Raw genomic sequence first — 57671 nt, 5'->3', positions numbered from 1 at the left:
CACGCCCACGCTGTTCTGAGGCTGCGCGAGCTGCCCGACCCGCGCGAGGCGGCGCGAGGTCCTAGGGTCGGCGGGTGACAGCGCCCACCGACCGGACGGTCGACCCGACCTTCACCGCCCTGCCCCTGCAGCAGGCTGCCGACGCCGCCCTGCAGGCGGCCCGCGATGCCGGTGCCACCCACGCCGATGTCCGCGTCCACCGGCTGCGCGGCCAGGACCTCAGCCTGCGCGACGGCCGCCTCGAACGCCTCGGTGACGACGTCACCCTCGGGCTCGCCGTGCGTGTCGTGCACGACGGCACCTGGGGCTTCGCCTCCTCGCCGGACGTGACACCTGACGAGGCGGTCCGCCTCGCCCGCACGGCCGTCGACGTCGCCCGGGTCGCCCGCCCGCTCAACCGCGAGCCGGTCAAGCTCGCCGACGAGCCGGTCCATGTCGGCGAGTGGGTGTCGGCGTACTCCGTCGATCCCTTCGCCGTGCCACCCGCCGACAAGGTCGCGCTGTTCGAGCAGTGGTCGCAGCGGCTGCTGGCCAGCGACGAGGTCGACCACGTCGACGTCAGCCTCCAGCAGGCGATGGAGAACGTCTTCTACGCCGACTCGGCGGGCACCCGCACGACGCAGCAGCGGGTGCGCCTGCAGCCTCAGGTCACCGGCACCCGGGTCGACCCCGGGGGTGGCTTCGAGACCATGCGGACGCTCGCCGCCCCGGTGGGCCGCGGCTGGGAGTACCTCACCGACGGCGCCTACGACTGGGCGTCCGAACTCGCGCAGATGCCCGACGACCTGGTGCAGAAGGCGAAGGCGAGCAGCGTCGAGCCGGGCCGCTACGACCTCGTCATCGACCCGAGCAACCTGTGGCTCACCATCCACGAGTCGATCGGCCACGCGACGGAGCTCGACCGCGCGCTGGGCTACGAGGCGGCCTACGCCGGCACGAGCTTCGCCACCCTCGACCAGCTCGGGACGCTGCGCTACGGCACCGACCTGATGCACGTCACCGGCGACCGCCACACCCCGCACGGCCTGTCGACCGTCGGCTGGGACGACGAGGGCGTCGCCGCGCAGCAGTGGGACATCGTGCGTGACGGCACCCTGGTCGGATACCAGCTCGACCGCAGGATGGCGAAGCAGAACGGGTTCGGACGAAGCAACGGCTGCGCGTACGCCGACGGGCCGCACCGGGTGCCGGTGCAGCGGATGCCCAACGTCTCCCTGCAGCCGCTCGCGGGTGGGCCGAGCACCGAGGAGCTGATCGCGGGCGTCGAGCGCGGCATCTACGTCGTCGGCGACAAGAGCTGGTCGATCGACATGCAGCGCTACAACTTCCAGTTCACCGGGCAGCGGTTCTACGAGATCAGGTCCGGCCGGATCGTGGGGCAGCTGCGCGACGTGGCCTACCAAGCCGTCACGACGGAGTTCTGGGGCTCCATGGAGGCGATCGGCGGGCCGCAGACCTACGTCCTCGGCGGCGCCTTCAACTGCGGCAAGGCGCAGCCCTCGCAGACCGCGGCCGTCAGCCACGGCTGCCCGGCCGCGGTGTTTCGCGGGGTCACCATCCTCAACACCGTCAGGGAGGCCGGGCGATGAGCGCCGACGTCGTCGAGCGGGCGCTCGCGCTGTCCAGGGCCGACGGGTGCGTCGTGCTCGTCGAGGAGTCGAGCACCGTCGACCTGCGCTGGGCCGGTTCGACGCTGACCACCAACGGCTCCCGCAACGAGCGCTCGGTGACGGTCATCAGCGTCGTCGGCGACCAGGTCGGCACCCGGTCGGCATCCGTGCTCGACGACCTCGAAGGGCTGGTGCGGGCCAGCGAGGCCGCGGCCCGCGAGGCGGGGCCCGCGCAGGACGCTGGCCCCCTCGTGACTGGCGACGCGGACGCGGGCTTCAGCGACCCCGCCGCGGTCACCACTGTCGCGGTCTTCGAGGGCCTGGCGCGCGGGCTCGGTGAGGCCTTCGCCGCCGGCGACTCCGACGGCATCCGCCACTACGGCTACGCCACGCATGACGTCACCACCACCTGGCTCGGCTCGTCGACCGGGTTGCGTCGTCGGCACGTGCAGCCGCGCGGCTACGTCGAGCTCACCGCCAAGAACGACCGCCGCGGTGGCTCCTCCTGGGTCGGTCAGCACACCCGCGACTGGAGCGACGTCTCCGTGGCAGCCCACGACGGTGAGCTCCGGCGGCGGCTGGGCTGGACCGAGCGCTGGGTCGACGTGCCCGCAGGCCGTCACGAGGTGCTGCTGCCGCCGAGCGCGGTCGCCGACCTGCTGGTCTACGCGCACTGGACGGCGAGCGGCCGTGATGCCGCCGAGGGTCGCACCGTCTACTCCAGGCCCGGGGGCACCCGGGTCGGAGAAGTCCTTGCGCCGCAGGGCTTCTCGGTCCGCTCGGACCCGCGCGATCCCGCCCTCGGCGTCCGCCCCTGGGCGGTGGCGCACGGGTCGAGCGCGATGGGCAGCGTGTTCGACAACGGCCTCGACCTGCCCGCGACGTCCTGGGTCTCCGACGGTCGGCTCGACGCGCTCGTCGAGACCCGCTCCACCGCAGAGCAGCGGGGCGTCCCGATGACGCCCTACGTCGACAACCTCGTCGTCGACGGTGGCGGCAGCGCGACCCTCGACGACATGGTGGCGAGCACGCAGCGCGGCCTGCTGCTCACCTGCCTGTGGTACATCCGGGTCGTCGACCCGGAGACCCTGCTGCTCACCGGCCTCACCCGCGACGGGGTCTACGTCGTCGAGGACGGCGAGGTTGTCGGCACCTGCAGCAACTTCCGCTGGAACGAGTCGCCGATCGGGCTGCTCGGTCGGGTCGTGGAGGTCGGAGTGTCGGGCTCGACGCTGCCGCGCGAGTGGAGCGACTACTTCACCTGGACCCGGATGCCCGCGCTGCGAGTGCCGGACTTCAACATGAGCTCGGTCAGCCAGGCCTCGTGAGTCCGCCGGGTCGCTAGCCCTTGACCGGCAGCGGGTCGGCCAGCAGCCCCAGCAGGCGTCGCACGGGAGGGCTCGGAGCGCGTACGACGAGAGCACCCCCGTCGGTGCGCAGCCTGGTTGCGAGGTCGAGCAGCACGTCGAGGCCGGCGAGGTCGAGGAAGGTGAGCTCGGCGGCCTGGACGTCGACGGTCTCGACCGTGTCCGGCAGCGTCGCGAGTCGCCGGTGAAGTCCCGGTGCCGTCGCAAGGTCGAGCTCACCGCTGAGCCGCAGGAACGCCGTGCGGCCCGAGGTCGTCAGCACGACCTCCAGCACACCGTCCACGGACAGCCTCCCCGGGACCTGCCCCAACGGCGGTCTCCTGCGGTCGGCTGTGGTCTCAACCCTCCGGAGAGGACTTTAGATCATCACGTCGTCGACGACCTGCTGCGCCACGTCGCGCAGCTTGCGGTTGGCGTGCTGCGACCGGTCCCGCAGCAGGGCGAAGGCGGCGTCGGCGTCGACCCGGTGCTGGGCCATGAGGACTCCCTTGGCCTGCTCGATGAGGGCTCGGCTGGCCATCGCCGTGCGCAGCTGCTCGGCGAGGCTGGCGGTGCGGTCGTAAAGCTGGGCATTGGCCAGCGCGATGGAGGCCTGGGCGCAGAACAGCGAGACCAGCGCGTCGTCGAGGGCGTCGAAGCCGTCGTGCGACGAGCTGTAGAGGTTGAGGGAGCCGATCGAGGTGTCGCGGACGACGAGCGGGGCCGCGAGGTAGGAGCGGATGCCGACCTCACGGGCGCTGGCTGCGAAGTCCGGCCAGCGCTGGTCGGCCTCCTCGAGGTCGACGCGGTTGACGCGCCGGTGGCGAGCGGCATCGAGGCACGGGCCCTCGTCGGCGGCGTACTGCCGGGCGTCGACGGTGAGGGTGAGCTCGTCGGTCGCCGCGGCGGTGACCGGTTGGGTCCCCCGGATCAGCGTCACGCCCGCGGCTGTGCACCCGGGCACGGCGGTCACGGCGAGCTCCGCGACCCGCTGCAGCGTGGCGTGGAGCGGCTCGCTGTCCAGCAGCATCTCGGAGAGCTCGACCAGCGCGGCCGCCAGCTCCTCGGGCTGCTCCTCGGTGCGCTCCCTCAGGGCGTCCACGAGCTCGCTGGTGGCGTCGCTGGGGCTCCGGTCGGTCGTCGTCACCGTGTCACCCCCCGTCGGGTCGACTCTCACGGCGTGAGGATACTGGGCGGTAACACTCTGGAGCAGGGAGCAGTCGTGGCGCGTGAGTTCCGCAAGGTCGGGGTCGTCGGTCTGGGCACGATGGGTGCGGGCATCGCCGAGGTGCTGGCCCGCTCCGGCGTCGAGGTCGTGGGCGTCGAGCACGACGACGCCGGCGTCATCCGCGCCCAGGGTCACCTGCAGAGCTCGACGGCCCGGGCGGTGAAGCGCGGCAAGCTCACCGAGGCCGACGTCGAGGCGCTGCTCGGCCGGATCAGCACGGGCACCGACCTGACCGCGCTCAAGGACTGCGAGCTCGTCGTCGAGGCGGTCCCGGAGCACATGGACCTCAAGAAGGAGCTCTTCGCCCGGCTCGACGAGCTGCTCGGCGAGGACGCGGTGCTCGCCACCAACACCTCCGCGCTGTCGGTGACCGAGCTCGCCACCTCGACCAACCGGCCCTCCAAGGTCGTCGGGCTGCACTGGTTCAACCCCGCTCCCGTCATGGAGCTCGTCGAGGTCGTCCGCACCGTCGTCACCGACCCCTCCGTCGTCGAGGACGTCGAGGCCCTCGTGGCCGCCGCCGGCAAGACCGGCGTCACCGCCGGCGACCGCGCCGGCTTCATCGCCAACGCGCTGCTGTTCGGCTACCTCAACAACGCCGTCCGGATGTATGAGTCGCGCTACGCGACCCGCGAGGACATCGACGCCGCCATGCGGTTCGGCTGCGGCCACCCGATGGGCCCGCTCGCGCTGCTCGACCTCATCGGCCTCGACAGCGCCTACGAGATCCTCGAGACGATGTACCGGCAGTCGCGCGACCACCTGCACGCCCCCGCGCCGCTGCTCAAGCAGTACGTCACCGCCGGCCTGCTCGGCCGCAAGAGCGGGCGCGGCTTCTACACCTACGAGGCCGCCGACTCGCCCGTCGTCGTCGCCGACGCCGAGACCCCCGGTGGCGCGGCCACCGGTGCCGCGCCGCGCGAGGTCCGCACGATCGGCGTGATCGGCACCGGCACGATGGCCAGCGGCATCGTCGAGGTCTGCGCGAAGAGCGGCTACGACGTCGTCTTCCGGGCCCGCGGTGAGGACAAGGTCGCCGCCGTCCGCAAGAAGATCGAGTCCTCGCTCGACAAGGCCGTCCAGCGCGGCAAGCTGTCCGAGGACGCCCGTGGTGCGGCGCTCGGGCGCATCACCGGCACGACCGAGCTCGACGACCTGCGCGACTGCGACCTCGTCATCGAGGCCGTCGTCGAGGACCTCGCGATCAAGAAGGCGCTGTTCGGCGCACTCGACGACGTCCTCAAGCCCGGCGCGATCCTCGCGACCACCACCTCGTCGCTGCCGGTCATCGAGTGCGCGACCGCGACCAGCCGTCCGCAGGACGTCGTCGGCATGCACTGGTTCAACCCCGCCACCGTCATGAAGCTCGTCGAGATCGTGCCGACGGTGACCACCGCCCCCGACGTCGTCGCGACGATCCGCGAGGTGTGCGCCGCCACCGGCAAGCACCCGGTGCTCTGCGGCGACCGCGCCGGCTTCATCGTCAACGCGCTGCTGTTCCCCTACCTCAACGACGCGGTGAAGATGCTCGAGGCGCACTACGCGACCATCGACGACATCGACTTCGCGATGACCAAGGGCTGCGGCCACCCGATGGGCCCGTTCGCGCTGATGGACGTGGTCGGACTCGACGTGACGCTGGCGATCCAGAAGACCCTCTACGGCGAGTTCCGCGAGCCGGGCTACGCGCCCGCGCCGATGCTCGAGCACCTCGTGAAGGCCGGCTACCTCGGGCGCAAGACTGGCCGCGGCTTCCGCGACTACGCCAAGAGCTAGTGCCCCGCGGCTCGCGGCGCTCCCAGCAGCGCTGCCGGGCGATGCAGGAGCTGCGCAGCGGCGACCCCGTCGTCGGCCTGCCCGCCGGCGAGCGGGTCGAGGACGGCTGGGTCGTGCGGTCGCTCTCGGGTGCGGCGACGGACAAGACCTACCGCTGCCCGGGCTGCGACCACGAGGTCGCTGCCCGCACACCGCACGTCGTCGCCTGGCCGGAGGGGCAGCCCGACCTGCGTCGGCACTGGCACACCCCCTGCTGGGCCGCGCGCGACCGGCGCCGGCCCCGTTAGGGTCCGGGGCGTGGGACAACGCCCGCTGCCGCGCAGCTACGAGGAGACCGCATGACGTCGTTCGACCTGACCGGGCGCACCGCGCTCGTCACCGGGGCCTCGCGCGGCATCGGGCGCGCGCTCGCCCTGGGTCTGGCCCATGCGGGCGCCGACGTCGCCGTCTCGGCCCGCGACGAGGCCCTTCTCGAGTCGCTCGCCAAGGAGATCGGCGTGCTCGGCCGCCGCGCGGTCGTGCTGCCCGCCGACGTGACCGACGCCGACGCCTGTCGTCGGCTCATCGCCGACGCGGTGGAGGGGCTGGGCCAGCTCGACGTGCTCGTCAACAACGCGGGCGGTTCGTCGTTCTTCGGGCCGGTGTCGGACCTGCGCTTCTCCGGCTGGGAGAAGACGATGCGGCTCAACGTCGACTCGATCGTCCACCTGTCGCAGGCTGCGGGCGCCCACATGACCGCGCGGGGGAAGGGCTCGGTCGTCAACGTCGCCTCCGTCGCGGGGCTCGGCGGCACACCGATGATGGCGGCCTACGGCGCGTCGAAGGCGGCGGTCATCTCGCTCACCCGGACGCTGTCGTTCGAGTGGGGGCCGTCGGGGGTGCGGGTCAACGCGCTGTGCCCCGGCTGGACCCGCACCGACCTCAACCGCGACCTGTGGGGCGGGCCTGACGCGGGCGCGAGCTGGGTGGAGCGGCAAGGCCTGCAGCGCTGGGCCGAGGTCGAGGAGATGGTGGGGCCGACGGTCTTCCTCGCGAGCGACGCGTCGTCCTACGTCACCGGCCAGTGCCTGGTCGTCGACGGCGGGCAGACGGCCGGATGAGCGCCGTCGAGCTGGTCTCGCGCGAGGTCGGCAGCGGCCGGCCGCTGGTGCTGCTGCACGCCTTCCCGCTGTCGTCGGCGATGTGGCTCGCACAGCGCGAGCACCTGTCGTCGCTGGCCCGGGTCGTCACGCCGGACCTGCGCGGGTTCGGCGGCTCGCCACTGGGCTTCGACGAGCCGTCCCTCGACCGCAGCGCCGACGACGTCGTGGCGCTGCTCGACCGGCTCGGCCTCGACCGGGTCGTGCTCGGTGGGCTGTCGATGGGCGGCTACATCGCGATGGCGCTGCTGCGCTCCTACCCGGAGCGGGTCGAGGCGCTCGTGCTCGCCGACACCAAGGCGACGGCCGACCCCGAGGCAGCCCGGGCCAACCGGCTGCGGATCGCCGACGCCGTGGTCGCTGACGGCACGGGCGTGCTCGTCGAGGAGGTGCTGCCGAAGCTGCTCGGCGCGACCTCGGTGACGTCACGCCCGCACGTCGTCGGCCGGGTCAAGGGACTGGTCCAGTCGGCGCCGCCGCCGGCCGTCGCCTGGGCCCAGCGGGCGATGGCCGCGCGCCCGGACTCTCTCGACGTGCTGCGTTCCGCCGACGTGCCCGCGCTGGTCGTCGTCGGTGACGAGGACGAGCTGTCCAGCGCCGAGGACGCGCAGGCGATGGTCGACGCGCTGCCGCAGGGCCGGCTCGCCGTGCTGCCCGGCTCGGGTCACCTGACCGCCGTCGAGGTGCCGGACACCTTCAACCTCGCGGTCTCCCGCTTCCTCGCCGACCTCTGACCCGAGCGCCCCGCCCGCCCCGTGATCAACAGGTGGTCTGCACGCGACACACCGGCGTGTCGCGTGCAGATCCCCTGATGATCTGGCAGGTGGCAGGTGGCAGGTGGCACGCTGGGCGCGCTGGCGGCGTACCTGCTAGTGGTCGTCCTGGCGGGGCGCGACGACCTGCTGCAGCACCAGCTGCACCGCGGCGGCGATCGGGATCGCCAGTAGCGCCCCGAGCACGCCGAGCAACGAGCCGCCGATGAGCACGGCCACCACGGTCGCCGCGGGGGAGACGTCGACGGACCGCTTCATGATGCGCGGGTAGAGGACGTAGTTCTCGACCTGCTGGTAGACGAGGTAGTAGACGAGGGCGATGAGTCCGACCTCGACGGAGACGAAGAAGGCCACCAGCGTCACGACGGCTGCGCCGATGGTGGCGCCGATCAGCGGGACGAGGTCGGTGACGGCCACGACCATGGCCAGCGCCACCGGATAAGGGATCCCGAAGGCCATGCAGAAGACGAACGTCGTGACGCCCGCGATGGCACCGATCGTCAGCGCGCCGGCGACATAACCTCCTACCCGGCTGAGGATCTCGTCGGTGAGCAGACCGACGCGGGCGCGACGCGAACGCGGCACCATGCGGTAGGCGCTCTGCTTTATCGACGGCAGGGACGACAGGAAGTAGAGCGTGAGGATCAGGACCGTCAGCGCGCTGAAGAACGCGCTGAAGACGACCTTGCCGACGCCGACGACACCGCCGAACACGCTGGGCGCGAGCTTCTCCGGGTTCTTCGCGAGGTCCTTGGCCTTCTCGAGGAAGCCGTACTGCTCGTTGAGGTCCGCGATGCGGCGGTTGTCCTGCAGGTCCTGGACGTAGCCCGGGACGGCCTCGCGGAACTGCCCCGCCTGGTCGACGATCGGGGGCACGATCGCGGCGAAGAAGGCCGTGAAGAAGACGAGCACTCCCGCAAGCACGATGCCCACCGCGCGTCCGCGGGCGATCCCGCGGCGCTCGAAGAACTCGACCGTGGGGTTGAGGCCGATCGCGAGGAACCCGCTGACCAGCAGCAGGATGAGCACGGAGCGCACCGTGACGAGCGCCTGCACGAGGCCGTAAGCCAGCGCCACGCCGAGCGACGCCGTGAAGGCGACGCGGAAGGGGGAGCGACGCGACATCGGGCGGCCGGGCTCACCGAAGGGCTTCTCGTCGCTGACCTGCGCCTCGATCCGGCGTACGGCGGTGTCGAGCAGCGGGTCGTCGGGGGCAACGACCGCGGCCGCCTCGGTCGCCCCGGTGGCGGCGCGCACGGAGGCGTCACGGGCCTGCTCCGCGGACGCCTTCGCGTCGACCGCCCCGGCCTCGGCGGACCGGGCCTCGCGGGCTGCGTCCTGCGCGTCCCCGACCGCCTCGTCGGGTGCGTGCTCGTCGCTCACGCGGGACCGGGCGGCCCGGGCGGGGCCGACAGCGGGCCGACAGCGGCGGCGACGGTGTCGCGCAGGCTCTGCAGCTGCGCCGAGATCGCGTCACGCTGACGGGACAGCTCCTCGACCTGGCGGCGGGCCTCGGCCGTCATCGCCGCGGCCTCGTCGCGCGCGGCCTCCCGCACCCGGGTCGCCTCCGCGAGGGTCTGTGAGCGGGCCTGCTCGAACTCCTCCTGTGCCTGCGCGCGGGCCTGCTCGCGGGCGGCCTCGCCCTCCGCGACCAGCCGGTCACGGGTGGCCTCTCCGTCGGCGATCGCCGCAGCGCGGGCCGCGTCGCCCTCCTCCCGGGCGGCGATGGCGTCGCGACCGGCACGCGCGCGGACCTGCTCGGCGTCCTGCTGCGCCTCGAGCCGGGCCTCGTCGGCGGTGCGCAGCGCCTGCTCGAGCTCGGTCTCGCGGTGCGACAGCGCGGCCCGCTGGACGGCGGTCTCGTCGGCCGCGCGGTCCCTGGCGACGGTGAGCAGGACCTCCACCTCCTTGGCTGCGGACTCGCGCAGGGCGGCGGCGTCGGCGGCCGCGGAGGACCGCATCTCGGCAGCCTCCTCCTCGGCCAGCCGCAGCATCTGCGCCAACCGCTCGCCGAGCAGGCTGGCCGGCTCGGGCTGCCCGGAGGCGCGCCGCTCGGCGTCGGCGACCTGGGCCTGGACCGCCGCCAACTGCTGCTCGAGGACGGCCAGCCGCTCGCCGTCGGCCGCGTGGCGGGCGTCGGCATCGGACAGCGCCACCTCGACGCGGTCGAGGTAGTCGTCGACCTGCCGGCGGTCGTAGCCCCGCCGGACCACGTCGAAGCCGGTGGGTGCGCTGTCGTCGTGCAGGGGGACGACCTCGGTGTCGGGGGTCTCCTCGCGGCTCATGCCGCCATCCTCCCCCATGACAGCCCGCGTGACGCGCAGGTCAGACGTCGCGGAAGCGGTTGATGGCCTGCAGGTGCTGCGCACGGAAGTCGGCAGCCTCGGGGGAGACGCCCAGGCCCTCCTCCGGCGCGAGGCACAGGACGCCGACCTTGCCCTGGTGCAGGTTCTTGTGCACGTCGTACGCAGCCTGGCCGGTGTCCTCGAGCGCGTAGGTCTTCGACAGCGTCGGGTGGATCTTGCCCTTCGCGATGAGGCGGTTGGCCTCCCACGACTCGCGGTAGTTGGCGAAGTGCGACGACACGATCCGCTTGAGGTTCATCCAGAGGTAGCGGTTGTCGTACTGGTGCATGTAGCCGCTGGTCGAGGCGCAGGTCGTGATGACGCCGCCCTTGCGCGTGACGTAGACCGAGGCGCCGAAGGTCTCGCGGCCCGGGTGCTCGAAGACGATGTCGATGTCCTCGCCGCCGGTCAGCTCGCGGATCTTCTTGCCGAAGCGCTGCCACTCCTTCGGGTCCTGGTTGTGCTCGTCCTTCCAGAACCGGTAGTCCTCGGCGCTGCGGTCGATGATCATCTCGGCGCCCATCCGCCGGCAGATCTCCGCCTTCTCCGGCGAGCTCACGACGCAGATGGGCTGGCCGCCGCCGTTGAGGACGTACTGCGTGGCGTAGGAGCCGAGGCCGCCCGAGGCGCCCCAGACCAAGACGTTGTCGCCCTGCTTCATCTGGCCGGCGTTCTTGCTGACGAGCTGGCGGTAGGCGGTGGAGTTGACGAGGCCGGGAGCCGCCGCCTCCTCCCAGGTGAGGTGGGCGGGCTTGGGCATCAGCTGGTTGGCCTTGACCAGAGCCAGCTCGGCCAGGCCGCCGAAGTTGGTCTCGAAGCCCCAGATCCGCTGCTGCGGGTCCATCATCGAGTCGTCGTGGCCCTGGTGGTCCTCGAGCTCGACCGACAGGCAGTGCGCGACGACGACGTCGCCGGCCTTCCACTTGGTGACTCCCGGGCCGACCGCGAGCACGACGCCGGACAGGTCGGAGCCCACCACGTGGTAGGGCAGGTCGTGGCGCTTGGTGAGCGCAGAGAGCTTGCCGTAGCGCTCGAGGAAGCCGAAGGTCGAGACCGGCTCGAAGATCGAGGTCCAGACGGTGTTGAAGTTCACCGAGGACGCCATCACGGCGACGATCGCCTCACCGGGGCCGAGCTCCGGGGTCGCGACCGTGTCGACGTGCAGGCTCTTGCGCGGGTCCTTGTCACGGGTCGCGACGCCCTCGAACATCCCCTGCTCGTCCTTGCGGACGACAACGCCGCGGTAGGACTCGGGGACGGACAGGCCGGCGACCGCGGTGGGGTCGCCGGACTGGATGGCGTCGAGGATCTCCTGCACGGCGGGGCCTTCCGGTCGGGTGATGCGTCCGACGGAAGCCTACCGAGCGGTAACCAGGCGCCCGAGCAGGGCCTCGCGCTCGCGCCGCTGGCGCCGTAGCTGCAGCCCGGCCGCGCCCGACGCCAACGCGGCGACGACCAGGACGAAGGCAGGGGCAGGTACGACGGGAGCGCGGGCGCTCATCGCGAGCTCGGTCTGCTCGTCGGCGCGCGGTCCGGCCTGCAGCGCGAGCGCCAGGTCGACCTGCTCCTGCTGGTCCTCCTGCGCGCCGGACTGCACCTGCGGGTTGGCCTGCGGCTGGGTCTGCACCTGCGGCTGCACGACCTGCGCCGGCGGGGGCGGCGGGGGGACAGCGGCCGGCGGTGGCAGCAGCCCGACGACCGGGGGTGCGGCGACGGCGACGACGGGTGGCACGAGCGGCGCGACGGGCGGGACGCACCGGACGTTGGCGAGCACCTCGGTGAGCGTCACCCCGGCCAGCCGCACCTCGACGTTTGCGGCGTAGTCGCCGGGCTCGACGTCGGCGCAGCTGTAGGTGATCGGCAGCGCGACGGTCTGCTGACTGCGTAGGTCAACGGGCGACACGCGGCTCGCGACCTGCGCGACGACCCTGCTGCCGGAGCTCTCGACGACGTCGAGGTCGACCAGCTCGCGCTTCGCACCGGCCAGCCGCTCGAGGGTGGGGGTCAGGTCGACGGCCCGGCGGCAGACGGCGGGGCCGCCGGGACGGCCGGAGATGCTGGGTGCGCAGGCCTGGCCAGGGGGCTGCATGGCACCGGTGGCGACCGCGAGCTGGGTCATGTCCGCCGCGCGCGGGGCGTTGTCGACGTCGTCGACGCCGAGGCCGACGACGTGCACGCCGGCGCGGGAGTAGGCGGTGGCGACGCTCTCGACGTCGACGGAGCAGTCGGGCTTGAGCGGCGTGCCCGCGGGCCGCAGGAAGTTGGTGTCGGTCACCATCAGCACGACCGGCACCGAGCCGCGTCGGAAGTCGGCAGCCTGGCCCCCGACGACGGGCGGGGCGGTCCGCCGCTCCTCGGTGACGAACCGGTCAGGGTCGGCGACGGTGAGCTTGCACTCGGCCGGCAGCAGGTCGGCAGCCGTCTCGCCCCGGCCGTCGAGCGCCTGCTCGAGGGCGATGAGCTGGGCCTCGAGCCCGAAGCCGTCCGCGACGAGGGTGCCGAGCCCGGCCGTGAACGCCCGGGTGTTCGGGCCGACGCCGACGACGCGGCGATAGACGACGCTGGACTCGCCGCCCTTGAACTCCCCGAGGCCCACCGAGAGGTCGAGGCCGCGCGCGCGCAGCCCCGCGACGAGGCCCTCGAGGTCTCGACGCACGGTGTCGAGGTCGTCGGCCATCGACTCGCTGGTGTCGAGGAGCACGTAGAGGTCGAGCGGGGTGAGCCGGCGAGGCGTGGTGAGCGCGTGCGGGACGGTGACGCTCTGTCCGACCTCGAGCTCGACGACGTCGCGGTCCGGGGCGACGACGGCCTCGCCCAGCGGTGACAGCGCGTCGAGCTGCGAGCCACCGATGACCGGGGGCAGCTGCGGCGGGATCGCGGCCGCGGGACCCACGTAGCGCAGCAGGCTGGTCGCCGTGCGCGCGTGGAAGGTCGGTGTCGGCGAGCGGTCGGTCGTCACGGCGAGCGAGGGCGCGGACACCGGGGGCGACACGTCGGTCACGCTCTGGATGACGCCTCGGCGCACGGAGTAGACCGCGGCCGTCGGCCGGCCGGACTCGCCGGCACGGGTCGAGACCGCGAACGCGCCGGTGCCCGGCACGAAGGACGCCACCGCGTCCACGGTGCCGGGTGCACGGACCTGGTCGAAGGTGGCGCCCTCGTCGACGCTCGTCAGCGACACGGGCCCGCCGTCCTGGGCGCTGGTCCGCGAGAACGCCAGCAGCACCAGGAGGCCGGCGCCGTCCCCAGCGCTCGCCGACAGCACGTCAGCGGCGATGGCGGTGACGTCCCAGTCCAGGTCGCGCTGCTGCTCCTCGCTGGGAGCCTTGCCGCGGAAGGTCCGGCCGCCGTCGGTGGACGCGCGCAGGACGCCGTCGCTCACGGCCCACAGCCGGTTGGGCGCGATCGGGTGGCCGGCCAGCAGGTCGATGCCGCGGGTGCTGCCCTCGAGGTCAGCAGGGTCGATCCGCGCCTCCCAGGTGACGCCGCCGTCGACGGAGGCCCAGAGGCCGCCCGTGGCAGCGGGAGTGACCGGGTCCGACCCTGGCAGGCCCGGCAGCGGGGGGAGGGTCGGCACGGGCACCGGCAGTGGCGAGCCGCCCGGCTCCGGCTCGCCGGGGACGACGCGCACGCCGAGGAAAAGGAACTCCGGGTTGGTGGCCGCGACGAGCAGGTCCGTGGGTGCGCCGACCGGCGGCAGGCCCTCAGAGCGGTCGCGGAAGGGCTCGACGCCACCGTCGACGCTGACCAGGACGCGCGGACCGCCGTTGCCGTCGCGCAGCAGCAGCACGAGGCGGTCGTGGGCCCGCGGGTCGAGCGGCGCCACCAGCTCCACGACCTCTGAGGTCGCGACCGCGAGAGTGTCCTCCTCGCTGGGCACGTCGGGCAGCGCGTAGACCTCGCGCCAGGTGCAGCCGCCGTCGTCGGTGCGCTCGACGCTGGTGCCGTTCGTGGCGTAGCGGGTCGCGGGGCGCGACGCGTGGACGGCGAAGTTGGTGACTGCCTGGCCGCGACCGGCGGGGCGAGTGGTGAAGGCGGGCGAGCGGACCGCCTCCCAGTCGCCGACCCGGGTGACCGCCGAGCGGTCCGCGCACCGGGTCGGGGGCAGCGCGTCGGCGCCCGACGCCGTGGGGGTCAGCGGCCCGACGACCGCGAGGCACAGCAGCGCTCCGGCAGCCATCCTCCAGCGACCGGCCCAGCGGCTGCTCATGGTCCTCATCCTGTCACCGGTGCGAGCGCCCGCCGCTCGCTCAGGTCGTCACCGAGCGGGCGGTGAAGACGTTGCGCAGCAGCGGGCGGCCGAGCTCCTCGCTGTGCAGGAACGTCGACGCCCACACCAGCTGCAGCCGCCCGGTCGGGTCGGTGTCGACCGACGTGGCCACTGACGGCGGCTCGGCGCCGGCCGGCGTCACCGGGTCGTGGTCGGCGAAGGAGTACCAGGCGGGCCGCGTGCCAGGGGTGAACAGCGCCGTCATGACCTGCCAGGCCGCGCCGTCGCTTGCCTGGCGGTAGACCGCGGCCGCGACCCGGCCCCTCGAGGAGACCGCGAAGGACGCGCCGCTGTGGGCGCCCGGCAGCAATTGGAGGTCCTGGGTGATCACGCGGCCCTTGACCAGGCGGGTCAGCCTCAGGCCGGACAGCACGAAGGGCGTGCCGTCGGGGCCGACCTCGGCGCTCGCCACCGCCCCGCTGCCGCGACGGTCCACGGCCGCGAGCGCCCGGGGCGCGCCGAAGGTGCCGGCGCCGTCGCGGCTCGTGGCGAGCACGACCTGCTCGCCGACGGCGCAGGCCGCGTGGAAGGCACGGGTGGTCGGGCGCGGGTCGGCCGCGACGTCGCAGCTGCCGTCGAGCGCCGGGCCGGCGGTCCAGGTGGCACCCGCGTCGGCGGAGTGGAAGGTGGCGGTGCTGCCGTCCAGCGCCGGCACCGCCAGGGCCGCCTGCAGGCCGTTGGTCGCGACCGAGGGCGTGCCGGTCGCGCCCGCGGCGACCGGCACGAGCGCGGGCAGCTGCTCGACGAGACGGCCCTTGCCGGTGGCGGTCACGCGCTTGACGAGCACGCTTGCGGCGTAGGTCTCGGCGACGAGGGTCAGCGGCCCGGCCGAGGCCAGGTCGCGTCCGAGGCCCTGCGGCACCAGGCCGTCGAGGCCGCGGGTCACGGTGTCGAGGTTGCGCCAGGTGAGGCCGTCGTCGTCGGAGGTCCAGGCCCAGGCGGCGGTGCGGGTCGCGGTGCGGGCGCGCTGGTCGACGCCGACGACGGTCTGCGCGTCCTCCTTGCGAGCCACGGCGAAGCGGTTGCCGAAGCCGTCGACCGACACCAGGGGGTCGGTGCCCCCGGGGGTGATCCGGCCCTGGAGCTCGGGCGTGACCATGACCTCGAGGTCCATCCGCGGCGCCCCGGACGGCGTGTTGCGCGGGTTGTGGGCGCCGGCCGGCACCGCGACGCACACGCCGAAGCCGGCGGTCGCCGCGAGGGCGACCGCCAGCAGGCGGCGGCGGGAGGTCACGGTGCCTGTCGTCCGGGCGTCAGCCCAGCGGGCCCGTGTAGCGCAGGATGTCGATGCCGCGCTGGTAGTCGATGTTGTAGACGATCTCGTTGGTGCGCCAGTAGGCGGCCGAGGTCGCGCCGGCGGCGGGCACGAACCAGCCCACCTCCTTGATCTTGCCGGTCTTCTTCGCGACGGTCAGGAAGCGGGTGCCGGCCTCGTAGGAGCCGAGCGCCAGGACGCCACCGTCCTTCCAGGTCGGGTGGGTCTCGAACCAGTGCGGTGAGCAGCCGAAGGCACCCACGGCCGGGTTGCCGTCGACGTACACGCCGTTCTTGAACTCGTACTTGTCGACCGTCTTGAACTTCTTGGTCTTCTTCCAGTTCAGGGTGTCGACGACGTTGAAGGTCGCGGAGTCCTCGGTGCAGAACTGCGCGCCGGTGAGGACGGTCTCGCCGCCGACGAGCGCCCAGCGGTCCTTGGCCTTGCGCGGCCACTTGTTGGAGTGGACGAACTCGGTCTCGTCACCGACGGCGAGGAGCTTGGGCTTGGTGGGGTTGGCGTTGAAGTCGAGCAGCATCGTCGGACGGGTGCTCGTGAGCACCAGGCCGGGCGCGACCTCGGAGACGTCGTGCGGGCTCTTGCCGGGCATCCCGGTGCGCCAGTCGCCGATCTCCTTGGGCTGGTCGGGCCGCCGGAGGTCGATGATGTGGCCGTCGCTGGAGATGACGTACTTGCAGTCCAGGATGCAACTCGCGGTGTGGCCGCCGAGCCCGTCGACGGTCGCGATCTCGCGGGGGTTCTCCAGCGACTGGATGTCCCAGACGTGCAGGACGTCGCCGGGCAGCTCCTCGCTGAAGATCATGATGCGGCCGTTGGTGGCCACGTCCTCGTTCTCGAACTTGAAGCCGAACGGCACGGGCGTGCCGATCAGCGTCGGGGCCACGGGGTCGCTGATGTCGTAGATGGAGAACGACTTCCAGGACGTGACGAGCAGGTAGTCCTTGCCTTCGCGCTTGAAAAGGTTGGCGCCGGTCGCGGTGCCGACCTCGAACGGGACCAGGCCGACGTACTCGACGTTGGGACTCGTGAACCCGCCGACGAGCGGCACGGTCGGCCCGGCCTGGGCGGTCATCAGCACGCCGGGGACGAGCCCGCCGAGCAGGGCCATGGTCATGGCGATCAGGGGCAGACGACGCATCACAGGGGCTCCGGGTCGGACGGGGGCGAGGACGTTGCGACCTACTTCGCCCCGCCGCCGCGGGTTCCTGCCCGACCGTGTGACGAGTTTGCCCAGCGAAGCACCCGGACCGTCACGAACAGGACACAGGGGTACGTCGAGGACGCTCCCGCTGGAGGACGTCCCGTGCTAGTGGCCCATGCCGTCGGGCCCGGGCTCGACGAGCTCGACCAGCACGCCGCCGGAGCTCTTCGGGTGGATGAAGTTGACGCGCGAGCCCGCGGTGCCGGTGCGCGGCTCGTCGTACAGCAGTCGCATGCCCTGCTCGCGCAGGTGGGCGGAGGCCGCGTCGAGGTCCTCGACGCGGTAGGCCATCTGCTGGATGCCGGGGCCGCTCTTGGCGAGGAAGCGCCCGATCGTCGTGTCGGGGTCGAGGGGGGCGAGCAGCTGGATGAAGCTGCCGGAGTCGCCCACGGCCATCATCGCCTCGCGCACGCCCTGCTCGGCGTTGACCTCGGTGTGCACGCAGGTCATGCCGTAGGCCTTCTCGTAGAGCGCGATGGCCTCGTCGAGGTCGGCGACGGCGATCCCGACGTGGTCGATGGCTGTGATGCGCACGACAGGCTCCCGGTGTTCCAGCGGTGAGTGGGTCGGACCTATCGTTGCAGGGCTGTTCCCGCTGGCACGCTCACCCCTACGCAGGAGGTCCCCTCGTGGCCCGCACCGACAACCCGTCCGTCATCGTCGCGGGCGCCCGCACCCCGATCGGCAAGCTGTCGGGGGCGCTCAAGGACTTCACCGCCATGGACCTCGGCGGCATCGCCATCAAGGGCGCCCTGGAGAAGGCCGGCGTCAGCGGCGACCAGGTCGACTACGTGATCATGGGCCAGGTGCTGCAGGCCGGCCAGGGCCAGATGACCGCGCGCCAGGCCGCGGTCAAGGGCGGCATCCCGATGAGCGTCCCGTCGCTCACCATCAACAAGGTCTGCCTGTCCGGCCTCGACGCGATCGCGCTCGCCGACCAGCTCATCCGTGCGGGCGAGTTCGAGGTCGTCGTCGCCGGTGGCATGGAGTCGATGACCCAGGCGCCGTACCTCCTGCCGAAGGCCCGCGGCGGCTACCGCTACGGCAACGCCGAGATCCTCGACGTGACCTTCCACGACGGGCTGTTCGACGCCTTCGACCGCGTTCCGATGGGCGAGGCCACCGAGGGCACGGCGAAGAACTTCGCCCCGCAGACCCGCGAGGAGCAGGACGAGTTCGCCGCGCGCTCCCACGAGCTCGCCGCCGCCGCCATCAAGGACGGCCGCTTCGCCGAGGAGATCGTCCCGGTGTCGATCCCGCAGCGCAAGGGCGACCCGATCCTCGTCACCGAGGACGAGGGCGTGCGCCCGGGCACGACCGCCGAGTCGCTCGGCGCCCTCAAGCCGGCCTTCGTGAAGGACGGCACCCTCACTGCCGGCAACGCCTCGCAGATCTCCGACGGCGCGGCCGCCGTGGTGGTCATGAGCAAGGCCAAGGCGGAGTCGCTCGGCCTCACCTGGCTCGCCGAGATCGGCGCCCACGGCGTCGTCGCCGGCCCGGACAACTCCCTGCAGGAGCAGCCCGCCAACGCCATCCGCGCGGCGGTCGCCAAGCAGGGCGTGTCGGTGGAGGACATCGACCTGTTCGAGCTCAACGAGGCCTTCGCCGCGGTCGGCATCGCCTCGACCCGCGCGCTCGGCGTCGACGCCGACAAGGTCAACGTCAACGGTGGCGCCATCGCGCTCGGCCACCCGATCGGTGCCTCCGGCGCCCGCGTCGTGCTCCACCTCGCCCACGAGCTCAAGCGCCGCGGTGGCGGCCTCGGTGCGGCCGCGCTGTGCGGTGGCGGCGGTCAGGGCGACGCGCTGCTCCTCACCGTCCCGAAGAGCTGAGTCCTGGCCCGCGCCTCCCGGGGGACCCCAGACGTCCCCGACCTCGTCGCTCGCGCCGAGGCCGGTGAGGCGCGTGCCGTCGCCCGGCTGATCAGCCTCGTCGAGGACGCCTCGCCCGCCCTGCGCGAGGTCATGCGACTGCTCGCACCGAAGGGCCGCGCCGCGCGCGTGGTCGGGCTCACCGGCTCGCCCGGCGTCGGCAAGAGCACGTCCACCAACGCGCTCGTCGCGGCGTACCGCCGGCGTGGCCTGAAGGTCGGGGTGCTCGCGGTCGACCCCTCCTCGCCCTTCTCCGGCGGCGCGCTGCTCGGTGACCGGGTGCGGATGCAGGACCACGCGACCGACGACGGCGTCTTCATCCGCTCGATGGCCTCGCGCGGACACCTCGGCGGGCTGTCGTGGTCGACGCCCCAGGCCCTGCGGGTCCTGTCGGCCGCGGGCTGCGACGTCGTGCTCGTCGAGACCGTCGGGGTTGGACAGGCCGAGGTGGAGGTCGCCGCGCTCGCCGACACGACGCTGGTGCTGCTCGCCCCCGGGATGGGCGACGGCATCCAGGCCGCCAAGGCCGGCATCCTCGAGGTCGCCGACGTCTTCGTCGTCAACAAGGCCGACCGCGAGGGCGCGGACACCGTCGTGCGGGACCTGCGCAACATGCTCTCGCTCGGCGACCGCCGTGCCGACGGCGGCTGGAAGGTGCCGATCGTCAAGACGGTCGCGGCCAAGGGCGAGGGCGCCGACGAGGTCGTCGAGGCGATCGAGCAGCACGGCGCCTGGCTCGCCGCGACCGGGCAGCTCGAGCAGCGCAGGGTCGCGCGGGCGTGCGACGAGGTCGAGGCGATCGCGCTCACCTCGCTACGCGTCGACCTGCGCTCCGGCCCTGCGCTGACCGCCCTGGCCGAGCGGGTCGTCGCCGGGGTGCTCGACCCCTACGCCGCTGCCGACGAGCTGGTGGCGTCGCGGTGAGCGCCCGGGCGTCTCTGGTCGACGAGCTCGGGCTCGCCCCGCACCCGGAGGGCGGCTACTACCGCGAGACCTGGCGGGTGCCCTCGTCGGTGACGACCGCTGCCGGCGAGCGGTCGCTCGCAACCGCCATCCTGTTCCTGCTCGAGCCGGGGCAGTCCTCGCGCTGGCACCGGGTGCGCTCCGGCGAGCTGTGGCTGTGGCAGGGCGGTGGCCCGCTGGTGCTGTCGCTCGGCGGGCTCGGCGCGTCGCCGTCGCTCGCCTCCGAGGTGGTGGTCGGGCCGGACCCGTCCGCCGGGCACGCGTTGCAGCACCTGGTCGCCCCCTCCGAGTGGCAGGCCGCACGACCGGCAGGTACGACGTACTCCCTGGTGGCCTGCGTCGTGTCACCGGGCTTCGACTTCGACGACTTCGAGCTGGAGGAAACCCTGTGAAGGCCTTGCGTGCAGTGGCACTGCTGGAGTCGCTGTCGTTCGCGGTGCTGCTCGTCTGCAGCGTCCTCAAGCGGACGACGGACACCGACCTCGTGCCGGTGATGGGGCCGCTGCACGGCGTGCTCTTCCTGGCGCTGGTCGTGCTGGTCCTGGAGGCCCGCGGCCGGATCGGCTGGTCGTGGCGGTTCACCGCGTTGATGCTCACGGTCGGCTCCCCGGGCGCCCACTTCGCCGTCCACGCCACCCCCGACCCGGTCCGCGCCACCGCCTGACCGCCTGCCCGCCTGACCGCTGTCTCGGGTCACAGTGGTCGCTCTGGTGACCCCTCCTGACCGAGACGCGGGTGGCCCCGGCGGACGCCCGCTGTCTCGGGTCAGCGTGGTCGCTCTGGTGACCCCTCCTGACCGAGACGCGCCCAGCCGCCGCCCCCGCAGCAGGGGGGGGTGGCCCGAACGGCACAAAGACCTTGCTCCGCAGGGACGTTCAGAATGCACGCGAGGCTTGCGAACCCCCCGCGTTGTGAGGGTCAGACCGGCCGACGAGGGCCGGTCGCCCCTCTCACAAGGAGCTCCCTTGAAGCGCATCCCCGCTCTCAGCGTCGCCGCTGCCGCTGCCGCTGCCGCTGCCGCTGCCGGCGCCGTCGCCGTCCTCGCCGCCCCGGGTGCCAACGCGGCCGGCTCGATCTGCGTCGACGGCAGTGTCACGGTGCAGGACACGACCGTCCCGGTCGCGCAGTGCGTCGACACCCCCTGATCGCAGGGACTCCCGCGCGCGGCTGACCACACGGCACCACCACAGCGGTCGCTCGCACACTCACCCAGCGGCACCGTTCGGACCCCTCGTCCGACGGTGCCGCTGGCGTGTGCGGCCCAGCCCTGCGGTCGGGACGAAGGTCCCGATGCGCTTCGGCCGTGTTGCGCCTACAGTCCGAAGGACCCTCTCGGACCTGGAGCGCAGATGGCGTCGTCGCGGCTCGCGGACCAGCGGCGACGTGCCGAGGCGCTGTGGCGGGCCCGCTTCTCCGGAGGCGGTGCCACCGAGCGCGTTCCCGTCGAGGTCGCCGAGCAGGTCCGTGACTCCTGGGACCGCTCGAGCACGTCCGCGAGCGTGCACCTGGCCGCCGCGCCCGTCGACGAGACGACCGACCCGGTGCAGCTGTGGCGCGACAGCCCGCTGCGTCCGGCGATCGAGGCCGTCGAGGACGAGCTGGTCGAGCTCGCCGAGGACCGCGGCTTCGTCGCGGCCGTCATGGACGACGCCGGCCGGCTGGTCTGGACCGCCGGCGGTCGCCACATGCGCCGCCGCGCGGAGGGCGTCAACTTCGCGCCGGGCGGTCGCTGGGACGAGGCCAGCGTCGGCACCAACGCGCTCGCGCTGGCGCTCGACACCGGCAAGCCGGCACAGGTCTTCAGCGCGGAGCACTACGCCGAGATGGTGCACGGCTGGTGCTGCTTCGCCGCGCCGCTGCGCGACCCCGCGACCGGCCGGTCGCTCGGCGTCCTCGACCTGTCCAGCACCTGGGACCGCGCGCACCCGATGGCCCTCGCGGCGGTGCGCGCGCTGGCGATGGCGGCCCAGGCGGTCCTCGACGCGGGCGCCCGCGAGACGGTCGCGGCCGCGCCCCGGCCGTGGCAGGTCCAGCTGCTCGGCACCCCCGACCTCCAGCGTGGCGGCATCGTGCTGCCCGTCGCACTGCGGCAGGCCGAGGTGCTCGCCCTGCTCGCCCTGCACCCCGAGGGCCTGACCCCGGAGCAGCTGCACGACAAGCTGCACGGTGAGGACGCGGTCTCGCTCGTCACCACCAAGGCCGACGTCTCCCACCTGCGCGCGCTGCTCGACGGGGGCATCGCGCGCCGCCGCTACCGCCTCGAGGTCGACGCCTCCGTCGACGTCGTCGAGCTGCTCGACGCGGTCCGCAGCGGTGACGCCCTGCGCGTGGCCGGCCTCTACCGCGGCCCGCTGCTGCCCACGAGCGAGGCTCCGGGAGTGCGGGAGTGGCGCGACGTCGTCGACGTGGCCGTGCGCGACAGCGTCCTGCGCACCGGCGACGCCGACGCCCTGCTGCGCCTTGCCGATGCCCTGCCCTACGACCTCGAGGTGCAGCAGGCCGCGGCGGCGGCGGTGCCGGTCGGTGACCCGCGCACCGGCTGGGCGCAGGCCCGGCTGCAGCGGGCCGAGCGCAGCTGAGCGGCGCCGCCGACGGGTCGTGAGCCGGCGGCCGCGTCGCGGCGTACGCCTCGGCCCAACCCCCTTCCAACCATGGCGGCGCAGTGTGGCGACGGTCACGCCGCACAGGGGCGGCGTGCGGTCGAAGAGGAGCACGCAGTGGTCTACGCGCAGCCCGGCACAGAAGGTGCGATCGCGTCGTTCGACGCCCGCTACGACAACTTCATCGACGGCGACTGGGTGGCGCCGGCGGGGGGCGAGTACTTCGAGAACGTCACGCCGGTCACCGGCAAGGTCTTCTGCGACGTCGCCCGGTCGCAGGCCGTCGACGTCGACAAGGCGCTCGACGCGGCACACCGCGCGGCACCGGCCTGGGGGCGGACGTCGACGACCGCCCGCGCGCGGATCCTCGAGCAGATCGCGGACCGCATGGAGGCCAGCCTCGAGAAGCTGGCCGTCCTCGAGTGCTGGGAGAACGGCAAGGCCGTGCGCGAGACCCTCGCCGCCGACCTGCCGCTCGCGATCGACCACTTCCGCTACTTCGCGGCGGCGATCCGGACGCAGGAGGGCACGTCCAGCCAGATCGACAACGAGACCGTGGCGTACCACTTCCACGAGCCGCTCGGCGTCGTCGGCCAGATCATCCCGTGGAACTTCCCGATCCTCATGGCGGTCTGGAAGCTCGCGCCCGCGCTCGCGGCCGGCAACTGCGTCGTCCTCAAGCCGGCCGAGCAGACGCCCGTCAGCATCCTCGAGGTCGTCAAGCTCATCGCCGACCTGCTCCCGCCGGGCGTCCTCAACGTCGTCAACGGCTTCGGCGTCGAAGCCGGCAAGCCGCTCGCGTCGTCGTCGAAGATCGCGAAGATCGCCTTCACCGGCGAGACGACGACCGGGCGGCTGATCATGCAGTACGCCAGCGGCAACATCATCCCGGTCACCCTCGAGCTCGGCGGCAAGAGCCCCAACGTCTTCTTCGCCGACGTCATGGAGCAGGAGGACGACTTCCTCGACAAGGCGCTCGAGGGCTTCACGATGTTCGCCCTCAACCAGGGCGAGATCTGCACCTGCCCGTCGCGCGCCCTCATCGCCGAGTCGATCTACGACGAGTTCATCGAGAAGGCCATCGAGCGTGTCTCGCGCATCAAGGTCGGCAACCCGCTCGACCCGACGGTGATGATCGGCGCGCAGGCCAGCAACGACCAGCTCGAGAAGATCCTGTCCTACCTCGACATCGGCAAGGCCGAGGGAGCCGACCTGCTCATCGGCGGCGACCGTCGTGTCGAGCCCGGTCTCGAGGGCGGCTACTACGTGCAGCCCACGGTCTTCCGCGGCAAGAACGACATGCGCATCTTCCAGGAGGAGATCTTCGGCCCGGTCCTCGCCGTCACGACCTTCTCCGACGAGGCCGACGCGCTCGCCATCGCCAACCAGACGCTCTACGGCCTCGGCTCCGGCGTGTGGACCCGCGACCAGGGGACGGCCTACCGGATGGGCCGCGGCATCCAGGCCGGTCGCGTCTGGACCAACTGCTACCACCTCTACCCCGCGCACGCGGCCTTCGGTGGCTACAAGCAGTCCGGCATCGGCCGCGAGAACCACAAGATGATGCTCGACCACTACCAGCAGACCAAGAACATGCTGGTGTCCTACGACCCGAAGCCCATGGGCTTCTTCTAACCCCGTACGCCGCAGGCGGCCGGCTCCTCGTGGGCCGGCCGCCTCGCGCCGGGAGAGGTGTCCCCGCATGGAGCGCGTCACGATCACGCCGGCGGCGTCGGAGCTGCTGGCGCGCCTGAAGGCCCGCCACGGCGAGCTGATGTTCCACCAGAGCGGCGGCTGCTGCGACGGCTCCTCGCCGATGTGCTACCCGAAGGGCGACTTCATCACGGGGCCGTCCGACGTGCTGCTCGGTGAGGTCGACGGGTGCGAGTTCTGGATGTCGGCGTCGCAGTTCGCCTACTGGTCGCACACCCACCTCACCGTCGACGTCGTACCCGGGCGGGGGAGCGGCTTCTCCGTCGAGTCGCCCGACGGCGTGCGCTTCCTCATCCGGTCGCGGCTGTTCACCGACGACGAGGCCGACGCGCTCGTCCCCGTGACCCCCGGCACCTGACCCGTCCCGCCACCCCCGCCCGCCCTTGCGTCATAAGTCTTGAGCCTGGCGTCTCCTGAGCTGCTCTGACGCTAGGCAGCTCGGGGCACGTCGCGGGGAGGCGGTGGGCGGAAGCGACCGGGCACGGTTGCTGTTGGATGGAGGCATGCAGCGCAGACCGACCGACCTGTCCATCGCCGGTGCCGTGGACCTCTCGTCCCTGCGTCAGCCGGCGACACCCGCGGCCCCCGCCTCCACCAGCCACCACGTCATCGACGTCACCGAGGCGACCTTCGAGGAGCAGGTGCTGCGCCGGTCGCTGACCGTGCCCGTGCTCGTCGACTTCTGGGCGTCGTGGTGCGGTCCGTGCAAGCAGCTCTCGCCGATCCTCGAGAAGCTCGCCGAGGCCGACGCCGGGAAGTGGGTCCTCGCCAAGATCGACGTCGACGCCAACCAGGGCATCGCCGGTCAGCTGCAGATCCAGTCGATCCCCACGGTGCTGCTCGCGATCGGCGGCCGGCTCGTCCAGGGCTTCCAGGGCGCGATGCCCGAGCGCGAGGTCCGGATGTTCCTCGACCAGGTGCTGGAGGCCGCTGCCCAGGCCGGCCTGCCCGGCCCCGGTGGCGAGGCGCCCGCAGAGGACGCGCCCGTCCCGGCAGACCCCGACCTGGTCGCGGCCGAGGACGCCCTCGCGACCGGCGACTACGCGGCGGCGATCACGGCGTACGACGCCCTGCTCGCGCGCAAGCCGGCCGACCCGGAGGCCGTGGCGGGCAGGGCCTTCGCGGTGCTGCTCGACCGCTCCGGCGGCGTCGACCCGGCCACCGCGCTCGCGGCCGCGCAGGCCGCACCCGATGACCTCGCGGCGCAGACCACCGCCGCCGACGTCGAGGTGCTCAGCGGTGACGTGCAGGCCGCGATCGACCGGCTCGTCGGGCTGGTCCGGCGGGTCGCTGGTGACGAGCGCGAGACCGCCCGCACCCACCTGCTGAGCATCCTCGACGCGCTCGACAACGACGACCCGATGGTGCTCGCCGGTCGTCGCTCCCTGGCCAACGCGCTGTTCTGAGCCTCAGCTCGAGGGGCCCGGGCTCGCGAGCCAGACGGTGCCGAGCGGCGGCACCCGCAGGGTCGCGGACGCCGGCTGGCCGTGCCACGAGTCGGCCGAGGCCTGCACGGACCCGAGGTTGCCGACACCGCTTCCGGCGTAGGTCTCCGCGTCGGTGTTGAGGACCTCGGTCCATGCGCCGTCCCAGGGCAGGCCGATGCGGTACCCCTCGTGGGGGATCCCTGCGAAGTTGCTGACGCACGCGACCGCCGAACCGTCGGACCCGAAGCGCAGGAACGAGAAGACGTTGCCGCTCGCGTCGTTGGCGTCGATCCACGAGAAGCCCGCTGCGTCGGTGTCCATCGACCACAGGGCGGGGGTCGCGCGGTAGACCGCGTTGAGGTCCTTGACGAGCAGCGCGACGCCGCGGTGGTCGGGCAGGTCCATGAGCCACCAGTCGAGCGAGCGGTCCTCGCTCCACTCCGACTCCTGGGCGAACTCCGAGCCCATGAACAGCAGCTGCTTGCCCGGGTGGGCCCACATGAAGGCGAGGTAGCCGCGCACGCCGGCGAGCTGCTGCCAGCGGTCGCCCGGCATCTTGCGCAGCAGCGAGCCCTTGCCGTGCACGACCTCGTCGTGGCTGATCGGCAGCACGAAGTTCTCGGAGTAGGCGTAGACCATCGAGAAGGTCATCTGGTGGTGGTGGTAGCCGCGGTAGAGCGGCTCGCGCTCGACGTAGTCGAGCGAGTCGTGCATCCACCCCATGTTCCACTTCAGGCCGAAGCCGAGGCCGCCCAGGTGGGTCGGGCGGGTGACGCCCGGCCAGGACGTCGACTCCTCCGCGATCGTCACCGCGCCCGGCACGTGCTTGTAGACCACGGCGTTCATCTCCTGCAGGAACGCCACCGCCTCGAGGTTCTCGCGGCCGCCGAACTCGTTGGGCAGCCACTGGCCCTCCTCGCGGGAGTAGTCCAGGTAGAGCATCGAAGCGACCGCGTCGACCCGCAGCCCGTCGATGTGGAACTCCTCGAGCCAGTAGAGGGCGTTGGCGACGAGGAAGTTGCGGACCTCGTTGCGGCCGAAGTCGAAGACGTAGGTGCCCCAGTCCATCTGCTCGCCGCGCCGCGGGTCCGCGTGCTCGTAGAGCGGGGTGCCGTCGAAGCGCGCGAGCGCCCACTCGTCCTTGGGGAAGTGCGCGGGCACCCAGTCGACGATGACGCCGATGTCCGCGCGGTGCAGGGCGTCGACGAGGTAGCGGAAGTCGTCCGGGTCGCCGAAGCGCGACGTGGGCGCGTAGTAGCCGGTGACCTGGTAGCCCCAGGAGCCGCCGAAGGGGTGCTCCGCGACGGGCAGCAGCTCGACGTGGGTGTAGCCGAGCCAGGTCACGTAGTCGACGAGCTCGTCGGCGAGCTGGCGGTAGGACAGCCCCTGCCGCCACGACCCGAGGTGCACCTCGTAGGTGCTCATCGGTGCGGCGTGCGGCTGCACGTCGGCGCGACGCGCCATCCACTCGCCGTCGGTCCAGGTGTAGTCGGAGTCGTCGACGATCGACGCGGTCCGAGGAGGGACCTCGGTGCGTCGCGCCATCGGGTCGCTCTTGTCGCGCCAGGTCGAGTCCGCTCCGAGCACGGCGTACTTGTAGTGCGTGCCCTCGCCGAGTCCTGGGACGAACAGCTCCCAGACGCCGCTGCTGCCCAGTGACCGCATGGGGTGCGACGAGCCGTCCCAGCCGTTGAAGTCGCCGACGACGCGCACGCCGCGGGCGTTGGGCGCCCACACCGCGAAGCTCACGCCGGTGACCGGTCCGAGCCGGCGGACGTGGCTGCCGAGCACCGTCCAGAGCTGCTCGTGGCGACCCTCGCCGATGAGGTGGAGGTCGACCTCGCCGAGGGTCGGCAGGAAGCGGTAGGGGTCGTCGGCCGGGTAGGCCGTGCCGTGGTAGGTCACCTCGAGGCGGTAGTCGGTGACCTCTGCGAGGTCGAGCCGGGCTTCCCAGATGCCGGCGTGCACGGGGGTCATGGCGGTCCGCTGCTCGCCCAGGAGGACGGCGACGGACTCGGCCTGCGGACGCAGGGCGCGTACGACGACACCGCCCGGCACAGGGTGCGCTCCGAGCACGCCGTGCGGGTCGTGGTGCGCACCACCGGCGACGCGCTCGAGCTCCTCGTGGGACACCCCCCCGGTGACCAGTGCGGGCGCGGCCTTCTTGGCAGCGCGCTTGCGGGGAGCCTTCACCGGGGGAGCAGCCGGAGCAGTCTCTGGCGCGGGAGCGGTGAGGTCGATGACGGTCTCGGGCGCGGCCTTGCGCGGCGCGCGCTTGCGGGGCGTCGGGGTCTCGGTCATGCGGCGCTCACGCGGTCGCCCCGACGAGGCGCTCGATGGAGTACAGCGGGACCTGCAGCCAGGTCGGCCGGTTCTGCGCCTCGTAGACCACTTCGTAGACCGCCTTGTCCAGCTCGAAGGCCCGCAAGAGGGCCTGGTCGTCACGGGGGTCGGCGCCTGCCGCGCGGGCGTAGCCGTCGCAGTAGGCCGCCCTGTTGCGGTCTGCCCACTCCTGGGCGCGGTACGCCAGCTGGGGGACCTCGTCACCATGGTGCGTGCGGTCGGCCAGCAGGTGGCGGGCCGCGTAGTCGAAGGAGCGAAGCATCCCCGCCACGTCGCGCAGCGGTGACATCAGCGCCGTCCGTTCGGCCAGCGGGCGGGCGGGTTCGCCCTCGAAGTCGAGCAGCACCCAGCCGTCCTGCGTGCGCAAGACCTGGCCGAGGTGCAGGTCGCCGTGGACCCGCTGGACCGCCACCGGCTCGGTGCGCTCCGCGACCACGTCGTAGGCGCGGCGCAGGTCGTCGGCGAAGGGCGCCAGCTCGGGGACGACGAGCAGTGCGGCGTCGAGGCGCTCGTGCAGCTGCTGCGCGGTTGCCGCCGACTCGGCGGGGCCAGCGACGGAGGCGGGCAGCACGCGGGCCATGAGCGCGTGGACCTCGGCGGTGGCGACGCCGAGACGCTCTGCCTCGCCCGCGAAGTCACCGCCGACCTCGTCGGCGTGCAGGTCGCCCTCGGCGAGCAGGTCGCGCACGCTCGCCGTCGCGGTCGCCCAGCCCTCGGTCGCGCCGAGCAGGAAGACCTGCAGCAGGCCGAGCGTGGTGACGGTGCCGTCGAGGGTGGTGTCGAGCCAGGCGAGCGGTCGCGCGACGTGGGGGCTTCCCGCGTCGGCGAGCGCCTTGGTCACCTCGATGTCGGGGTTGGCACCGGGCTGGAGGCGGCGGAAGAGCTTGAGGATGTAGCGGTCGCCGTAGACGACGGAGGTGTTGCTCTGCTCGCCGGTGAGCACCCGCGGGACCAGCGTCGTGTCGAGCTCGGCGTCGGAGACGAAGTCCAGTGCGTCGACGGTCGACCCGCCGGCGAGCGCCTCGAGCAGGGCGGTCGCAGCGACCGGGTCGTGGATCGCGTCGTAGAGCACGTCGCCGTGGACCTCGCCGACGACCACGTGCTGCAGCCGCTCCTCGACCTCGCCGCGGCGCCGGCCGAGCAGCAGCTGGTAGCGCTCGCTGCCGCCGCTGGGGGAGTCGACCCGCAGGACGAGGTGGTCCACCCGGGGCTCGGTGAGCAGCGAGGTGCTCCGCTCGACGGACACGCCCGCGACGACGGTGCCCTTGGCGCCGTACCAGCGCTGGGTCGGCAGCCAGTCGGCCAGCAGGTCCTCGAGAGTGGCGGTCATTCCGGGGCCTCCAGCCCGAACCACAGGAAGGCGTGGCCCGGTAGCGACAGCAGGTAGGGGAGCTCGCCCACCTTGGGGAAGGGGACCTGTCCTGACAGCTCACGAAGGACGCAGCCCTCGAAGCGGGACAGGTCGAGCTCGACCGGCTGCGGGAAGCGCGACAGGTTGTTGACGCACACCACCCGGTCGTCGCCGAACTCGCGGACGTAGGCGAGTACCGACGGGTTGGTGCCCCCGAGCTCCTCGTAGCTGCCGAGGCCGAAGACGGGGTGCTGCTTGCGGATCTCGAGCATCCGCCGGGTCCAGTTGAGCAGCGAGCTCGACGACCGCATCTGGGCCTCGACGTTGAGGGCCTGGTAGCCGTAGACGGGGTCGAGGATGAGCGGGAGGTACATCCGCTGCGGGTCTGCGGTGGAGAAGCCCGCGTTGCGGTCGGCGTTCCACTGCATCGGGGTGCGCACGCCGTCGCGGTCACCGAGGTAGATGTTGTCGCCCATCCCGATCTCGTCGCCGTAGTAGAGGACGGGTGAGCCGGGCAGCGAGAGCAGCAGCCCGGTGAACAGCTCGATCTGGTCGCGGCTGTTCTCCAGCAGCGGCGCGAGGCGGCGCGCGATGCCGACGTTGGACTTCATGCGCGGGTCCTTGGCGTACTCCGCGTACATGTAGTCGCGCTCGTCGTCGGTGACCATCTCGAGGGTCAGCTCGTCGTGGTTGCGCAGGAAGATGCCCCACTGGCAGCTGTCGGGGATCGGCGGGGTGTTGGCGAGGATCTCCGAGATCGGGTAGCGCGACTCGCGGCGCACGGCCATGAACAGCCGGGGCATCAGCGGGAAGTGGAAGGCCATCTGGCACTCGTCACCGTCGTCGCCGAAGTAGTCGACGACGTCCTGCGGCCACTGGTTGGCCTCGCAGAGCATCACCCGGTCGGGGTAGAGCGCGTCGACCTCCTTGCGGACCCGCTTGAGGAAGTCGTGGGTCTCCGGGAGGTTCTCGCCGTTGGTGCCCTCGCGCTCGAACAGGTAGGGGACGGCGTCGAGCCGGAAGCCGTCGATGCCGAGGTCGAGCCAGAACTTCAGGACCTCGATCATCTCGGCCTGCACGGCCGGGTTGTCGTAGTTGAGGTCGGGTTGGTGGCTGAAGAAGCGGTGCCAGTAGTACTGGCCGCGGACCTCGTCGAAGGTCCAGTTGGACCGCTCGGTGTCGACGAAGATGATGCGCGCCTCGGAGTAGGGCTCGTCGGTGTCGGACCAGACGTAGTAGTCGCCGTAGGGGCCGGTGGGGTCCGACCTCGAGGCCTGGAACCACGGGTGCGCGTCGCTCGAGTGGTTCATGACGAGGTCGGCGATGATGCGCATCCCCCGCTTGTGGGCCTCGTCGACCAGCGTCACGAAGTCGCCGAGGTCGCCGAACTCCGGTAGCACGGTGAGGAAGTCGCTGATGTCGTAGCCGCCGTCGCGCAGGGGCGACTGGTAGATCGGCAGCAGCCAGATGCAGTCGATGCCGAGCCACTTCAGGTAGTCGAGCTTGCCGATCAGGCCGTTGATGTCGCCGGTGCCGTCGCCGTTGCTGTCGGCGAAGCCGCGGATGAGCACCTCGTAGAAGACCGCCCGCTTGAACCACAGCGGGTCGCGCGACTCCTCCAGGCTGACCAGCTCGCCGTGCTCGAGGGTCACCGCTGCACCACCAGGACGTGCGCGGGCTCGACGAAGGGGTCGAGCCGGACGTAGTTGTCCGCGCCCCAGGTGAAGACCGCGCCGGTCACCTCGTCCTTCACCCTGACGCTGTCGCTCCACTCGAGGCCGAGGGCGGGCATGTCCAGGTGCACCATGGTCTCGCGGGCTCCGTGCGGGTCGAGGTTGACGACGGTGAGGACGATGTCGTCACCGGTGCGCTTGCTCCAGGCGAGGACGTCGGGGGAGTCGGTCGTGTGGAAGACGAGGTTGCGGATCCAGTGGGTCGCGGGGTGCTGGCGGCGCACCCGGTTGAGCATCGTGAGGTAGGGCGCGAGGCTGCTGCCCGACTCCTCCGCAGCGGCCCAGTCACGCGGCCGGTACTGGTACTTCTCGGAGTCGAGGTACTCCTCGGAGCCCGGCCGGACCGCGACGTGCTCGAAGAGCTCGTAGCCGGCGTAGACGCCGTACGTCGGTGCGAGCAGGGCCGCGAGCACCGCGCGGACCTTGAAGACCGGCGGGCCGCCGTACTGCAGCGACGCGTGCAGGATGTCGGGGGTGTTGACGAAGAAGTTGGGTCGCATGTGGTCCGACGCCTCGACCAGCTCGAGGGCGTAGTCCTGCAGCTCCTGCTTGCCGGTGCGCCAGGTGAAGTAGGTGTAGGACTGCGTGAACCCGATGCGGGCCAGCTCGTGCATCATCGCCGGCCGCGTGAAGGCCTCGGCGAGGAAGAGCACGTCGGGGTCGGTGGCTTTCACCTGCTCGATCAGCCACTCCCAGAAGTCCAGCGGCTTGGTGTGGGGGTTGTCGACGCGGAAGATGCGCACCCCGTGGTCGGTCCAGTGGCGCACGACCCGCAGCACCTCGGCGTAGAGCCCTGCCGGGTCGTTGTCGAAGTTCACCGGGTAGATGTCCTGGTACTTCTTCGGGGGGTTCTCGGCGTAGGCGATCGAGCCGTCGGCGCGGGTGGTGAACCACTCCGGGTGCTCCGTGGCCCACGGGTGGTCGGGGGCGCACTGCAGTGCGAGGTCGAGCGCCACCTCCATCCCGAGCTCGCGGCTGCGCGCGACGAAGGCGTCGAAGTCCGCGATCGTGCCCAGGTCGGGGTGCACCGCGTCGTGGCCGCCCTCGTCGGAGCCGATCGCCCACGGCGAGCCGGGGTCGTCCGGACCCGGCGTGAGGGTGTTGTTGGGTCCCTTGCGGTTGACCTTGCCGACCGGGTGGATCGGCGGGAGGTAGACGACGTCGAAGCCCATCGCGGCGACCGCCGGCAGCCGCTCCATCGCGGTGCGGAAGGTGCCGGAGCGGGGCGGGTCCAGGGAGGCGCCCTCCGAGCGCGGGAAGAGCTCGTACCAGGCGCCGTAGAGAGCGCGCTGGCGGTCGACCCAGATCGTGCGCGCCTCGTGCTTGGTGACCAGGCGCCGCAACGGGTGCTGCTCGAGCAGCGCGACGAGCGGTTCGTGGGTCGCTGCGGCCATGCGCTCGGCGGGGGTCAGCGAGGGGTCGCGCAGCACCGTCGCGACGCCGGCGACCCTGGCCCGGTCGGCCTTGGGGGCGCCCTTGGCGGCGCGCTCGAACAGCTGCGCGCCCTCCTCGAGCATCAGGTCGACGTCGACCCCGGCCTCGACCTTGAGCGGCGCGTCGTGCCACCACGTCCCGAGCTCGTCGTCCCACGCCTCGACGACGAAGGACCAGCGGCCCTCCTGGTCGAGCAGCAGCGGCACCGACCAGGCGTCGGTCCCGGGCGTGCCGGGGGACATGCGCAGGAAGGACCCCTTCGTCCCGTCGGGTCGGCGCACGGCGACGTTGCACCCGACGGCGTCGTGTCCCTCACGGAAGACCGTCGCGCCGACGGTCACCGTCTCGCCGGTGACCGCGCGCGACGGGTACCGCCCGCAGCTGACTGTCGGGCGTACGTCTGAGATCGCTATGCGTCCTACCACCGTGCCGACCGTACCCAGGTGGTCCAGGTCCGAACGTCGCGGAGCGTCTCGGATGCAACCCGTGGGCCCGGAGGGTTTTGGGCACCGCCGCTCGGGGCTAGGGTCCGTCGGGTGAGAGCACTCCGCAGGTTCACCGTCCGGCTCGCCCTCCCGACCCCGCTCGCGCCCCTGGCCGAGCTGGTCATGAACCTGCGCTGGTCGTGGCACCCGCGCTCGCTCGACCTCTTCGAGTCGGTCGACCCGGCGACCTGGCAGGCCGTCGGGCAGGACCCCGTGCGCCTGCTCGGTGAGGTCGCCCCGGAGCGGCTCGCAGAGCTGGCGACGGACCAGGAGTTCCTCGCCCGGCTGTCCGCCGCCCACGACGACCTGCGCGAGTACATGACCACGCCGCGCTGGTACCAGTCGCTGACCGACGCGCCCGCGTCGATCGCCTACTTCTCACCGGAGTTCGGCATCACCGAGGTGCTGCCGCAGTACTCCGGCGGCCTCGGCATCCTCGCCGGCGACCACCTCAAGGCGGCCTCCGACCTCGGCGTGCCGATCCTCGGCGTCGGCCTGCTCTACCGGGCCGGCTACTTCAAGCAGTCGCTGTCGGCAGAGGGCTGGCAGCAGGAGCGCTACCCACCGCTGGACCCGCACGGCCTGCCCCTGTCGCTGCTCACCGCCGCCGACGGCTCGCCGCTCAAGGTGGCTGTCGGGATGCCCGGTGGTCGGACCCTGCACGCCCAGGTCTGGAAGGCGCAGGTCGGTCGGGTGCCGCTGCTGCTGCTCGACTCCGACGTCGAGGACAACGCCCCCGCCGAGCGCCAGGTCACCGACCGCCTCTACGGAGGCGGCTCCGACCACCGCCTCCACCAGGAGATGCTGCTCGGCATCGGTGGCGTCCGTGCGATCCGCGCCTACACCGCGCTGACCGGCGAGCCCGCCCCCGAGGTCTTCCACACCAACGAGGGCCACGCCGGCTTCCTCGGCGTCGAGCGGGTCCGCGAGCTCGTCGCCCACGGCCTGTCCTACGACGAGGCGAAGGAGGCCGTCCGCGCCGGGACGGTCTTCACCACCCACACCCCCGTGCCGGCCGGCATCGACCGCTTCCCGCGCGAGCTCATCGCCACCTACTTCGGCGGCGACAACGCGGTCGCGGAGGTGCCCGTCGAGCGGATCCTCGAGCTCGGGGCGGAGGAGGACCCGGCGGTCTTCAACATGGCCCACATGGGCCTGCGGATGGCGCAGCGCCGCAACGGCGTCGCGAAGCTGCACGGCGTCGTGTCGCGCGGGATGTTCGCCGACCTGTGGCCGGGCTTCCCCGTCGAGGAGGTGCCGATCAGCTCGGTGACCAACGGCGTGCACGCGCCGACGTGGGTGTCGCGCGAGGTGTTCGAGCTGGGCGAGAAGCACGCCGGCGGTCCCATCACCACCGAGTCCGCGGGCTTCGAGGCGGTGCAGTCCGTCGCCGACTCCGAGGTCTGGCAGACCCGCCGCCTGCTGCGCGCGCGGCTCGTCGACGAGGTCCGCCGACGCCTGCGCGAGTCGTGGCTGCAGCGCGGGTCGACAGCCGCGGAGCTGTCGTGGACCGAGACCGCCTTCGACCCCGACGTCCTGACGATCGGCTTCGCGCGGAGGGTCCCGTCGTACAAGCGACTGACCCTCATGCTCCGTGACCCCGACCGGCTGCGGGCGCTGCTCCTGGACCCCGACCGGCCGATCCAGCTCGTCATCGCGGGCAAGGCGCACCCCGCCGACGACGGAGGCAAGGAGCTCGTCCAGCAGATCGTGCGCTTCGCCGACGGCGCGGACGTGCGGCACCGCATCGCCTTCCTGCCCGACTACGACATCGGGATGGCGCGCTACCTCTACGGCGGCTGCGACGTGTGGCTCAACAACCCGCTGCGCCCGCTCGAGGCCTGCGGCACGTCCGGCATGAAGAGCGCCCTGAACGGCGGCCTCAACCTCTCGATCCGCGACGGCTGGTGGGACGAGATGTACGACGGGGAGAACGGCTGGGCGATCCCCACCGCCGACGGCGTCACCGACCCCGACCGTCGCGACGACATCGAGGCGACGGCGTTCTACGAGCTCGTCGAGAAGCAGGTCCGGGCGCGCTTCTACGACGTCGACGCCGAGGGAGTGCCGCGGCGGTGGGTCGAGATGGTGCGCCACACCCTGCAGTCGCTCGGGCCGAAGGTCCTCGCCTCGCGGATGGTGCGCGACTACGTCAACGAGCTCTACACCCCGGCGGCGCTGGCCTCGCGCGGCCTGGCCGGCAACGGCTTCGCCCCCGCGCGCGAGCTCGCCGCCTGGCGCTCGCGGGTCAGTGCTGCCTGGCCGGCCGTGCGGGTCGCCCACGTCGAGGCGCTCGGTGTCGGTGACGCCCCGCAGGTCGGCACGACGCTGTCGGTGCGCGCGACGGTCGACCTCGGTGGGCTCAGCCCCGACGACGTGCGGGTGCAGGCGGTCTACGGCCGGGTCGACGAGGCCGACGAGCTGCGCTCCCCGACCACGGTCTCGCTGGTGCCGGCCGGGCCCGGTGACGACGGGCTGCTGCGCTTCGAGGGTGACGTGCCGATGGAGCGGGCCGGCGCCTTCGGCTACACCGTCCGCGTCCTGCCCCACCACGACGCGCTGCCCGACGACGCCGACCTCGGGCTGACGGCGACGGCGTGACATGAGCGACCGACGGGTTGGCTGCCTGCTGGTGGCCGACCTCGACGGCGAGGCAGCCGTCGAGCTGCAGGTCGCCGCCGCAGGGCTCCCCCGCGAGGAGGAGCTCGTCGTCGAGCTCGACCACCGGCCGGTCGACGTCGTCGAGCACGCGACCGCCGTCGGCGGACGGCTGCACCTGCTGCGGGCCGGTCCTGGTCGCCTCGCGGTCCGCTACTCCGCTGTCGTGGGACCGGCCGAGCCCGTGCCCGTCGAGCCGCTCGACGCCGCGCTGTTCCTGCGGCCGAGCCGCTACGCCGAGTCCGACCGGCTGGCCGCCGTCGCCGCCGCCGAGTGGGGCAGCCACCCAGCCGGGATGGAGCTCGTGCGCGCCGTCGCGACCTGGGTCGGCGCCCGCACCGTCTACGAGCCCGGCAGCAGCACCGTCACTGACGGTGCCGTCGACACGCTGCTCGCGGGCGAGGGGGTGTGCCGCGACTTCGCCCACCTCGTCGTCGGCCTGCTGCGCGCCCGCGACGTCCCCGCCCGCGTCGTCTCCGCCTACGCCCCCGGCCTGTCGCCCATGGACTTCCACGCGGTTGCCGAGGTGCTGGTCGACGGTGCCTGGCGCCTCGTCGACGCGACCCGCCTCGCGCCCCGGCAGTCCCTGGTCCGCATCGCGACCGGCCGGGACGCAGCCGACACGGCGTTCCTGTCGTCGCACGGCGCGGGGCTGCGTCTCGACACCGTCGAGGTCACCGCCGTCGTCGACGGCGCCCTGCCGCTCGACGACCACCGCTGACCGCGCGGGGCGGCTACGTGCGGGCTACGCGCAGGACGGCGACGGAACGGGCCGTGACATGGATGCGGGCACCGGCGCGGTGGGCGCGGCCACCAAGCGGCTCCTCCGACGCGGTGTCGAGCAGGGTCTCGTAGGAGGTCGCCCAGGGCTCCGCGGGCAGCAGGAAGCGGGTGCCGTGCGAGGCGGCGTTGAGGACCACCAGGAACGAGTCGTCGACGATGCGCTGCCCACGGGCGTCGCGCTCGCGGATGGAGCGTCCGTCGAGGTACATCCCGAGCAGCTGCTGCGACGGGTCGAACCACTCGTGGTCGGTGAGCTCGGTGCCGGCGGAGGTGAACCACGCGACGTCCTTGACGCCGTCGTCACCCACGGGACGCCCGAGGAAGAAGTGGTTCTGCCGGAAGACGGGGTGCCTGCGGCGCAGGTCGACCAGCGCGGCGGTCCAGCGCCGCATCGCCTGCGCGTCGGCGTCGTGCTCCCACGGCATCCACGAGACGGGCGAGTCCTGGCAGTAGGCGTTGTTGTTGCCGGCCTGGGTGCGACGAACCTCGTCGCCCATCGTCAGCATCGGGACGCCGGTCGACAGCAGCAGCGTCGTCAGGAGGTTGCGGGCCTGACGGCGGCGCAGCGTGTTGACGGCCGGGTCGTCGGTCTCGCCCTCGACGCCGCAGTTCCAGGAAAGGTTGTGGGACTCGCCGTCGCGGCCGTCCTCGCCGTTGGCCTCGTTGTGCTTGTGGTCGTAGGACGTGAGGTCGCGCAGGGTGAAGCCGTCGTGGGCGGTCACGAAGTTGATGGAGGCGTAGGGGCGGCGGCCGTCGTCGGCGTAGAGGTCGGAGGAGCCCGAGAGCCGGTAGGCCAGGTCGCGGACGCCGACCTTCGAGCCGCGCCACACGTCGCGGACGGTGTCGCGGTACTTGCCGTTCCACTCGGTCCACAGCGGCGGGAACTCGCCGACCTGGTAGCCGCCCTCGCCGACGTCCCACGGCTCGGCGACGAGCTTGACCTGGCTGATGACCGGGTCCTGCTGGATGACGTCGAAGAAGGCCGAGAGCTTGTCGACGTCGTGGAAGGAGCGGGCCAGTGCGGAGGCGAGGTCGAAGCGGAAGCCGTCGACGTGCATCTCGGTGACCCAGTAGCGCAGCGAGTCCATGATGAGCTGCAGGACGTGGGGTGAGCGGACGTCGAGGGTGTTGCCGCAGCCGGTGTAGTCCCGGTAGTGCGAGCGGTCCGCCTCGAGGCGGTAGTAGGTCGGGTTGTCGAGGCCGCGGAAGGCGAGCGTGGGCCCGCCCTGGTCGCCCTCGGCGGTGTGGTTGTAGACGACGTCGAGCAGGACCTCGATGCCGGCCGCGTGCAGCGCGCGCACCATCGCCTTGAACTCGCGGACCTGCTCGCCGCGGCTGCCGCCGGCGGAGAAGGCCGCGTGCGGCGCGAAGTAGCCGATCGAGTTGTAGCCCCAGTAGTTGCTGAGCCCACGGGCCTGCAGGTGCGGCTCGGAGACGAAGTGGTGCACCGGCATCAGCTCGACCGCCGTCACCCCGAGCGAGACGAGGTGCTCGACAGCGGCGGGGTGGGCGAGACCGGCGTAGGTGCCGCGCAGGTGCTCGGGCACGCCGGGGTGGGAGGCGGTGAAGCCCTTGACGTGGAGCTCGTAGACGACGGTGTCGGGCCAGGGGGTCTGCGGGCGGACGTCGTCGCCCCACGGGAAGGCGTCGTGCACGACCACCGAGCGCGGGACGTAGGGCGCGCTGTCGCGGTGGTCCTGCGTGCCGTCGCGGTCTGGCATCGACCCGCGGGTCTCCGGCACCGACCGGAAGTCGCCCTCGATGGCGCGCGCGTAGGGGTCGAGCAGCAGCTTGCTCGGGTTGTAGCGAAGCCCGCTGCCCGGGTCGAAGGGACCGTCGACGCGGAAGCCGTAGCGCTGCCCCGGCCCGACGTGGGGCAGGTAGCCGTGCCAGACGTGGAAGGTCGTCTCCTCGAGCGGGATGCGCGTCTCGCGGCCGTCGTCGTCGAACAGGCACACGTCGACCGCCTCGGCGCCGTGGCTGAAGACCGCGACGTTGGTGCCCTCGCCGTCCCAGGTCGCACCCAGCGGGGTCGGTCTCCCGGGCCACGCGCGCGGATCCATGCGCGCCATCCTGCCCGACCCGGCAGGAACCGCGCGGTCCCCGACCGGATCACCCGCGGTGCCGGACGCGATCGGCCCCTACGGTCTGCGGTCATGGCGATCGCACCCGACACCAAGGACTGGACATGGGTCGTCGAGACCCGCTGCGACGAGTGCGGGACCGACCCTGCCGGCTTCGCCCGCGAGGACGTGCCGAGGCTGCTGCGCGAGACCGCTGCCCGCTGGGTCGCGTTCCTGCGCGACGGGAGAGCGACGACGGTGCGACCCGACGACCGCACCTGGGCCCCCCTGGAGTACGCCGTCCACGTGCGCGACGTCGTGCGCCTCTACGACGAGCGCCTCCGCCTGATGCTCGAGACCGACAACCCGCTCTACCCGAACTGGGACCAGGACGCCTCCGCGGTCGCGGACCGCTACCTCGAGCAGGACCCGGCCGAGGTCGCCGACGACCTCGAGCGGGAGGCCGAGGTCCTGGCGCGGCGCTTCGCGGCGGTGACCGACTGGGACCGGCCCGGTCGGCGCAGCGACGGGGCGCGCTTCACGGTCGACTCGTTCGCCCGCTACTTCCTGCACGACCCGTTGCACCACCTGCACGACGTCGGGGCGTGACCGGGGGGACGCGCGAGGCGCGACGGCGCTCGACCGGGATGAGGTCGGCCAGAGAGGTGCCCGGGGGCAGGACGAGGGACTGACCGCGCTGCTTGCGCTCGAGCATCGCGTGGACCACCAGCGCGTTGCGCATCAGCGTCGCGAACTCCTCGGGCTCGGTGAGCAGCCAGCCGTGCCGGCCCCGCACGACCTCGGCCGGCAGGTCGCCGACGACGTGGGCCAATGCTCCCGGGGCGATGATGCGGTCGTCGTCGCCCCAGATGAAGAGCACCGGCATGCCTGACGCGACCAGCGCCTTCGCCTGCTCGGCCAGGGACGCGGTGAGGGCGAGGCGCGCGGTGAGGGCCAGTGTCAGCGGCTTGCGCAGGAGGTTGGGCACGAAGTCGCGGGCCATCGCGGGCACGGCGTGCAGCAGGGTGCGCGGGGACAGCTCGCCCAGGGTGCCGGCGGCCCACCCGACCCAGGAGGAGTCGTCGAGCCCGCTGCCTCGTCCCGGGGCTCCGCCGACGGAGTTGACCAGCGTCAGGGACCGCACCCGCTCGGGCCGCTCGACCGCGAGCTGGATGGCGACGCCGCCGCCGAAGGAGTGGCCGGCGACGAACACCGGGTGCTCGACCTCGAGGACGTCGAGCAGCCGCCCGATCCGGTGTCCGTAGGCCGGCAGGTCGAGCCGCCGCAGCGCTGGGCCGTCGGAGCCGCCGAAGCCGGGGAGGGCCGGGGCGATGACCCGGACGCCCGCGCCGACGAGCCGGGTGACGCCGTCGGCGTACGCCCGAGGGGTGAGACCCCAGCCGTGCAGGAAGAGCAGGGGGTCTCCTGACCCGGCTTCCATCACCCGCATCGCGGCGCCGTCGACGTCGACCGTGCGCCAGGTCGGCCGGGTGGTCACGGGTGGCCCGGCCCGGACGCGGTGTGCAGCACGGCGTGGCGGTCGGCGAGCTCGTCGTGGGTCCCGGGCTCAGGGCGGTCGCCGTGCGCGAGCACGAGGTGGCCGAGGAGCTTCTCGTGGTCGGCCATCAGCTGCTCCCACTCGTCGACGAGGCCCTCGGCGGCGATGAGGGCCTCGAGCCGGACGCGCAGCGGGAGCAGCAGCAGCGCGCGCTCGAGGATCCCGACGAGCTCCTCCGACAGCCGGGACCGCGGGTCGTCGTCGAGGTCGGCGAGGTCGCTGAGCTGCATCTCGAGGTCGAGCTCGCCCTGGCTGTCGGTCCACTCGTCCTCGTCGTCGTCGAGCCCACCGAGGGCGAGCAGCTCGTCGGCGGTGTGCTCGGCCTCGACCTGCTCGAGCGACAGCCCGGCCTCGGCGGCGACCCGCGCCTCCTCCTCGAGGTCGATGTGAGCCGGCAGCCCCTCGAAGAACGACGTCTGCCAGTCGTCGAGCAGGTCGCGGACCGCCTCGCAGCGCTCCAGCAGGGTGCCGAGGTCGCCCGGCTGCAGGAGCGCGGCCTGCAGCGCCGCCGCCGCCTCCGGTGGGAGGTCGGTCAGCGGATCTGCGGAGGAGACGGTGTGAACGACACCGCGCGAGTCGCGGAACACAGCCGAACACTAGGGTCCGGGAAGGACCCCTGGAGTAAGGACGGCCAAGACGTGGGCGAGTTCGTGCGGCTCGAGGTGGACGGCGCGGTCGGGACGATCCGGCTGGATCGTCCCAAGATGAACGCGATCAACGCGCAGCTGCGCGCCGAGCTGCAGGAGGTGGCGGAGGAGGCGCGCGGGCGCGACGACGTCCGGGCCGTCGTGCTCTACGGCGGTGAGCGGGTCTTCGCCGCGGGCGCGGACATCAAGGAGATGGAGTCGCTGTCCTATGCCGACATGCTCGGCTGGGGAAAGATGCTGCAGGACGCGCTGCGGGTCGTGGCCACCCTCCCGAAGCCCGTCGTGGCCGCCGTCACGGGCTACGCCCTCGGGGGCGGGTTCGAGCTCGCCCTGACCGCCGACTTCCGGGTGCTGGGGGAGCGCGCCAAGGTCGGCGTCCCCGAGATCACCCTCGGGGTCATCCCCGGCGCAGGCGGGACCCAGCGGCTGCCCCGGCTGGTAGGACCCGCCAAGGCCAAGGACCTCATCTTCAGCGGCCGCCACGTCGCGGCCGACGAGGCGCTCGCGCTGGGCCTGGCCGACCGGGTCGTCCCCGACGGCGAGGTCTACGAGACCGCCCTCGCGATGGCGTCGTCCTACGCCACCGGGCCGGCGGTCGCCCTGCGGTCCGCCAAGCAGGCCATCGACGACGGCCTCGAGGTGGACCTCGACAGCGGCCTGCGCCTGGAGTCCGCGCTGTTTGCGGCGCTGTTCGCCACCGACGACCAGAAGGCCGGGATGCGGTCCTTCGTGGACAACGGGCCCGGCAAGGCGGTCTTCACCGGTCGGTGACGCACGGGCAGTGTGACGAAGGCGACTGCGGCCCCTCGCTTGCAGGAGTTTGCACCCGTGTTCCGGTGGGGGGAGACTCCAGGGCAGAGACCGGTGCATGCCGACGCCACCCGCGCGGCTAGCGTTCCGCCTCGAGAAGTGCGCGCGGGCCCCCGCGCGCCCTTGGTGATGGACAGCCTGACGGAGGACTCGGCAGCGTGAACGTCGTCGTACTGGTGAAGCAGGTGCCTGACACCTGGGCCGAGCGCAAGCTCGACGCGAGCAGCAAGACCCTCGACCGCGCGTCGGTCGACGTCGTCATGAACGAGATCGACGAGTACGCCGTCGAGGAGGCCTTGCGCATCAAGGAGGCCCAGGGCGGCGAGGTCACGATCCTCACCATGGGTCCGGAGCGCGCGGTCGAGACGATCCGCAAGGCGCTGTCGATGGGTGCCGACAAGGCCGTGCACCTGTCCGACGACGCCCTCGCCGGCTCGGACGCCCTGCAGACCTCCGCCGCGATCGCGAAGGTCCTCGAGACCCTCGAGTGGGACCTCGTCATCGCCGGCTCCGAGGCCACCGACTCCCGGATGGCCATCATGGGCGCGCTGCTCGCCGAGCGCACCGGCAAGCCGCAGCTCACCGGTGCCCGCAAGGTCACCGCCGAGGGCGGCAGCGTGAGGATCGAGCGCCAGACGGAGAACGGCTACGCCGTCGTCGAGGCCTCGACCCCCGCGATCGTCTCCGTCGTCGAGAAGATCAACGAGCCGCGCTACCCCTCCTTCAAGGGGATCATGGCCGCCAAGAGCAAGCCCCTCACCACGCTGACGGTGGCCGACGCCGGCATCGACGCGGGCACGGTCGGCCTCGCCACCGCGCCGTCGCAGGTCGTGGAGTTCTCCAACAAGCCGCCGCGCCAGGCCGGTCAGGTCGTCAAGGACGAGGGTGACGGTGGCCTGAAGGTCGCCGAGTTCCTCGCGTCGCAGAAGTTCGTCTGAGAGGTCTGGAAACCATGGCTGAGGTCCTCGTCCTCATCGACCACGTCGATGGCACCCCCAAGAAGGTCAGCTACGAGCTGCTGACGCTGGCCAAGACCCTCGGTGAGCCCTCCGCGGTCGCCCTGGGCGCCGGTGCGGCCACCGCGGCCGCGAAGCTCGGCGCCTACGGCGCGGAGAAGGTCTACGTCGACGAGTCGTCGGACCACGACGACTTCCTCGCGGGCCCGCGAGCCGCCCTGCTCGCCCAGCTCGTCGCCGACAAGAGCCCGCTGGCCGTGCTGCTGCCGAGCACCGCTGACGGCAAGGAGGTCGCGGCCCGGCTGGCCGTCAAGACCGGCAGCGGCCTGATCACCGACGCCGTCGGTGTGACCCCCGAGCTGGTCGCGGAGCAGCCGATCTTCGGCGGCTCGGTCGTCGTGTCCTCCAAGGTCGCGACGGGCACGCCGATCATCACGGTCCGCGCCAACTCCACCGCCCCGGTCGAGTCCGCCGGCGCCGGTGCCATCGAGCAGGTCAGCGTCACCGCGTCGGAGACCGACAAGGCCGCGCGCATCGTCGAGAAGGTCGTCGAGGACAAGGGCGGCCGCCCCGACCTCGGTGACGCCTCCATCGTCGTCTCCGGCGGCCGTGGCCTCGGCGCGGGCGAGAACTTCGCCATCGTCGAGAAGCTCGCCGACACCCTCGGTGCGGCTGTCGGTGCCTCCCGCGCCGCGACCGACGCCGGCTGGTACCCCCACCAGAACCAGGTCGGCCAGACCGGGCGCACCGTGTCGCCGCAGCTCTACATCGCGGTCGGCATCTCCGGTGCGATCCAGCACCGCGCCGGCATGCAGACCTCGAAGACCATCGTGGCCATCAACAAGGACCCCGAGGCCCCGATCTTCGAGCTCGCCGACTACGGCCTGGTCGGCGACCTGTTCACGGTCGTCCCCGCGCTGACCGACGAGATCGTCAAGCGCAAGGGCTAGTCCCCGCCCGCTGTCTGACACGTGCCGGCCCGGCCACCCCCTGTGGGTCGCCGGGCCGTCGCGCGTCCGGGGGTTGCCTCTCCGTCCCGGGCTGATCTTCGCCCTCTTGCGGCTGCTCGAGCGTGCGGAATCGCAAGGAGGCGAAGATCACCGGGGGAGGGGTGGGTGGGGCGGAGGGGCAGGGCGGCGTACGTCGGGATTGGCGCGTCAGCCGGGGAGCGCGTCGTAGGTGACGCCGGTGAGCTCCTCGGAGACCACCCACAGCCGGCGGGCGACGTCGGTGTCCTGGGCCGCCTTCGTCCGACCGACCTTCGTCGGCGTGCCCCGCATCTCGAACGGCCCGTCGGGCCCGTAGTAGTCACCGCCCGAGACGTCGGGTGCGGTGGCGGCGTAGACCGAGGGCAGCGCCCCTGCGGCGTCGGACTGCGCGAGCAGCCGGTTGCCGAGCTTCATGGCCAGCCCGCGCAGGCCGTCGGTGTCCTGCAGGTGCGTCGCGGCGTAGCCCGGGTGCGCAGCCGTGACGACCAGCGGCGAGCCGGCGGCGCGGGCCCGGCGGTCGAGCTCGAGGACGAAGAGCAGGTTGGCGAGCTTGCTCTGCGAGTAGGCCTTCCACGGGCCGTAGGACCGCTCGCCCATGAGGTCGTCGAAGGCGACCTTCCCCGGCTTGTGGGCGCCGCTGGAGACCACGACGACCCGCGGTGCGCGTGCCTCGAGCAGGGTCGGGAGCAGCCGGCCGGTCAGTGCGAAGTGGCCGAGGTGGTTGGTGCCGAGCTGGGCCTCGAAGCCGTCCTCGGTGAGGGTGCGCGGGGTCGCCATGATGCCGGCGTTGTCGACGAGCAGGTCCAGTGACGGGGTGCGCGCAGCGACCTCCTTCGCCGCCGCCTCGATGGACGACAGCGACTGCAGGTCGAGGGTGACGAGCTCGACCTGGGCGCCGGTGACCTCCGCCCGCGCCCGCTGCAGCGCGGCCTCGGCGCGGCCCGCGTCGCGGCAGCCCATGAGGACCCGCGCGCCCTTGCGGGCCAGCTCGACGGTCGTCCAGAAGCCGAGGCCGGAGTTGGCGCCGGTGACGAGCGCGGTGCGCCCGGTGAGGTCGGGGACGTCGGACAGCGACCAGGAGGGCATCCGCAGAGAGTGGCAGTCCCGCGCCGCGGGCGCCACCTCCCTAGACTCGCCCACCGTGACCTGGGACAGGCGTACGACGGATCAGCGGGCCAAGCAGCAGGAGACGGCGGTCCGCACGCAGGTGGTGGATGCGGTCGGGCCGTTCTCGCCGTGGTGGCGCGGCCGGCTCAAGGACCTCGGGCGCACCGCGACCTCGGTCGCGACGTTGCAGGGCGTGCGGTCGCTGCCGGCTGCCGGCGAGCGCGACGTCTGCCCCGACGGCGACCCGGCCGGTGCCGCGGCACTGGTGCTGCAGGCCGGCGAGTCCGGCTTCGCCCTGCACGCCGAGGGCCCGACGCTGCGCAAGGCCCTTGCGGCCCGCCTCGCCCGGCCCGGCAGCTACCGCGCCGTCGTCGAGGCCGACACGCGCCCGACGTCGTTCGTCTGGGCCGGCCTCGCGATGCGCTTCCCGGTCGCGAGCACCCGCCGCGACCTCGACGTCGTCGCCCGGGCGGGAGCCCGCGCGTGGGCGGTGCTCGGGCTGACCGGCGCCGACGTCCTCGTCAGCGCCCTGCCGCTGCTGCCCACCGCGGCGAGCCAGGGCCTGCAGCTCGCCGCCCTCGGGGCGGGTGCGCCTGCCCTGCAGCCCGGTGACGACCCCGACGAGGTGGCGGCCGCGCTGCGGCTCGTCCCCGCGACCGTCCTCGCAGTGCCCGCGGCGGACGCCGAGACGGTCCTCGACGACCTCGACGAGGCAGGCGCGCCCCTGGGGAGCCTCACGACGCTGCTGCTCGTCGGCGCCCCCAGCGACGACGAGCGGGCTGCCGCCGAGGCGGCCCTGCGCCGGGTCGGTGCGGCGTCGGCGAAGGCGCTCGCCGTCCACGTGCCCGACGGCCACCGACTCCTGTGGGCCGAGTGCCGCGAGGGCGGGGCGGCAGCGGGCCTGCACACCTACCCGGACCTCGAGCTCGTCGACGGCGTCGACCCCGACAGCGGCGAGGGCACCGCGACGGCCGGCTGCGAGGTCGTCGTCACCCAGCTCGGGATGCGTGGCAGCGCGCTGCTGCGCTGGCGCACCGGCGACGTTGCCGCGAGCCTCACCGACGCTGCCTGCCCGTCCTGCGGCCGCACCGTCCCCCGCGTCGTCGGCACCCGCCGCCGCGCTCTGGTGCCCGTCCTCGCGCTGCGCAAGGGCACGCAGGCCGTCGACCTGCGGGCTGTCGCCGGCGCGCTCGTCGGCAGCCCCGAGGTCGCCGACTGGCGGGTCGTCGTCGCGCCGAGCACCCGCGACGGGGCCGACGAGCTGCTCGTCCACGTCGCCCCGGCCGCCGGCACCGACGAGGCCGACGTCGCCGTGGCCGTCGCCCGCGACGTCCGCGCCGCCGCCGGGCTGCTGCCGACCCAGGTCGTCGTCGACCCGGTGATGCCGACCGGTGCCGCGCTGACCAGCCGCGTCCTGCTGGGCTGACCCGGCCGGGCCTGCGCCCGACACGTAGGCTCGCCGCGTGGCGTACCTCGACCACGCGGCGTCCACGCCCGTGCTCCCCGAAGCGGTCGCGGCCGTCGTGGCCGCGATGGGCGAGGTCGGCAACGCCTCCTCGCTGCACGCCTCGGGCCGCGCTGCCCGCCGCACGGTCGAGGAGTCGCGCGAGCGGCTCGCCGCCGCGCTGGGTGCCCGGCCGTCGGAAGTCGTCCTCACCGGCGGCGGCACCGAGAGCGACAACCTCGCCGTCAAGGGCATCTGGTGGTCGCGCCACCGCGCCGACCCGCGCCGCACCCGGGTGCTGGCCAGCGCGGTCGAGCACCACGCCGTCCTCGACGCGGTGGAGTGGCTCGTCGCCCACGAGGGCGCCACCGTCACCTGGCTCGAGGTCGACGAGCTCGGCCGGGTCCACCCCGACGTGCTCGCCGCCGCGATCGTGCAGGACCCGTCAGAGGTCGCGCTCGTCACGGTGATGTGGGCCAACAACGAGATCGGCACCGTGCAACACGTCCGCGCCCTCGCCGACGTCGCCCACGAGCACGGCATCCCCTTCCACACCGACGCGGTGCAGGCCGTCGGCCAGCTGCCGGTCGACTTCGCCGCGAGCGGAGTCGACGCCCTCACCATGACCGGCCACAAGCTCGGCGGTCCGCTCGGCATCGGCGCGCTGCTGCTCGGCCGCGACATCGGCTGCACCCCGCTGCTGCACGGCGGTGGTCAGGAGCGCGACGTGCGCTCGGGCACCCTCGGCGTTCCCGGCATCGCCGGGCTCGCCGTCGCGACCGAGATCGCGGTGGCCCGTCAGCCTGAGACCGCGCGGCGCCTCACGGCCCTGCGTGACGACCTCGTCAGCCGGGTCCGTGCGGCCCTGCCCGACGCGGTCCTCAACGGCGACCCCGTCGACCGGCTGCCCGGCAACGCCCACTTCTCCTTCCCCGGCTGCGAGGGCGACTCGCTGCTGCTGCTCCTCGACGCCAAGGGCGTCGAGGTCTCGACCGGCTCTGCCTGCTCGGCCGGCGTCGCGCGCCCCAGCCACGTGCTGCTCGCGACCGGCGCCGCCGAGGACGTCGCCCGCTCGTCCCTGCGCTTCTCGCTCGGCCACACTTCCACCGCCGACGACGTCGACGCGCTGCTCGCCGCGCTGCCTGGCGCGGTCGAGCGCGCGGCGCTCGCCGGGACGTGGGCGCCCCGCCGGTGAGGCTGCTCGCCGCCCTGTCGGGTGGTGTCGACAGCGCCGTCGCCGCGGCGCTCGCGGTCGACGCGGGCCACGACGTCACCGCCGTCCACCTCGCGCTGTCGGAGGCGCCTGGTGAGCTGCGCACCGGCAGCCGCGGCTGCTGCTCCAAGGAGGACGCCCGCGACGCCGCCCGCGTCGCCGACGCGCTCGGGATCCCCTTCTACGTCTGGGACCTCGCCGCCCGCTTCCGCGAGGACGTCGTCGACGACTTCGTCGCGGAGTACGCCGCCGGCCGCACTCCCAACCCTTGCCTGCGCTGCAACGAGCGCATCAAGTTCGCCGCCGTCCTCGACCGCGCCCTCGCGCTCGGCTTCGACGCCGTCGTCACGGGCCACCACGCGCGCCTCGACGACGGCGTCCTGCGCCGCTCCGTCGACGACGCCAAGGACCAGTCCTACGTGCTCGCCGTGCTCACCCCGGCGCAGCTCGCGTCGACCGTCCTTCCGCTCGGTGGCATGACCAAGGACGAGGTACGCCGGATCGCGCGCGAGCGAGGGCTGGGCGTGGCCGACAAGGCCGACTCCCACGACATCTGCTTCATCGCCGACGGCGACACCGCGGGCTTCCTGCGCGAGCGGCTCGGCAGCCAGCCGGGCCCGCTGGTCGACGCCCTGACCGGTGCGGTCGTCGGCAGCCACGACGGGGCCTACGGCTTCACGGTGGGCCAGCGCCGCGGCCTCGCGATCACGGTGCCGGCCCCGGACGGCAGGCCGCGCTACGTGCTGGGCATCGAGCCGGTCAGTCGCACGGTCACGGTCGGGCCGAAGGAGGCGCTGCGGACGTCCGTGCTCCACGCCGACGCACCGCGCTGGACAGGGCCGCCGCACGACCTGCCGCTGCGCTGCGACGCGCAGGTCCGCGCCCACGGCGAGGTCCACGCCGGGGTCGTCACCGGCGACGCCGACCAGTGGGTGGTGACCCTCGACGAGCCGGCTTCGGGCATCGCCCCCGGCCAGGCCGTCGTGCTCTACGCGCCGCACCCCGACGGTGACGTCGTGCTCGGGTCCGCAACGCTCGCCGGACCCCGCTAGGGTCGAGGGCATGGCAGACGACGTGAGCCTCACCGACCTCGAGGTCATCCAGCAGTTCAGCCTCGCGGTCCGCGGCGCGAGTGCCCCGCGCGAGGCGGTCATCCGAGCCCTCGAGAGCGACCTCGCCTTCCTCACCGGCTCCGGCCGCCGCACCGCGAAGCCCGCCGCGACGAAGGCCCCTGCCAAGACGCCGGCGAAGGCGCCCGCGAAGTCCCCCGCCGCGAAGGCGCCGGCCAGGGGCGCCCGCCGGGCGTGACGCCCCCATGGGGCCCCGGCGCCGCCACGGGCATCGGGAGCCTGCCCGGCACCGACCCGCTCGAGGCCGCCCGCGTGGTGCTCGGCGAGCTCGCGGTCCCGCACCTGCCGGAGCTGCCCGCCCGCGGCCCCCACGCCGACCTCGCCGGTCGCGGTCTCGCCCTGCTCGTCGATCTCCACGCCGACCTGCAGCCCAGTGGCTGGCGCTTCGTGCCGCGACCGGGCCGTGACGCGAGGCTCGCCCGCGACCTGCTCGCCCGCGACCTCGACGCGCTGGAGGAGGCCGCCGACGGCGCCCACCCGGCGGTCCTGAAGACCCAGGCCACCGGGCCGTGGACCCTCTCGACGCTGGTCGAGCTGCACCGCGGCGACCGCGCGCTCGCCGACCACGGCGCGATGGCCGACCTGGCCGAGAGCCTCGCGGAGGGGCTGCGCCGCCACCTCGCCGACCTGCGCGCCCGCTTCCCGCAGACCGCGCTCGTCCTGCAGCTCGACGAGCCGTCGCTGCCCGCCGTCCTCGCCGCCCGGATCCCCACCGCCTCGGGCTTCGCGACCCTGCGGGCGCCGGACCGCCAGACCGCGCGCGACCGGCTGCGCACCGTCATCGGCGTCCACGACGGCACTGTCGCCGTGCACTGCTGCGCCCCGTCACCGCCGGTCGAGCTGCTGCTCGAGGCGGGCGCGACGGCACTGTCGCTCGACGCCGCGGTCCTCACCCCGCGCGACGACGACCTGCTCGGCGAGGCTGTCGACCGAGGGGTCCCCGTGCTGCTCGGCCTGGTGCCCGGGACCGACGCCGACCTGTCCGACCTCGATGCGAGACTCGCACCCGTGAAGCGCCTGTGGCACCGGCTCGGACTCGACCCCGCGCTGCTCCCGCAGAGCGTCGTCGTCACCCCGGCGTGCGGGCTCGCGGGCGCCTCGCCGTCGTACTCCCGCTCCGCCCTCGCGGCCTGCACCGAGATGGGTCGCCGGCTCACCGAGGCCCCGGAATGACGTGCCCCGAGTGAGCGAGCTCGTCGACGGCGTCCCGGCCGACGTGCGCGAGCGCGCCGCCCAGATCGCGCAGACGCTGGAGGAGCACGCCTTCCGCTACTACGTGCTGTCCCAGCCGACGGTCTCCGACGTCGAGTACGACGCGCTGGTCCGCGAGCTGACGGCGATCGAGGAGGCGCACCCGTCGCTGCGCACCCCCGACTCGCCGACGCAGCGGGTGATGGAGTCGTTCTCCACCGACTTCGCGCCGGTCGAGCACCTCGAGCGGCTGATGAGCCTCGACAACGTCTTCACCGCCGACGAGCTCGACGCGTGGGCGGGCCGCGCGGCCAAGGAGGTCGGCGACGCCGCGTCGTACCTCTGCGAGCTCAAGATCGACGGCTTGGCGGTCGCGCTGGTCTACCGCGACGGCCGGCTGGTGCGCGCCGCGACCCGCGGCGACGGCCGCACCGGCGAGGACATCACCCCCAACGCCCGCACCCTCGCCTCGGTCCCCGACCGGCTGACCGGCACGGGGGTCCCGCCGCTGCTCGAGGTGCGCGGTGAGGTGTTCCTGCCGACGGCCGAGTTCGCCGAGCTCAACGCGCGCCTAGTCGCCGACGGCAAGGCGCCCTTCGCCAACCCGCGCAACGGCGCGGCCGGGTCACTGAGGCAGAAGGACCCGCGGGTCACCGCGACCCGCCCGCTCGCCCTGACGCTGCACGGCATCGGCGCCCGTGAGGGCTGGGAGCCGGAGTCGCAGTCGGCGGCCTACGAGCAGCTGGCCGAGTGGGGGCTGCCGATCAGCAGCCGCTACGACGTCTTCGCCGACCTCGCCGGCGTCCACGGCTACATCGCGCACTGGGGTGAGCACCGCCACGACGTCGAGCACGACATCGACGGCGTCGTCGTCAAGGTCGACCAGGTCGCGTTGCAGCGCCGGCTCGGCTCGACGTCGAAGGCACCGCGCTGGGCGATCGCCCACAAGTACCCGCCCGAGGAGGTCACGACCCTGCTGCGGGCCATCGAGGTCAACGTCGGTCGCACCGGCCGTGTGACGCCCTTCGCGGTCCTCGAGCCGGTCCACGTCGGTGGCGTGATGGTCGGCATGGCGACCCTGCACAACGCCCAGGAGGTACGCCGCAAGGACGTCCGCCCCGGCGATACCGTCGTCGTGCGCCGGGCCGGCGACGTCATCCCCGAGGTGCTCGCGCCGGTCGTCGCGCTGCGACCGGACCCCGAGCCCGAGCACTGGGTGATGCCGACCCACTGCCCGTCCTGCGGCACCGAGCTGCGGCCGGCGAAGGAAAGCGACGTCGACCTGCGCTGCCCCAACAACCAGACCTGCCCGGCGCAGCTCAAGGAGCGGCTGTTCACCCTCGCGGGGCGGGGCGCGCTCGACCTCGAGGGGCTGGGGGAGAAGGCGGCCGTCGCGCTGCTCACCGACGGCGTGCTGACCGACGAGGGCGGGCTGTTCGACCTCGACGAGTCCGCGCTGCTGTGCACCGCCTTCTTCCGCAACCAGGACGGCTCGCTGACCGCCAACGGCGCCAAGCTGCTGGCCAACCTCGACGTCGCCAAGACCCGCCCGCTGTGGCGCTTCCTCGTCGGGCTGTCGATCCGCCACGTCGGCCCGACGGCGGCTCGCGAGCTCGCCCGTCACTTCCGCTCGATGGCCGCGATCGAGGCCGCCACCGAGCCCGAGCTCGCGGCTGTCGACGGCGTCGGCCCGACCATCGCCGACGCGGTCACCCGGTGGTTCGCCGTCGACTGGCACCGCGACATCGTCGAGCGCTGGCGCGCGGCCGGCGTGCTGCTCGCCGACGCCGACCTCGACGAGGGCCCGCGGCCGCTCGAGGGCGTCACCGTCGTCGTGACCGGCACCCTCGCCTCGCACTCGCGCGACGGCGCGACCGAGGCTGTGCAGTCGCGTGGCGGCAAGGTGACCGGCTCGGTGTCGAAGAACACGACCTTCGTCGTGTTGGGCGACGAGCCGGGTCAGTCGAAGTACGACAAGGCCGTCAAGCTCGGCGTCCCTGTCCTCGACGCCGACGGGTTCGCGGTCCTGCTCGAGCAAGGACTCGACGCGGCCCGCGAGGTCGCCACGGTCCTCGAGGCCTGACCTCTTGGGAGGCCGGGTCAGGCCGGGAGGTAGGACGCCGAGACCGTCGCGGCGATGCCGGCAAGGTGGGCCAGGCGCAGCACCTCCGACGCGCGGAAGCGCGGACCGCCCGGGCGGCCGACGAGGACGACGCGGGTCGGGGTCCCGACGGGCGCCGCGGCCATCTCGACGCCGAGGACGTCCCACGACTCGGGCACCCACTCCTCGTCCGAGCCGAGCCGGCGGGCGGTCGCCAGCGGCAGCCAGGGCAGCGTCAGCCCGGTCGTGTCGGGGGCGGCGGAGGAGGCGGCGTGCACCTGGAGGGAGCCGCCAACGTCTTCGAGCAGCACCGCCCAGCCGGCGCGGAAGACCCCCGGGGCGTTCTCGACGAGCAGCCGCAGGCCGTCCTGCGGGGCCGCGGCCAGCTCGTCGACGAGCTCGAGGTCGCGGTGCAGGTCCTGCGCGCCGCGGTAGGGCCGCAACGACTCCACGACGACGCCCGGCACCGACTGCGCGCAGGAGATGAGCCGGTCGGCGAGCCCGCCGGGTGGCATCTCGACGAGCAGGTCGTCGACGGCGCCCTCCGGCCCGCGCTCCACGACGTCGAGGCTGAGGATGTCGGCCCCGGCCTCGCCCAACGCGGTCGCGACCGCACCCAGCATCCCCGGGCGGTCGGGCAGCACGACGCGGAGCAGGTAGGACACACGGGCCTCCAGGAGCGGGCGGGTGGAGCAGGGGGTGCGCCTCCATGGTGCGCCTGCCCGGTGACCGCTGTGTTTCGCGGCCGTGTCCCACCCGTGAAGGTCGCCGGGAACCCGTTCGCGCCGCGCCACTAGGCTCGGTACGCCCGTCCGCTGCAGCACGAGACGACCCGGCAGGAGCCGCATGCCCGAGATCACCCGCGAGGAGGTCGCGCACCTCGCGCGGCTCGCGCGGCTCGCCCTCGACGACGCCGAGCTCGACGGCCTCGCGGCCCAGCTCGACGTCATCCTCGGGGCGGTCGCGCAGATCTCCGAGGTCACCGACGCCGCCGACGTCCCCCCGACGACCCACGCGGTCCCGGTCGAGAACGTCACCCGCCCCGACGTCGTCATGCCGTCGCTGCCGCGCGACGCGGTGCTCGCCGGCGCCCCGGCGGCCGAGGACGGCCGCTTCCGCGTCCCGCGCATCCTGGACGACGAGGCATGACCGACCTCACGCGGCTGACCGCCGTCGAGACGCGGGCCGCCATCGAGAGCGGTCAGGCCAGTGCGGTTGAGGTGGCCCAGGCTCACCTCGACCGGATCGCCGCGACCGACGGTGCCGTCCACGCCTTCCTGCACGTCGACACCGAGGGCGCTCTGGCGCAGGCCGCCCGCGTCGACGCGGGTGAGCTCACCGGGCCGCTGGCCGGCGTACCCCTTGCCCTGAAGGACGTCATCTGCACGGAGGGCGTCCCCACGACCGTCGGCAGCCGGATACTTGAGGGCTGGCGGCCGCCCTACGACGCGACCGTCACCGTGCGCCTGAAGGCCGCCGGCGTCGTGGTGCTCGGCAAGACCAACATGGACGAGTTCGCGATGGGCTCCTCCACCGAGCACAGCGCCTACGGCCCGACCCACAACCCGTGGGACCTCACCCGCATCCCCGGCGGCTCGGGCGGTGGCTCGGCGGCGGCGCTCGCGGCCTACCAGGCGCCACTTGCGATCGGCACCGACACCGGCGGCTCGATCCGCCAGCCGGCCGCGGTCACCGGCACGGTCGGGGTCAAGCCGACCTACGGCGGGGTGTCGCGCTACGGCCTCGTCGCCTTCAGCTCGAGCCTCGACCAGGCCGGCCCGTGTGCCCGCACCGTGATGGACGCGGCGCTGCTGCACGAGGTCATCGCCGGTCACGACCCGCGCGACTCGACCTCGATCGACCGCCCGGTCCCGCCGGTGGTCGAGGCCGCCCGCCAGGCCGACGTGAAGGGCCTGCGGGTCGGCGTCGTCAAGGAGCTCTCGGGAGACGGCTACGAGCCCGGCGTGCAGGAGCGCTTCGACGAGGCCGTCGCGCTGCTGCAGGAGCTCGGCGCGATGGTGTCCGAGGTCAGCTGCCCGCACTTCGGCTACGCCCTGCCGGCCTACTACCTGATCGCGCCCTCGGAGGCGTCGAGCAACCTGGCCCGCTTCGACGCCGTGCGCTACGGCCTGCGCGTCGGCGACGACGGCGAGCGCTCGCTCGAGGAGGTCATGGCGCTGACCCGCGCCCAGGGCTTCGGCGCCGAGGTCAAGCGCCGGATCATCCTCGGCACCTACGCGCTGTCCAGCGGCTACTACGACGCCTACTACGGCCAGGCGCAGAAGGTCCGCACCCTCATCACCCGCGACTTCCAGGCCGCGTGGGAGTCGGTCGACGTGCTCGTCGCGCCGACCTGCCCGACGGTCGCCTTCCCCTTGGGCGCCAAGCTGTCCGACCCGCTGTCGATGTACCGCCAGGACGTCGCGAGCATCCCCGCCAACCTCTACGGCGGGCCCGCTGCGTCCTTCCCGTGCGGGTTGTCCGAGGGCCTGCCGGTCGGCCTGCAGGTCATGGCGCCGACGCTGCAGGACGACCGCCTCTACCGCGTCGGTGCGGCGCTCGAAGCGGCGTACCTCTCCCGATGGGGCGGGCCGCTGCTCGCCTCCGCCCCCGAGCTGTTGGAGTCCCGATGAAGCCCGTGTCCGTAGAGCGCGTCATCCCCGCGCCCGCAGCCCAGATCTTCGCGGTGCTCGTCGACCCGAAGCGGCACCAGGAGATCGACGGCTCCGGCACCGTCCAGCAGCCGACCAAGGCGCCCGCGCGGCTCTCGCTCGGCGCGCGCTTCGGCATGGGCATGAAGATGGGTGCGCCCTACAAGATGGTCAGCAAGGTCACGGAGTTCGAGGAGGACCGCCTCATCGCGTGGCAGCCCGTCCCGGACTACCCGCTCGTGTCGCGCCTCGTCGGTGGGCGCACCTGGCGCTACGAGCTGGAGTCGGTCGAGGGCGGCACCCTCGTGCGCGAGACGTGGGACCCGACCACCGAGCGGCTCCCGGTGATCGTCCGTGCCGCGGCCGGGCTGACCAAGACCAACATGGAGAAGACGCTCGCCAAGCTCGAGGAGGTCGTCACCGGATGACGGCAGTGCCCTACGCCGAGGCGCTCGCGGAGTTCGAGCCGGTCATCGGCCTCGAGACCCACGTCGAGCTCGGGACCGCGTCGAAGATGTTCTGCGGCTGCGCGACGGAGTTCGGCGCGGAGCCCAACACCCAGACCTGCCCGGTCTGCCTCGGCCTGCCGGGCGCGCTGCCGGTCGTCAACGCGATGGCCATCGAGTCGACGATCCGCATCGGCCTCGCCCTGCACTGCGACATCGCGACCTGGTGCCGCTTCGCGCGCAAGAACTACTTCTACCCCGACATGCCCAAGAACTTCCAGACCAGCCAGTACGACGAGCCGCTGTGCACCGACGGCTACCTCGACGTGGTCGTGGCCGGAGAGACGGTGCGGATCCCGATCGAGCGGGTGCACCTCGAGGAGGACACCGGAAAGTCGCTGCACGTCGGTGGCGCGACCGGGCGCATCCACGGTGCGTCGCACTCGTTGGTCGACTACAACCGCGCCGGCATCCCGCTGGTGGAGATCGTCACCAAGCCGGTCACCGGCACCGGCGCTCTCCCCGCCGAGGTGGCGAAGGCCTACGTCACCGAGCTGCGCGACGTCCTGCGCGGCCTCGGCGTCAGCGACGTGAAGATGGAGCAGGGCTCGATGCGCTGCGACGTCAACGTCTCGCTCAACAAGCCTGGCGAGGAGTGGGGCACCCGCTCGGAGACCAAGAACGTCAACTCGCTGCGCTCTGTCGAGCGGGCGGTGCGATCCGAGGTCGAGCGGCAGGCCTTCCGGCTGCGGGCCGGCGAGCGGATCGTCCAGGAGACCCGCCACTTCCACGAGGACACCGGCATGTCGACGTCGGGTCGCTCCAAGGAGGAGGCGACCGACTACCGCTACTTCCCCGAGCCCGACCTCGTGCCGGTCGCGCCCGACCCCGAGTGGGTCGCATCGCTGAAGGCCGCGCTGCCCGAGGCGCCCTCGGTGCGCCGTGCGCAGCTCGTGTCCCGACTGGGCCTGTCGGACCTCGACGCGCAGGCCATGGTCAACGCCGGCGTGCTCGACCTCGTGCTCGCCACCGTCGAGGCCGGCGCGGCTGCGGCCGAGGCCCGCAACTGGTGGCTCGGCGCCCTGGCACAGAAGGCCAACGAGCTGGGCGTCGACGCGGGCGACCTGCCGATCACTCCTGAGCAGGTTGCTCGCGTGTGCGTTCTCGTGACCGACGGGACGTTGAACGCCGGACTGGCCCGCCAGGTCGTCGACGGCGTGCTGGCCGGTGAGGGATCCCCGGACGAGGTCGTGGCCTCCCGCGGGCTCGCTGTCGTCTCCGACGAGGGTGCTCTGCTGCTCGCCGTCCGCGAGGCTCTGGCCGCCGCTCCCGACGTCGCTGAGAAGGTCCGTGGCGGCAAGATCCAGGCCGTGGGCGCCTTGGTCGGCGGGGTCATGAAGGCCACCCGCGGCCAGGCCGACGCCGCCACCGTCCGCCGCCTCGTCCTCGCCGAGCTCGGCGTCTCCGAGGAGTAGCCGGGGCTCGTCGTCGGAAGCGGCTCGTCGCTCCCCGACGAGAGAGCGCGATGGCGAGTGCATGAGGTGCTCGCGAGATGTCCACAGTTCTGGCTGCACGCGCCCGATGTCGTCAGTCCGCCTTCACACTCCTGTGGTGAGCCGAGGGGAGCGTGACGAGGACGGATTCCCGGTTGCTGACAAGGTCAATGACGGGTCGGTCTACGTCGACGAGTTCGAGGTCGCCTGGGTCTGCGAGTACGAACCCGCGCTCGGCTACGTGTGGCGCAGCCTTGGCCCAGTCCATCCTCCCCAAACGGAGGACTGACCTGTGGAGAACCTCCCCACCGCCGCCCCCGCGCTCTACCCTGAGCGGGTGGAGGAGACGACAGAGTTTCTGAGCGTCGACGAACTCGCTGAGCGACTCGGCTGCTCTCCCGACGATGCCTTCGCGCTCGTCCGGCGTCTTGGCCCGCGGGGCGTAGTCCGGACCGCCGACCGCCGGTGGCTCATACCGGCAGCGGCCGTGGAGGAGATTCGAGCCGCCAGCTCACTCGGTCAGTAGTCGTCCCCGTCCGGGCCACTGCATCGTTGCGATCGCATGGCCAACGGCACCTACCCGTTGCTGTACCTGCTTGGGCTTCCGTCGCAGAGCGGCGGTCCTCCTGCCCGTCCAGGGGTCCGCTCCTGCCACGGCCAACAACCTCCGCGTTCGTTCAGCCAGATGCCTAGGAGCGTGGGTCCGAAACACGCGCGGCGGGGTGCTTCGGCGCAGCAGTGACCCTTGGGACACTTGAGTGTGCTTGCGGATCAAGGTGATGACGGTCTGTTCGAGATGACGCCGGTGGAGCCGCCGGTGGTCGAGCGGGGCCCGGTGGACAAGACGTTTCGGCCCTTCGATCCGGGCCAGGCGTGGCTGGTCCCGCCGTCGTTGGACGAGTGGCTTCCGCAGGACCACATCGCCCGGTTCATCGCCGATCTCGTCGATGAGCACCTGGACCTGTCGGCGTTCTACGCCGATTACCGCGAGGGTCGGGGGGCACCGCCGTTCGACCCGCGGCTGATGGTGCGGGTGCTGCTGCTGGGTTACACGAGTGGGATCCGGTCTTCCCGCAAGCTCGAGGCGGCGTGCAGCGACATCGTGGCGTTCCGCTGGCTGGCGGCCGGGCAGGTGCCGGCGTATCGGGCGATCGCGAAGTTCCGTAAGCGGCACCTGTCGGCGTTGGGGCACCTGTTCGTGCAGGCCTTGGAGTTGTGCCAGGCCGCCGGGATGGTCCGGCTCGGTCGGGTCGCGCTGGACGGCACGAAGGTCCGGGCGAACGCCTCCCGGCGCAAGGCGATGAGCTACGCCCGGATGACCGACAAGCAGAAGGCTCTGGCTGCTGAAGTCTCGGCGCTGCTGTTTGAGGCGGAGCGGGTCGACAAGGACGAGGACGCCTTGTTCGGGGCGTGTCAGATCGTCTGTGTAAGTCGCTGAGGTCCGACGCTGGGGCTGACGCCTCGGACAGGAGACTGCACGATGAAGGCACCGACGCTTGCGAAGGCCGCTGTGACCACCTCGGACGACGACATCTCGAACGGCGGCC

At 72.8% G+C, this 57671-nt stretch carries 51 protein-coding genes and 3 pseudogenes (1 of these 54 running past the window's edge); 36 read left to right on the top strand and 18 right to left on the bottom strand.

From position 1 onward, the window contains the following. The 3 genes in view from nucS to Q8R60_05690 are tightly spaced (at most 55 nt apart) and all read left to right on the top strand, a layout consistent with a single transcriptional unit that may run on beyond the window. Positions 1-19: the end of an endonuclease NucS gene (gene nucS, locus Q8R60_05700; GenBank protein MDP3711962.1), read on the top strand. Its footprint begins 638 nt before the window's first position; 19 of the gene's 657 nt are visible here — the last part of the coding sequence; its start codon lies beyond the left edge, outside the window; its stop codon occupies positions 17-19. Between the two features lie 55 nt (positions 20-74). Next, entirely contained in the window at positions 75-1589 is a 1515-nt protein-coding gene (locus Q8R60_05695) for a TldD/PmbA family protein (protein MDP3711961.1), read from the top strand. Beyond that, positions 1586-2938: a metallopeptidase TldD-related protein gene (locus Q8R60_05690; protein ID MDP3711960.1), complete on the top strand. Its 1353-nt coding sequence runs from the start codon at positions 1586-1588 to the stop codon at positions 2936-2938. The genes Q8R60_05695 and Q8R60_05690 overlap by 4 nt, the downstream gene beginning before the upstream one ends. Positions 2939-2951: 13 nt before the next feature. On the opposite strand, the gene Q8R60_05685 is transcribed toward Q8R60_05690, so the two are convergent. Beyond that, positions 2952-3260 (bottom strand): STAS domain-containing protein, encoded by a 309-nt coding sequence (locus tag Q8R60_05685; GenBank protein MDP3711959.1) that lies wholly within the window; start codon positions 3258-3260, stop codon positions 2952-2954. A gap of 75 nt (positions 3261-3335) precedes the next feature. Next, positions 3336-4133: a GAF and ANTAR domain-containing protein gene (locus Q8R60_05680; GenBank protein MDP3711958.1), complete on the bottom strand. Its 798-nt coding sequence runs from the start codon at positions 4131-4133 to the stop codon at positions 3336-3338. A gap of 45 nt (positions 4134-4178) precedes the next feature. Between Q8R60_05680 and Q8R60_05675 the strand changes: the two are divergent. The 5 genes and pseudogenes from Q8R60_05675 to Q8R60_05655 all read left to right on the top strand — a co-directional run bounded on the left by Q8R60_05675 (position 4179) and on the right by Q8R60_05655 (position 7833). Beyond that, a pseudogene (locus Q8R60_05675) lies at positions 4179-5030 on the top strand (3-hydroxybutyryl-CoA dehydrogenase). Positions 5031-5117: 87 nt separating this feature from the next. Next, on the top strand, positions 5118-5960 hold the full coding sequence (locus tag Q8R60_05670) for a 3-hydroxybutyryl-CoA dehydrogenase (GenBank protein MDP3711957.1): 843 nt from the start codon (positions 5118-5120) through the stop codon (positions 5958-5960). 41 nt (positions 5961-6001) lie between these two features. Continuing rightward, positions 6002-6247 (top strand): hypothetical protein, encoded by a 246-nt coding sequence (locus Q8R60_05665; protein MDP3711956.1) that lies wholly within the window; start codon positions 6002-6004, stop codon positions 6245-6247. A gap of 51 nt (positions 6248-6298) precedes the next feature. Then, positions 6299-7060, top strand: coding sequence for an SDR family NAD(P)-dependent oxidoreductase (locus tag Q8R60_05660; GenBank protein ID MDP3711955.1), 762 nt, complete (start codon positions 6299-6301; stop codon positions 7058-7060). Then, a complete protein-coding gene (locus tag Q8R60_05655; GenBank protein ID MDP3711954.1) occupies positions 7057-7833 on the top strand; it encodes an alpha/beta hydrolase in 777 nt (258 codons plus the stop codon). Before Q8R60_05660 ends, Q8R60_05655 begins: the two co-directional genes overlap by 4 nt. A gap of 135 nt (positions 7834-7968) precedes the next feature. Here Q8R60_05655 and Q8R60_05650 read toward each other — a convergent pair whose 3' ends face one another. The 7 genes from Q8R60_05650 to mce all read right to left on the bottom strand — a co-directional run bounded on the left by Q8R60_05650 (position 7969) and on the right by mce (position 17492). Then, positions 7969-9255, bottom strand: a complete 1287-nt coding sequence (locus Q8R60_05650) for an AI-2E family transporter (GenBank protein ID MDP3711953.1) — start codon at positions 9253-9255, stop codon at positions 7969-7971. Then, on the bottom strand, positions 9252-10157 hold the full coding sequence (locus Q8R60_05645; GenBank protein MDP3711952.1) for a DivIVA domain-containing protein: 906 nt from the start codon (positions 10155-10157) through the stop codon (positions 9252-9254). The genes Q8R60_05650 and Q8R60_05645 overlap by 4 nt, the downstream gene beginning before the upstream one ends. 40 nt (positions 10158-10197) lie before the next feature. Next, positions 10198-11535 (bottom strand): crotonyl-CoA carboxylase/reductase, encoded by a 1338-nt coding sequence (gene ccrA / locus Q8R60_05640; GenBank protein MDP3711951.1) that lies wholly within the window; start codon positions 11533-11535, stop codon positions 10198-10200. Positions 11536-11574: 39 nt separating this feature from the next. Further along, positions 11575-14427, bottom strand: a complete 2853-nt coding sequence (locus tag Q8R60_05635) for a hypothetical protein (GenBank protein MDP3711950.1) — start codon at positions 14425-14427, stop codon at positions 11575-11577. A gap of 40 nt (positions 14428-14467) precedes the next feature. Continuing rightward, positions 14468-15721 carry a hypothetical protein gene (locus tag Q8R60_05630; GenBank protein MDP3711949.1) on the bottom strand — a complete coding sequence of 418 codons (1254 nt, stop codon included), beginning with the start codon at positions 15719-15721 and terminating at the stop codon, positions 14468-14470. Between the two features lie 19 nt (positions 15722-15740). Beyond that, the gene (locus Q8R60_05625) at positions 15741-16901 is read right to left on the bottom strand and encodes a hypothetical protein (protein ID MDP3711948.1); all 1161 of its coding nucleotides are present in this window, start codon (positions 16899-16901) and stop codon (positions 15741-15743) included. Between the two features lie 168 nt (positions 16902-17069). Further along, entirely contained in the window at positions 17070-17492 is a 423-nt protein-coding gene (gene mce, locus Q8R60_05620) for a methylmalonyl-CoA epimerase (protein MDP3711947.1), read from the bottom strand. A 101-nt stretch (positions 17493-17593) separates the two neighbouring features. Here mce and Q8R60_05615 point away from each other — a divergent pair, with 101 nt between their 5' ends. From Q8R60_05615 to Q8R60_05575, 9 genes are all read left to right on the top strand, one after another. Beyond that, positions 17594-18796, top strand: coding sequence for an acetyl-CoA C-acetyltransferase (locus Q8R60_05615; GenBank protein MDP3711946.1), 1203 nt, complete (start codon positions 17594-17596; stop codon positions 18794-18796). 3 nt (positions 18797-18799) lie between these two features. Then, a complete protein-coding gene (gene meaB / locus Q8R60_05610) occupies positions 18800-19759 on the top strand; it encodes a methylmalonyl Co-A mutase-associated GTPase MeaB (GenBank protein MDP3711945.1) in 960 nt (319 codons plus the stop codon). Beyond that, the gene (locus Q8R60_05605; protein MDP3711944.1) at positions 19756-20190 is read left to right on the top strand and encodes a cupin domain-containing protein; all 435 of its coding nucleotides are present in this window, start codon (positions 19756-19758) and stop codon (positions 20188-20190) included. Before meaB ends, Q8R60_05605 begins: the two co-directional genes overlap by 4 nt. Further along, on the top strand, positions 20187-20462 hold the full coding sequence (locus Q8R60_05600; protein MDP3711943.1) for a DUF3817 domain-containing protein: 276 nt from the start codon (positions 20187-20189) through the stop codon (positions 20460-20462). The genes Q8R60_05605 and Q8R60_05600 overlap by 4 nt, the downstream gene beginning before the upstream one ends. A 301-nt stretch (positions 20463-20763) precedes the next feature. Beyond that, on the top strand, positions 20764-20943 hold the full coding sequence (locus Q8R60_05595; protein ID MDP3711942.1) for a hypothetical protein: 180 nt from the start codon (positions 20764-20766) through the stop codon (positions 20941-20943). Positions 20944-21147: 204 nt separating this feature from the next. Beyond that, positions 21148-22377: a transcriptional regulator gene (locus tag Q8R60_05590; protein ID MDP3711941.1), complete on the top strand. Its 1230-nt coding sequence runs from the start codon at positions 21148-21150 to the stop codon at positions 22375-22377. A gap of 138 nt (positions 22378-22515) precedes the next feature. Then, positions 22516-24033 (top strand): aldehyde dehydrogenase family protein, encoded by a 1518-nt coding sequence (locus tag Q8R60_05585; GenBank protein MDP3711940.1) that lies wholly within the window; start codon positions 22516-22518, stop codon positions 24031-24033. 67 nt (positions 24034-24100) lie between these two features. After that, the gene (locus Q8R60_05580; GenBank protein ID MDP3711939.1) at positions 24101-24469 is read left to right on the top strand and encodes a DUF779 domain-containing protein; all 369 of its coding nucleotides are present in this window, start codon (positions 24101-24103) and stop codon (positions 24467-24469) included. A gap of 145 nt (positions 24470-24614) precedes the next feature. After that, positions 24615-25517 carry a tetratricopeptide repeat protein gene (locus Q8R60_05575; GenBank protein MDP3711938.1) on the top strand — a complete coding sequence of 301 codons (903 nt, stop codon included), beginning with the start codon at positions 24615-24617 and terminating at the stop codon, positions 25515-25517. Positions 25518-25520: 3 nt separating this feature from the next. Here the strand turns inward: Q8R60_05575 and glgB are convergent, their stop codons facing one another. The 4 genes and pseudogenes from glgB to Q8R60_05555 all read right to left on the bottom strand — a co-directional run bounded on the left by glgB (position 25521) and on the right by Q8R60_05555 (position 32824). Next, the gene (gene glgB, locus Q8R60_05570; GenBank protein MDP3711937.1) at positions 25521-27839 is read right to left on the bottom strand and encodes a 1,4-alpha-glucan branching protein GlgB; all 2319 of its coding nucleotides are present in this window, start codon (positions 27837-27839) and stop codon (positions 25521-25523) included. A 7-nt stretch (positions 27840-27846) separates the two neighbouring features. Next, complete coding sequence (locus tag Q8R60_05565; GenBank protein ID MDP3711936.1) at positions 27847-29211, bottom strand: maltokinase; 1365 nt, start codon at positions 29209-29211, stop codon at positions 27847-27849. Further along, a pseudogene (gene treS / locus Q8R60_05560) lies at positions 29208-30839 on the bottom strand (maltose alpha-D-glucosyltransferase). Before treS ends, Q8R60_05565 begins: the two are co-directional and overlap by 4 nt. A gap of 41 nt (positions 30840-30880) precedes the next feature. After that, positions 30881-32824: an alpha-1,4-glucan--maltose-1-phosphate maltosyltransferase gene (locus Q8R60_05555; GenBank protein MDP3711935.1), complete on the bottom strand. Its 1944-nt coding sequence runs from the start codon at positions 32822-32824 to the stop codon at positions 30881-30883. 111 nt (positions 32825-32935) lie between these two features. Between Q8R60_05555 and glgP the strand changes: the two genes are divergently transcribed. Together glgP and Q8R60_05545 are read left to right on the top strand one after the other, a co-directional pair. Continuing rightward, the gene (gene glgP, locus Q8R60_05550; GenBank protein MDP3711934.1) at positions 32936-35485 is read left to right on the top strand and encodes an alpha-glucan family phosphorylase; all 2550 of its coding nucleotides are present in this window, start codon (positions 32936-32938) and stop codon (positions 35483-35485) included. 1 nt (position 35486) lies between these two features. After that, entirely contained in the window at positions 35487-36263 is a 777-nt protein-coding gene (locus Q8R60_05545) for a transglutaminase family protein (protein ID MDP3711933.1), read from the top strand. Positions 36264-36276: 13 nt separating this feature from the next. On the opposite strand, the gene glgX is transcribed toward Q8R60_05545, so the two are convergent. Next, entirely contained in the window at positions 36277-38388 is a 2112-nt protein-coding gene (gene glgX, locus Q8R60_05540; protein ID MDP3711932.1) for a glycogen debranching protein GlgX, read from the bottom strand. Positions 38389-38481: 93 nt separating this feature from the next. Here glgX and Q8R60_05535 point away from each other — a divergent pair, with 93 nt between their 5' ends. Then, a complete protein-coding gene (locus Q8R60_05535) occupies positions 38482-38997 on the top strand; it encodes a DinB family protein (GenBank protein ID MDP3711931.1) in 516 nt (171 codons plus the stop codon). Here the strand turns inward: Q8R60_05535 and Q8R60_05530 are convergent. Both Q8R60_05530 and Q8R60_05525 read right to left on the bottom strand, forming a co-directional pair. Beyond that, a complete protein-coding gene (locus Q8R60_05530; GenBank protein ID MDP3711930.1) occupies positions 38927-39886 on the bottom strand; it encodes an alpha/beta fold hydrolase in 960 nt (319 codons plus the stop codon). The two genes, Q8R60_05535 and Q8R60_05530, sit on opposite strands and share 71 nt — an antisense overlap. Then, positions 39883-40533, bottom strand: a complete 651-nt coding sequence (locus Q8R60_05525; protein MDP3711929.1) for a hypothetical protein — start codon at positions 40531-40533, stop codon at positions 39883-39885. The genes Q8R60_05530 and Q8R60_05525 overlap by 4 nt, the downstream gene beginning before the upstream one ends. A 51-nt stretch (positions 40534-40584) precedes the next feature. Between Q8R60_05525 and Q8R60_05520 the strand changes: the two genes are divergently transcribed. From Q8R60_05520 to Q8R60_05510, 3 genes are all read left to right on the top strand, one after another. Further along, positions 40585-41364 (top strand): enoyl-CoA hydratase-related protein, encoded by a 780-nt coding sequence (locus tag Q8R60_05520; protein ID MDP3711928.1) that lies wholly within the window; start codon positions 40585-40587, stop codon positions 41362-41364. A 197-nt stretch (positions 41365-41561) separates the two neighbouring features. Beyond that, positions 41562-42341, top strand: coding sequence for an electron transfer flavoprotein subunit beta/FixA family protein (locus Q8R60_05515; protein ID MDP3711927.1), 780 nt, complete (start codon positions 41562-41564; stop codon positions 42339-42341). Positions 42342-42355: 14 nt separating this feature from the next. Further along, a complete protein-coding gene (locus Q8R60_05510; protein MDP3711926.1) occupies positions 42356-43309 on the top strand; it encodes an electron transfer flavoprotein subunit alpha/FixB family protein in 954 nt (317 codons plus the stop codon). Between the two features lie 207 nt (positions 43310-43516). Here the strand turns inward: Q8R60_05510 and Q8R60_05505 are convergent, their stop codons facing one another. Further along, a complete protein-coding gene (locus Q8R60_05505) occupies positions 43517-44434 on the bottom strand; it encodes an oxidoreductase (protein ID MDP3711925.1) in 918 nt (305 codons plus the stop codon). 55 nt (positions 44435-44489) lie between these two features. On the opposite strand from Q8R60_05505, the gene Q8R60_05500 reads away from it, so the two are divergent. The 6 genes from Q8R60_05500 to ligA are packed head-to-tail and all read left to right on the top strand — an operon-like array spanning position 44490 to position 51516. Further along, positions 44490-45881, top strand: a complete 1392-nt coding sequence (locus Q8R60_05500) for a hypothetical protein (protein MDP3711924.1) — start codon at positions 44490-44492, stop codon at positions 45879-45881. A gap of 37 nt (positions 45882-45918) precedes the next feature. Continuing rightward, the gene (locus Q8R60_05495) at positions 45919-47094 is read left to right on the top strand and encodes a cysteine desulfurase family protein (GenBank protein MDP3711923.1); all 1176 of its coding nucleotides are present in this window, start codon (positions 45919-45921) and stop codon (positions 47092-47094) included. Then, entirely contained in the window at positions 47091-48164 is a 1074-nt protein-coding gene (gene mnmA, locus Q8R60_05490; protein ID MDP3711922.1) for a tRNA 2-thiouridine(34) synthase MnmA, read from the top strand. The genes Q8R60_05495 and mnmA overlap by 4 nt, the downstream gene beginning before the upstream one ends. A gap of 10 nt (positions 48165-48174) precedes the next feature. Beyond that, a complete protein-coding gene (locus Q8R60_05485) occupies positions 48175-48420 on the top strand; it encodes a hypothetical protein (protein ID MDP3711921.1) in 246 nt (81 codons plus the stop codon). Continuing rightward, positions 48417-49415 carry a methionine synthase gene (locus tag Q8R60_05480; GenBank protein ID MDP3711920.1) on the top strand — a complete coding sequence of 333 codons (999 nt, stop codon included), beginning with the start codon at positions 48417-48419 and terminating at the stop codon, positions 49413-49415. Before Q8R60_05485 ends, Q8R60_05480 begins: the two co-directional genes overlap by 4 nt. Before the next feature lie 10 nt (positions 49416-49425). Beyond that, positions 49426-51516, top strand: a complete 2091-nt coding sequence (ligA, locus tag Q8R60_05475; protein MDP3711919.1) for an NAD-dependent DNA ligase LigA — start codon at positions 49426-49428, stop codon at positions 51514-51516. Between the two features lie 17 nt (positions 51517-51533). Here the strand turns inward: ligA and Q8R60_05470 are convergent, their stop codons facing one another. Next, positions 51534-52199, bottom strand: a complete 666-nt coding sequence (locus Q8R60_05470; GenBank protein ID MDP3711918.1) for an ACT domain-containing protein — start codon at positions 52197-52199, stop codon at positions 51534-51536. Positions 52200-52380: 181 nt separating this feature from the next. Between Q8R60_05470 and gatC the strand changes: the two genes are divergently transcribed. From gatC to Q8R60_05435, 7 genes and pseudogenes are all read left to right on the top strand, one after another. After that, positions 52381-52683, top strand: coding sequence for an Asp-tRNA(Asn)/Glu-tRNA(Gln) amidotransferase subunit GatC (gatC, locus tag Q8R60_05465; GenBank protein ID MDP3711917.1), 303 nt, complete (start codon positions 52381-52383; stop codon positions 52681-52683). Further along, positions 52680-54167, top strand: coding sequence for an Asp-tRNA(Asn)/Glu-tRNA(Gln) amidotransferase subunit GatA (gene gatA / locus Q8R60_05460; GenBank protein ID MDP3711916.1), 1488 nt, complete (start codon positions 52680-52682; stop codon positions 54165-54167). Before gatC ends, gatA begins: the two co-directional genes overlap by 4 nt. Further along, on the top strand, positions 54164-54613 hold the full coding sequence (locus Q8R60_05455) for an SRPBCC family protein (GenBank protein ID MDP3711915.1): 450 nt from the start codon (positions 54164-54166) through the stop codon (positions 54611-54613). The genes gatA and Q8R60_05455 overlap by 4 nt, the downstream gene beginning before the upstream one ends. Continuing rightward, on the top strand, positions 54610-56106 hold the full coding sequence (gatB, locus tag Q8R60_05450) for an Asp-tRNA(Asn)/Glu-tRNA(Gln) amidotransferase subunit GatB (protein MDP3711914.1): 1497 nt from the start codon (positions 54610-54612) through the stop codon (positions 56104-56106). Before Q8R60_05455 ends, gatB begins: the two co-directional genes overlap by 4 nt. 136 nt (positions 56107-56242) lie before the next feature. Continuing rightward, the gene (locus Q8R60_05445; protein ID MDP3711913.1) at positions 56243-56413 is read left to right on the top strand and encodes a hypothetical protein; all 171 of its coding nucleotides are present in this window, start codon (positions 56243-56245) and stop codon (positions 56411-56413) included. Between the two features lie 3 nt (positions 56414-56416). Then, positions 56417-56650 (top strand): hypothetical protein, encoded by a 234-nt coding sequence (locus Q8R60_05440; protein MDP3711912.1) that lies wholly within the window; start codon positions 56417-56419, stop codon positions 56648-56650. Between the two features lie 270 nt (positions 56651-56920). Then, positions 56921-57532 (top strand): annotated as a pseudogene (locus Q8R60_05435) (transposase). Positions 57533-57671: the final 139 nt, after the last annotated feature.

It is taken from the genome of Mycobacteriales bacterium (assembly GCA_030697205.1).
Lineage (GTDB): Bacteria > Actinomycetota > Actinomycetes > Mycobacteriales > SCTD01 > JAUYQP01.
This window is presented reverse-complemented; position numbering and strand designations above follow the sequence as displayed.

Bases quoted from the DNA above. Each gene is read 5' to 3' on its own strand.
- glgB (MDP3711937.1), bottom strand. From the start codon at position 27,839: ATGACCGAGACCCCGACGCCCCGCAAGCGCGCGCCGCGCAAGGCCGCG.
- glgX (MDP3711932.1), bottom strand. From the start codon at position 38,388: ATGGATCCGCGCGCGTGGCCCGGGAGACCGACCCCGCTGGGTGCGACC.
- Q8R60_05565 (MDP3711936.1), bottom strand. From the start codon at position 29,211: ATGACCGCCACTCTCGAGGACCTGCTGGCCGACTGGCTGCCGACCCAG.
- gatA (MDP3711916.1), top strand. From the start codon at position 52,680: ATGACCGACCTCACGCGGCTGACCGCCGTCGAGACGCGGGCCGCCATC.
- Q8R60_05575 (MDP3711938.1), top strand. From the start codon at position 24,615: ATGCAGCGCAGACCGACCGACCTGTCCATCGCCGGTGCCGTGGACCTC.
- Q8R60_05580 (MDP3711939.1), top strand. From the start codon at position 24,101: ATGGAGCGCGTCACGATCACGCCGGCGGCGTCGGAGCTGCTGGCGCGC.
- gatC (MDP3711917.1), top strand. From the start codon at position 52,381: ATGCCCGAGATCACCCGCGAGGAGGTCGCGCACCTCGCGCGGCTCGCG.
- Q8R60_05625 (MDP3711948.1), bottom strand. From the start codon at position 16,901: ATGCGTCGTCTGCCCCTGATCGCCATGACCATGGCCCTGCTCGGCGGG.
- gatB (MDP3711914.1), top strand. From the start codon at position 54,610: ATGACGGCAGTGCCCTACGCCGAGGCGCTCGCGGAGTTCGAGCCGGTC.
- Q8R60_05510 (MDP3711926.1), top strand. From the start codon at position 42,356: ATGGCTGAGGTCCTCGTCCTCATCGACCACGTCGATGGCACCCCCAAG.
- Q8R60_05665 (MDP3711956.1), top strand. From the start codon at position 6,002: ATGCAGGAGCTGCGCAGCGGCGACCCCGTCGTCGGCCTGCCCGCCGGC.
- Q8R60_05655 (MDP3711954.1), top strand. From the start codon at position 7,057: ATGAGCGCCGTCGAGCTGGTCTCGCGCGAGGTCGGCAGCGGCCGGCCG.
- Q8R60_05505 (MDP3711925.1), bottom strand. From the start codon at position 44,434: ATGCCCTCCTGGTCGCTGTCCGACGTCCCCGACCTCACCGGGCGCACC.
- Q8R60_05590 (MDP3711941.1), top strand. From the start codon at position 21,148: ATGGCGTCGTCGCGGCTCGCGGACCAGCGGCGACGTGCCGAGGCGCTG.
- Q8R60_05645 (MDP3711952.1), bottom strand. From the start codon at position 10,157: ATGAGCCGCGAGGAGACCCCCGACACCGAGGTCGTCCCCCTGCACGAC.
- Q8R60_05485 (MDP3711921.1), top strand. From the start codon at position 48,175: ATGGCAGACGACGTGAGCCTCACCGACCTCGAGGTCATCCAGCAGTTC.
- Q8R60_05455 (MDP3711915.1), top strand. From the start codon at position 54,164: ATGAAGCCCGTGTCCGTAGAGCGCGTCATCCCCGCGCCCGCAGCCCAG.
- Q8R60_05545 (MDP3711933.1), top strand. From the start codon at position 35,487: ATGAGCGACCGACGGGTTGGCTGCCTGCTGGTGGCCGACCTCGACGGC.
- Q8R60_05660 (MDP3711955.1), top strand. From the start codon at position 6,299: ATGACGTCGTTCGACCTGACCGGGCGCACCGCGCTCGTCACCGGGGCC.
- Q8R60_05535 (MDP3711931.1), top strand. From the start codon at position 38,482: ATGGCGATCGCACCCGACACCAAGGACTGGACATGGGTCGTCGAGACC.
- Q8R60_05635 (MDP3711950.1), bottom strand. From the start codon at position 14,427: ATGAGCAGCCGCTGGGCCGGTCGCTGGAGGATGGCTGCCGGAGCGCTG.
- Q8R60_05690 (MDP3711960.1), top strand. From the start codon at position 1,586: ATGAGCGCCGACGTCGTCGAGCGGGCGCTCGCGCTGTCCAGGGCCGAC.